The organism is Desulfatitalea alkaliphila, from assembly GCF_022968795.1.
Taxonomy (GTDB): Bacteria; Desulfobacterota; Desulfobacteria; order Desulfobacterales; family Desulfosarcinaceae; genus Desulfatitalea; species Desulfatitalea alkaliphila.
The window spans coordinates 1-52,767 of sequence record NZ_JALJRB010000030.1 but is presented as its reverse complement, the minus strand read 5'-3'; the positions used below and the strand labels follow the sequence as shown (position 1 = coordinate 52,767).

Annotated in this window: 48 protein-coding genes and 1 riboswitch; of the genes, 16 read left to right on the top strand and 32 right to left on the bottom strand. The window is 61.6% G+C overall.

Annotation, left to right across the window (positions count from 1 at the left end):
* Positions 1-515: 515 nt before the first annotated feature.
* The 11 genes from MRX98_RS19025 to MRX98_RS18975 all read left to right on the top strand — a co-directional run bounded on the left by MRX98_RS19025 (position 516) and on the right by MRX98_RS18975 (position 10,835).
* Complete coding sequence (locus MRX98_RS19025; RefSeq protein WP_246913823.1) at positions 516-1,355, top strand: RDD family protein; 840 nt, start codon at positions 516-518, stop codon at positions 1,353-1,355.
* Positions 1,356-1,374: 19 nt separating this feature from the next.
* Positions 1,375-1,938, top strand: coding sequence for an MDR/zinc-dependent alcohol dehydrogenase-like family protein (locus MRX98_RS19020; RefSeq protein ID WP_246913821.1), 564 nt, complete (start codon positions 1,375-1,377; stop codon positions 1,936-1,938).
* A 3-nt stretch (positions 1,939-1,941) separates the two neighbouring features.
* Positions 1,942-2,925 carry a hypothetical protein gene (locus MRX98_RS19015; RefSeq protein WP_246913819.1) on the top strand — a complete coding sequence of 328 codons (984 nt, stop codon included), beginning with the start codon at positions 1,942-1,944 and terminating at the stop codon, positions 2,923-2,925.
* 5 nt (positions 2,926-2,930) lie between these two features.
* Complete coding sequence (locus tag MRX98_RS19010; RefSeq protein ID WP_246913817.1) at positions 2,931-3,269, top strand: B-box zinc finger protein; 339 nt, start codon at positions 2,931-2,933, stop codon at positions 3,267-3,269.
* Positions 3,266-4,921, top strand: a complete 1,656-nt coding sequence (locus MRX98_RS19005) for a DUF4129 domain-containing protein (protein WP_246913815.1) — start codon at positions 3,266-3,268, stop codon at positions 4,919-4,921. The genes MRX98_RS19010 and MRX98_RS19005 overlap by 4 nt, the downstream gene beginning before the upstream one ends.
* Complete coding sequence (locus MRX98_RS19000) at positions 4,902-6,155, top strand: DUF4350 domain-containing protein (RefSeq protein ID WP_246913813.1); 1,254 nt, start codon at positions 4,902-4,904, stop codon at positions 6,153-6,155. The genes MRX98_RS19005 and MRX98_RS19000 overlap by 20 nt, the downstream gene beginning before the upstream one ends.
* The gene (locus MRX98_RS18995) at positions 6,152-7,117 is read left to right on the top strand and encodes an AAA family ATPase (RefSeq protein ID WP_246913812.1); all 966 of its coding nucleotides are present in this window, start codon (positions 6,152-6,154) and stop codon (positions 7,115-7,117) included. Before MRX98_RS19000 ends, MRX98_RS18995 begins: the two co-directional genes overlap by 4 nt.
* Positions 7,114-8,481, top strand: a complete 1,368-nt coding sequence (locus MRX98_RS18990; RefSeq protein ID WP_246913810.1) for a DUF58 domain-containing protein — start codon at positions 7,114-7,116, stop codon at positions 8,479-8,481. Before MRX98_RS18995 ends, MRX98_RS18990 begins: the two co-directional genes overlap by 4 nt.
* 13 nt (positions 8,482-8,494) lie before the next feature.
* Positions 8,495-9,592 (top strand): stage II sporulation protein M, encoded by a 1,098-nt coding sequence (locus tag MRX98_RS18985; protein WP_246913808.1) that lies wholly within the window; start codon positions 8,495-8,497, stop codon positions 9,590-9,592.
* A complete protein-coding gene (locus MRX98_RS18980) occupies positions 9,589-10,362 on the top strand; it encodes an RDD family protein (RefSeq protein ID WP_246913806.1) in 774 nt (257 codons plus the stop codon). Before MRX98_RS18985 ends, MRX98_RS18980 begins: the two co-directional genes overlap by 4 nt.
* Before the next feature lie 221 nt (positions 10,363-10,583).
* Positions 10,584-10,835, top strand: coding sequence for an acyl carrier protein (locus MRX98_RS18975; RefSeq protein ID WP_246913802.1), 252 nt, complete (start codon positions 10,584-10,586; stop codon positions 10,833-10,835).
* Between the two features lie 54 nt (positions 10,836-10,889).
* On the opposite strand, the gene MRX98_RS18970 is transcribed toward MRX98_RS18975, so the two are convergent.
* The 3 genes from MRX98_RS18970 to MRX98_RS18960 form a co-directional block, all read right to left on the bottom strand.
* Complete coding sequence (locus MRX98_RS18970) at positions 10,890-13,583, bottom strand: bifunctional acetate--CoA ligase family protein/GNAT family N-acetyltransferase (RefSeq protein WP_246913800.1); 2,694 nt, start codon at positions 13,581-13,583, stop codon at positions 10,890-10,892.
* Between the two features lie 75 nt (positions 13,584-13,658).
* The gene (locus MRX98_RS18965; RefSeq protein WP_246913798.1) at positions 13,659-14,150 is read right to left on the bottom strand and encodes a universal stress protein; all 492 of its coding nucleotides are present in this window, start codon (positions 14,148-14,150) and stop codon (positions 13,659-13,661) included.
* Positions 14,151-14,165: 15 nt separating this feature from the next.
* The gene (locus MRX98_RS18960) at positions 14,166-14,948 is read right to left on the bottom strand and encodes a serine/threonine-protein kinase (RefSeq protein ID WP_246913796.1); all 783 of its coding nucleotides are present in this window, start codon (positions 14,946-14,948) and stop codon (positions 14,166-14,168) included.
* Positions 14,949-15,468: 520 nt separating this feature from the next.
* On the opposite strand from MRX98_RS18960, the gene MRX98_RS18955 reads away from it, so the two are divergent.
* A complete protein-coding gene (locus MRX98_RS18955) occupies positions 15,469-16,074 on the top strand; it encodes a DNA-3-methyladenine glycosylase I (protein ID WP_246913794.1) in 606 nt (201 codons plus the stop codon).
* On the opposite strand, the gene MRX98_RS18950 is transcribed toward MRX98_RS18955, so the two are convergent.
* Both MRX98_RS18950 and MRX98_RS18945 read right to left on the bottom strand, forming a co-directional pair.
* A complete protein-coding gene (locus tag MRX98_RS18950) occupies positions 16,055-17,698 on the bottom strand; it encodes a DEAD/DEAH box helicase (RefSeq protein WP_246913792.1) in 1,644 nt (547 codons plus the stop codon). The genes MRX98_RS18955 and MRX98_RS18950 overlap by 20 nt on opposite strands.
* 159 nt (positions 17,699-17,857) lie before the next feature.
* On the bottom strand, positions 17,858-19,588 hold the full coding sequence (locus MRX98_RS18945; protein ID WP_246913790.1) for a YcaO-like family protein: 1,731 nt from the start codon (positions 19,586-19,588) through the stop codon (positions 17,858-17,860).
* Between the two features lie 130 nt (positions 19,589-19,718).
* Positions 19,719-19,905: riboswitch (cobalamin riboswitch) on the top strand.
* A gap of 151 nt (positions 19,906-20,056) precedes the next feature.
* Here MRX98_RS18945 and MRX98_RS18940 point away from each other — a divergent pair.
* Positions 20,057-20,233, top strand: coding sequence for a hypothetical protein (locus MRX98_RS18940; RefSeq protein ID WP_246913789.1), 177 nt, complete (start codon positions 20,057-20,059; stop codon positions 20,231-20,233).
* A 65-nt stretch (positions 20,234-20,298) separates the two neighbouring features.
* Here MRX98_RS18940 and mnhG read toward each other — a convergent pair whose 3' ends face one another.
* From mnhG to mbhE, 7 genes are read right to left on the bottom strand one after another with little or no spacing between them, the layout of a single operon-like run.
* Positions 20,299-20,667 carry a monovalent cation/H(+) antiporter subunit G gene (gene mnhG / locus MRX98_RS18935; protein ID WP_246913786.1) on the bottom strand — a complete coding sequence of 123 codons (369 nt, stop codon included), beginning with the start codon at positions 20,665-20,667 and terminating at the stop codon, positions 20,299-20,301.
* Positions 20,660-20,980, bottom strand: a complete 321-nt coding sequence (locus MRX98_RS18930; protein WP_246913784.1) for an MrpF/PhaF family protein — start codon at positions 20,978-20,980, stop codon at positions 20,660-20,662. Before MRX98_RS18930 ends, mnhG begins: the two co-directional genes overlap by 8 nt.
* Positions 20,980-21,453, bottom strand: a complete 474-nt coding sequence (locus MRX98_RS18925) for a Na+/H+ antiporter subunit E (protein ID WP_246913782.1) — start codon at positions 21,451-21,453, stop codon at positions 20,980-20,982. The genes MRX98_RS18930 and MRX98_RS18925 overlap by 1 nt, the downstream gene beginning before the upstream one ends.
* Positions 21,450-22,958: a proton-conducting transporter transmembrane domain-containing protein gene (locus MRX98_RS18920; protein WP_246913780.1), complete on the bottom strand. Its 1,509-nt coding sequence runs from the start codon at positions 22,956-22,958 to the stop codon at positions 21,450-21,452. The genes MRX98_RS18925 and MRX98_RS18920 overlap by 4 nt, the downstream gene beginning before the upstream one ends.
* Positions 22,955-23,362, bottom strand: coding sequence for a Na+/H+ antiporter subunit C (locus MRX98_RS18915; protein WP_246913778.1), 408 nt, complete (start codon positions 23,360-23,362; stop codon positions 22,955-22,957). The genes MRX98_RS18920 and MRX98_RS18915 overlap by 4 nt, the downstream gene beginning before the upstream one ends.
* Position 23,363: 1 nt before the next feature.
* Positions 23,364-23,777: an MnhB domain-containing protein gene (locus tag MRX98_RS18910; RefSeq protein WP_246913776.1), complete on the bottom strand. Its 414-nt coding sequence runs from the start codon at positions 23,775-23,777 to the stop codon at positions 23,364-23,366.
* Complete coding sequence (gene mbhE / locus MRX98_RS18905; protein ID WP_246913768.1) at positions 23,777-26,083, bottom strand: hydrogen gas-evolving membrane-bound hydrogenase subunit E; 2,307 nt, start codon at positions 26,081-26,083, stop codon at positions 23,777-23,779. The genes MRX98_RS18910 and mbhE overlap by 1 nt, the downstream gene beginning before the upstream one ends.
* A 356-nt stretch (positions 26,084-26,439) precedes the next feature.
* Here mbhE and MRX98_RS18900 point away from each other — a divergent pair, with 356 nt between their 5' ends.
* From MRX98_RS18900 to mtgA, 3 genes are read left to right on the top strand one after another with little or no spacing between them, the layout of a single operon-like run.
* Positions 26,440-26,874, top strand: a complete 435-nt coding sequence (locus MRX98_RS18900) for an OadG family protein (protein ID WP_246913766.1) — start codon at positions 26,440-26,442, stop codon at positions 26,872-26,874.
* Positions 26,875-26,889: 15 nt separating this feature from the next.
* The gene (locus tag MRX98_RS18895) at positions 26,890-28,014 is read left to right on the top strand and encodes a sodium ion-translocating decarboxylase subunit beta (RefSeq protein ID WP_246913764.1); all 1,125 of its coding nucleotides are present in this window, start codon (positions 26,890-26,892) and stop codon (positions 28,012-28,014) included.
* 3 nt (positions 28,015-28,017) lie between these two features.
* Positions 28,018-28,764 (top strand): monofunctional biosynthetic peptidoglycan transglycosylase, encoded by a 747-nt coding sequence (gene mtgA / locus MRX98_RS18890; RefSeq protein WP_246913762.1) that lies wholly within the window; start codon positions 28,018-28,020, stop codon positions 28,762-28,764.
* 5 nt (positions 28,765-28,769) lie between these two features.
* Here mtgA and MRX98_RS18885 read toward each other — a convergent pair whose 3' ends face one another.
* From MRX98_RS18885 to MRX98_RS18790, 20 genes are all read right to left on the bottom strand, one after another.
* A complete protein-coding gene (locus MRX98_RS18885) occupies positions 28,770-29,816 on the bottom strand; it encodes a M42 family metallopeptidase (RefSeq protein ID WP_246913760.1) in 1,047 nt (348 codons plus the stop codon).
* Between the two features lie 51 nt (positions 29,817-29,867).
* Complete coding sequence (locus tag MRX98_RS18880) at positions 29,868-30,593, bottom strand: N-formylglutamate amidohydrolase (RefSeq protein WP_246913758.1); 726 nt, start codon at positions 30,591-30,593, stop codon at positions 29,868-29,870.
* A complete protein-coding gene (locus tag MRX98_RS18875) occupies positions 30,586-31,824 on the bottom strand; it encodes a carboxylate-amine ligase (protein ID WP_246913750.1) in 1,239 nt (412 codons plus the stop codon). Before MRX98_RS18875 ends, MRX98_RS18880 begins: the two co-directional genes overlap by 8 nt.
* On the bottom strand, positions 31,821-33,290 hold the full coding sequence (locus MRX98_RS18870) for a RimK family protein (protein WP_246913748.1): 1,470 nt from the start codon (positions 33,288-33,290) through the stop codon (positions 31,821-31,823). Before MRX98_RS18870 ends, MRX98_RS18875 begins: the two co-directional genes overlap by 4 nt.
* A gap of 50 nt (positions 33,291-33,340) precedes the next feature.
* Complete coding sequence (locus tag MRX98_RS18865) at positions 33,341-34,054, bottom strand: C39 family peptidase (RefSeq protein WP_246913746.1); 714 nt, start codon at positions 34,052-34,054, stop codon at positions 33,341-33,343.
* A 227-nt stretch (positions 34,055-34,281) separates the two neighbouring features.
* Complete coding sequence (locus tag MRX98_RS18860; protein ID WP_246913744.1) at positions 34,282-34,839, bottom strand: 2-oxoacid:ferredoxin oxidoreductase subunit gamma family protein; 558 nt, start codon at positions 34,837-34,839, stop codon at positions 34,282-34,284.
* Positions 34,829-35,590 (bottom strand): thiamine pyrophosphate-dependent enzyme, encoded by a 762-nt coding sequence (locus MRX98_RS18855; RefSeq protein ID WP_246913742.1) that lies wholly within the window; start codon positions 35,588-35,590, stop codon positions 34,829-34,831. The genes MRX98_RS18860 and MRX98_RS18855 overlap by 11 nt, the downstream gene beginning before the upstream one ends.
* A 20-nt stretch (positions 35,591-35,610) precedes the next feature.
* Positions 35,611-36,696 carry a 3-methyl-2-oxobutanoate dehydrogenase subunit VorB gene (vorB, locus tag MRX98_RS18850; RefSeq protein WP_246913740.1) on the bottom strand — a complete coding sequence of 362 codons (1,086 nt, stop codon included), beginning with the start codon at positions 36,694-36,696 and terminating at the stop codon, positions 35,611-35,613.
* A gap of 36 nt (positions 36,697-36,732) precedes the next feature.
* Complete coding sequence (locus MRX98_RS18845; RefSeq protein WP_246913738.1) at positions 36,733-36,969, bottom strand: 4Fe-4S dicluster domain-containing protein; 237 nt, start codon at positions 36,967-36,969, stop codon at positions 36,733-36,735.
* A 187-nt stretch (positions 36,970-37,156) separates the two neighbouring features.
* A complete protein-coding gene (gene carB, locus MRX98_RS18840; protein ID WP_246913736.1) occupies positions 37,157-40,393 on the bottom strand; it encodes a carbamoyl-phosphate synthase large subunit in 3,237 nt (1,078 codons plus the stop codon).
* 41 nt (positions 40,394-40,434) lie between these two features.
* On the bottom strand, positions 40,435-41,565 hold the full coding sequence (gene carA, locus MRX98_RS18835; RefSeq protein ID WP_343217777.1) for a glutamine-hydrolyzing carbamoyl-phosphate synthase small subunit: 1,131 nt from the start codon (positions 41,563-41,565) through the stop codon (positions 40,435-40,437).
* 115 nt (positions 41,566-41,680) lie between these two features.
* A complete protein-coding gene (locus MRX98_RS18830; RefSeq protein ID WP_246913724.1) occupies positions 41,681-42,274 on the bottom strand; it encodes an indolepyruvate oxidoreductase subunit beta in 594 nt (197 codons plus the stop codon).
* On the bottom strand, positions 42,271-44,136 hold the full coding sequence (gene iorA / locus MRX98_RS18825; protein WP_246913722.1) for an indolepyruvate ferredoxin oxidoreductase subunit alpha: 1,866 nt from the start codon (positions 44,134-44,136) through the stop codon (positions 42,271-42,273). Before iorA ends, MRX98_RS18830 begins: the two co-directional genes overlap by 4 nt.
* A 10-nt stretch (positions 44,137-44,146) precedes the next feature.
* Positions 44,147-46,156 carry an acetyl-CoA carboxylase biotin carboxylase subunit gene (locus MRX98_RS18820; protein WP_246913720.1) on the bottom strand — a complete coding sequence of 670 codons (2,010 nt, stop codon included), beginning with the start codon at positions 46,154-46,156 and terminating at the stop codon, positions 44,147-44,149.
* Positions 46,157-46,164: 8 nt separating this feature from the next.
* Entirely contained in the window at positions 46,165-47,718 is a 1,554-nt protein-coding gene (locus tag MRX98_RS18815) for an acyl-CoA carboxylase subunit beta (protein ID WP_246913718.1), read from the bottom strand.
* 66 nt (positions 47,719-47,784) lie between these two features.
* Complete coding sequence (locus tag MRX98_RS18810; protein WP_246913716.1) at positions 47,785-48,369, bottom strand: LbetaH domain-containing protein; 585 nt, start codon at positions 48,367-48,369, stop codon at positions 47,785-47,787.
* Positions 48,370-48,454: 85 nt separating this feature from the next.
* Positions 48,455-48,979, bottom strand: a complete 525-nt coding sequence (gene purE, locus MRX98_RS18805) for a 5-(carboxyamino)imidazole ribonucleotide mutase (protein ID WP_281432436.1) — start codon at positions 48,977-48,979, stop codon at positions 48,455-48,457.
* 30 nt (positions 48,980-49,009) lie between these two features.
* Positions 49,010-49,897 carry a phosphoribosylaminoimidazolesuccinocarboxamide synthase gene (locus MRX98_RS18800; RefSeq protein ID WP_246913714.1) on the bottom strand — a complete coding sequence of 296 codons (888 nt, stop codon included), beginning with the start codon at positions 49,895-49,897 and terminating at the stop codon, positions 49,010-49,012.
* Between the two features lie 276 nt (positions 49,898-50,173).
* The gene (locus tag MRX98_RS18795; RefSeq protein ID WP_246913712.1) at positions 50,174-50,551 is read right to left on the bottom strand and encodes a Na-translocating system protein MpsC family protein; all 378 of its coding nucleotides are present in this window, start codon (positions 50,549-50,551) and stop codon (positions 50,174-50,176) included.
* A 465-nt stretch (positions 50,552-51,016) separates the two neighbouring features.
* Complete coding sequence (locus MRX98_RS18790; protein ID WP_246913710.1) at positions 51,017-52,543, bottom strand: integron integrase; 1,527 nt, start codon at positions 52,541-52,543, stop codon at positions 51,017-51,019.
* Positions 52,544-52,767 lie beyond the last annotated feature (224 nt).

Genomic DNA, 52,767 nt, shown 5'->3' with positions numbered 1-52,767 from the left:
GTTTTAAGTTTTAAGTGTTAAGTTTTAAGTTAATGAATTCTATCGATTTTATTGGGTTTGGGGTGATCGGGCAAATGGGTACTGCCACGCATCCAGCCCGTAGGGGCACGGCACGCCGTGCCCCTACCCTACAGGATCGTTAACCACTGATCGCCGTTTCGTCCGGCACCCTATAATCGAATGCATGCATCCGTAAAAGCGACACCGCCTGTTCTCCGTATAGAATATATAACAGACAGAATACCTTAACTTAACACTTAAAACTTAAAACTTAAAACTATCCATTGCCATCTAAAGGAATTGCGGCAGGGCATAATTTTAACTTGCCCATCCACCGATCATTTTGCTATGGTCCTGAAGTTATTCATCTGTTTTCATTTTCGAAGGCTTGTAAATCCTTTAACATGTAACATGCAATCCCGACGGCCGGGACCGTATTAAAGTTCCGGAATCCATTCCGGCGCAGGCAGTGTGCCGGGTTGCGGTGCCGTCTGCAAAAGAGAGGAGCATGATTGATGATGTGGTTTTACAAGGAAGGCACCCAGGAAGTGGGACCCGTCGGCAAAGACCGCCTGCAGGAACTGGTGCATGCCAAAAAGATCAACGGCCGGACCCTGGTGCGCAACACCACCATGGCGCAATGGCGTCCCCTGGCGGAGTTGGTCGGCGCTAAAAGAGCCGCTTCGCAGCCTCCCGCGGACACCCCGCCGGAACCGCCCCCACAACCTTCCGCCGCACCGGCACCACCCCCCGCGGAAGCGGTGTTGCGCAGCGAAACCGTCGTTTGTTCCCAATGCCACCGCTCTTCGCCCGAAACGCAGGTGGTGTGGTTCGACGGCCAGGCGATCTGCGCCGCCTGTAAACCGCTTTTCGTGCAACGCCTCAAAGAGGGTGTCGCTACCGGGGCCGTGATGCAATACGCCGGTTTCTGGGTGCGGTTCGGCGCGAAAATCATCGACTATCTGATCCTGGGCATTTTCCAAGCCATTTTGGTCGGCGCCATGGGATTGCTGGTCACCACCTCCGCACCGAGTTATGACGATCCCGAGGCGTTCTTCACCTCCGGTGCAATGTGGCTGCTCGGCCTGCAGCAGTTGATCGCCATTCTGATTCCGGCGCTCTACACCAGTTTTTTCCTCGGCCGCTTCGGCGCCACACCGGGTAAAATGGCCTGCAAACTCAAGGTGGTCACCGCCGAAGGGACCCGGGTGAGCTACCTGCGCGGCCTGGGGCGCTACTTTGCCGAATTCATCAGCGCCATGATCCTGCTGATCGGATATTTGATGGCGGCTTTCGACAACGAAAAGCGCAGCCTCCACGACCGTATCTGCAGCACCCGTGTGGTGCGCAACTGACGGGAGCCGGTAACTCACAATGATCGCCTGCCCCCATTGTCACACCATCCAAGGCCCCGAGACCGTCAACACCGGCCGTGCGGCGTCTTGCCCCGGGTGCCGCTCCCTGCTCAGAATCGACCTGTTCAACGCCTTTTGGGCCAACGACGGGCAGGGGGCCGGCAATCTCGGTGCGGCCGCTCAAGGTCGGGCGGAATGCTTCCACCACCCCGGACAACTGGCGGTGGCGCCCTGCGCGGACTGCGGGCGCCTGCTGTGCGAGGTGTGTCAAGTGGCCCTCGAGGGGCGCACCATCTGCATGGCCTGCCTGCAGGCCGGCCGGGACAAGCGCAAAATCGGCGCGCTCCAGCAGCGCTATCTGCGCCGGGACGAGATCGCCCTGCATTTGGCCTTCTGGCCGGCCCTGATGGTTTTTCCGACGCTGCTCACCGCGCCGGCGGCCCTCTTTTTCGCGGTGCGCCACTGGCGCACCCCGTCGCCCGTCCTGCCCAAGGGGCATTGGCGGGCCGTGACCGCATCGGTGTTGGCCGGCGCCCAACTGGTCGCCTGGATTGTTTTGCTGATCCTGTATATTGGAGGCTGAACCTTGGCCCGCCGACCCCAACCCTATGAAAAGTTGCCGGGCCGCTGGATGTCCCTTTTCAACCGGCGCACCCTTTGGCAAGGCGCCGACCATCTGCTGTGGGTCGAGCACACCATGATGCAGGAGACCTACAGGCGCTTCTATTTCAAAGACATCCAGGCCCTGGTAATGCGCCGCAACCGCCTGCACCATTTGTGGAGCGCCTTCTGGGGCGGCTTGGCGCTGATCACCGGCGCCATGGCCCTGACACTCGGTAGCAGCGGCTTTGTGCTGGAAGGTTTCACCCTGGTCTGGGGCCTGTGCCTTTTGCTCCATCTGGTCAAGGGCCCCTGTTGCGAAGTGTTCATTCAAACCGCGGTACAGCGCGAACGGCTGACCACACAGATCCGTGAACGGCAGGCAATCAAGGTGCTCGATCGGATCAAAGCCCAGGCCGAAAAGGCCCAGGGGGTTTACCGCCCCCCCGCCCCGTCGGACCGGCCGCCGGCCGCGACGGTGGACATCGGTGCGGACACCACCGGTGCGCGGATGAACGACCCGCTTGCACCGCCCTTCAAGCCGATGCTCCACCAAATACTGTTCACGGTGGCCATCACTCACGGACTGTTCGGCGGCCTACTGTTGTGGCTGCAGCAGCCGTACCTGGCGGCCTTGAGCACGGCGACCCTGGTAACGACACTGGTTTTGGCGATCACCGCTCTGGTGCGCGGCCATGCCGCCGCCCGGGGCACCTTGCTGGTCACGGCCACCTGGTTGACCCTGGTGCTGGCCTGTTTGAACGGCGTCTTCGCCTACGGCATGTATATGTACGCCACCATACGCCATCCGGAACTGGCTTTTGACTACTGGTCCCTCATCCAATCGTTCCTGGCCTTGCACGTCACGGCAGGGCCGGTGCGCTGGGCGCTGCTGACCGGATTTGCCGCCGGCGCCCTGGCCCTGGGAGCGGTGGGGCTGGCGGCGGCAACCCTGCAAGGCAAACGGTGAGCCCCATGGTCGACAGGGATCGGGTCGCCCGGCAGCACTGTTTTCACCATCCGGCCCGTGAGGCCGTGGCACGCTGCCCGGCCTGCCGGCGTTTTTTCTGCCGCGAGTGCGTCACCGAACACGACGATCGCATGTTGTGCAGCAGCTGCCTGGCCCGCGAAACCGCCGCCAAGACCGTCCGCCGCGGCCGCTGGTGGGTCCGCTGGTGGCCCTGGCTGCAAGGAGGCGGCGGGTTGGCGCTGATCTGGGTCCTCTTCTATCTGCTGGGCTGGATGCTGCTGGCCATTCCCCATGAATTTCACGAGGGGGCCGTATGGCAGGCCGATTGGTGGCGCAGCCAATGACGACCGAATCGGACCATGGCGCCCCCGGCGCCCCGGCCCTGGCTGAAAACGCCGTTCATCTGTTGCGCCGCAAAGGCGCCGCGGCGCTGGCCGCCTACTACATCGGCACCCTCCCCTTTCTGCTGGGACTGCTTTTCTTCTGGGCCGACATGAGCCGCAACCCTTACGCCGACCGCTACCTGGCGCCGGCGGCGGGCGGACTGGCTCTGCTGTTCATATGGATGAAAGTGTGGCAGGTACGCTTTTGCCGCCGCTTGTGGAACGCGCTGCACGGTACCGTCGACGCACCTTGGTCGCGGCGGCGCTGGCGGGCCACCGCCCTGCGCCAAACCGCCCTGCATGCCGGCGGCTTGGTGCTGCTGCCCATTGCGGCGCTCATTGTGCTGCCATTGGCCTGGGTCTATGCGTTTTTTCAAAACCTGACCGTGCTCGACGGACGGGACACCCTTTCCTTGAAACAAGCGGTACGCGAAGCCCGGGCACAGGCCCTTGCCTGGCCGGGTCAGAATCACCTGCTGTTGACCCTGTTTTCGGTTTTCGGTCTGATCGTTTGCTTGAATCTGATGACCGGCCTGATGTTGCTGCCCTACTTGGCCAAGTGGCTGCTGGACATCGAAAGCCCCTTCACCTTCGGCGGCCTGCGGGCCATCACCAACACCACCTTTCTGACCACCGTCTGCGCCCTGACCTATGCCTGCATCGATCCGCTGATCAAGGCGGCCTATACGCTGCGTTGTTTCCACAGCACCGCCCGCAGCAGCGGCGCCGACCTGCGGGCCGCCATTAAACCGTATTTAAAGGGCGCCGCTTTGCTGCTGGTGTGGGGTTGTCTTGCGACCATCGCCCTGCCGGCGCCGGCGCAGGCCGACACCGCCAACGCAACCGAAGGGACAGGCTATGCAAGCCGCCTGGACGACACCATCGACCGCCTGTTGCAGGACCGCCGCTTCGCCTGGCGCCTGCCGCGAGAAAAGCCGCCTGCCGAAACGGACAATGAAGCCACGGGCTGGGTGGCGCGCACCTTGGAGTGGTTGACGGAGCGGATCATAGGGGCGGTGGCGGCTGTGGATCGCTGGATCGAAGCCGTTGTCGATTGGCTTGATCGGCGCTTTTCCCAACCCACGGAGCGCTTGGGTGGCGGCAGGGACTGGCGACCAATCATCCGGCTGGTCTTCTATCTGATCGGCGCACTGCTGCTTTTATTGCTGCTGATGGGATTGCACCGCTGGTGGTCGTCCCGCCGCGCCACCCAACGCCGTCCGGTCGCCGCGCAAGTACAACCGCATGTGGATATTCACGACGAAACCCTCAGCGCCGCCGATCTGCCGGGTGACCGCTGGTTGACCCTGGCCCGGGATTTGATGGCGCGCGACGATCCGCGCGCGGCCTTGCGGGCCCTCTTCCTGGCCGTGCTGTCCCAACTGGGCGACGCCGGCCGCGTCGCCCTGGCACGCTTCAAATCGAACCGTGAGTACCGCAACGAACTGGCCCGGCGCGCCCAGGCCGAACCGGAATTACTGGCCTGCTTCTCCCGCTGCATGACCGCCTTTGAAAAAGCCTGGTACGGTAAGCACCCGGTGGCCGAAAACCAATTGTCCGCTTTCATCGCCGACCAGGAAAGGATCGCCGCCCTTGTCCGCTCCGACGCGTAAAACCCTGGTGGCGATTGCCGTTTGCACCGCCGTGTTCATCCTGGGCGTGGGTTGGCTCTTCTGGCTGCGTTTCCAGGCGGGCGACCTTTACCCGCCCTACTCTTCCCTGCGCGGCGATCCTTTGGGCACCCAAGTACTGTTCGAAAGCGTGCAGGCGCTGACCCATGGCAAGGCACAACGCCATTTCCGCCCCCTGGACCAACTGGTCCTCACGGCCGATACCACCTTCCTGGTCAGCGGCGTGACCGGCCGCGCCCCTTTCCTGGAGATGGCGGGTTGGCAACGACTGCTGCAGCAGTTGGAAGAGGGGGGCGGCCGGCTGGTCGTCACCTTGGTCCCGCCCGGATCCGTGCTGCGCGAAGACCCGGGAGCACACACGGCGCCCAGCGACGCGGCGGAAACAACGGCGCAGACGGATGGAACGGACAGCGACGCCGCCGCAGGCGACGATGTGACTCCCTCCGCCCCTGTGCAAAGCGACAATGACACCCACCTGCTGGACCTTCTCGGGCTCTCCTTGCTGCCGGCCCCTTCGGGTGACCTGGATGATTTCGCCGTCCGCGCCGGCGGCGCGCCGGCCACCCTGCCGGACCGCATCCCCTGGCGTGCGCCACAGCACTTCGCCCCGGACCACCCCGATTGGCAAGTGATCTACCGCTGGCACGACCGCCCGGTGATGCTACAGCGCACCTGGGGCCGAGGCACCGTGGTGCTGGCCGGCGACAGTTACCTGCTCAGCAACGAAGCGCTGCGCGAGCACCGCTACAGCGCGCTGCTGACCTGGTGGCTCCAGCTGCCCAACCTGCTGGTCGTGGATGAATTTCACCTGGGCCTGGCCAAACAGCCGGGCATTGCCGGTTTAATGCGCAAATTCCGCCTGCAGGCGCCGGCGGCCGCGCTGCTGCTGTTGGCGCTGCTGATCATATGGCGCCATGCCGCCCCCCTGGTGCCCGAGCCACCCGCACCGCCGGCCGACAGGGTACAAAGCGCCATCGATCAAGGCGCGCAGGATGGATGGATTGCGCTGATGCAGCGCCATGTTGCAGTGGCTGACCTGATCGCGGTGTGTCACGCGGCCTGGCGCGCCGGCCCCGCCATCCACCGCATACCGGAGGAACGGGTGGCCCGGGTGGCAGCCCTGCTGGAACAGACCGACGCCGCGACGCGTCGCAAGGATCCGGTCGGGCTCTATCGCCGAATCTGTCAACTTCTCAAACAAGGAAACCCGCAATGACCGCCAACGACACGCCATTGACCGATGTGCTGACCGCCGCCCGGCAGGAGATCGCCAAGGTGATCATCGGCCAGGACAAGGTGATCGACAGCGCCTTGATCGCCGTCTTCACCAACCATCACGCCTTGATCGAGGGCGTTCCCGGAGTGGCCAAAACCCTGCTGGTGCGCACCCTGGCCCATGTGTTGGGTTGCGCATTCGGGCGCATCCAGTTCACCCCCGACCTGATGCCGGCGGACATCGTCGGCACCCATGTCTTCAACATGCAGAAGGGCAGTTTCGCCCTGGTCAAAGGCCCCATCTTCACCACTTTCCTGTTGGCCGACGAAATCAACCGCGCACCGGCCAAGACCCAGTCGGCCTTGCTCCAGGCCATGCAGGAGCGGATGGTGAGCATCGACCGCCGCACCCGGGCGCTGCCTGACAACTTCACCGTCTTCGCCACCCAGAACCCCATCGAGCAGCAGGGCACGTACCCGCTGCCCGAGGCCCAGATGGACCGTTTCATGCTCAAGATCCCCATGACCCACCCCGAACGGGACGAAGAGTTGCAACTGGCCCGGCGCATGCTGGGCGATGAAGCCCCTGAGGCGGTGCTCAACAGCGGCGCCGTGCGCCCGGTCATCACCCCCGAAGTGCTCGGCGGCCTGCGCCGGCAATTGAACAGCGTGCGGGTCAAGGACGAATTGACGGCCTACCTGGTGGACATCGTGCGCCGCACCCGCACCCATCCCGGCGTGCTGGTGGGCGCCGGCCCCCGTGCGACCCAGGCCCTGCTGCTCGGCAGCCGCGCCGCCGCGGCCCTGGCGGGTCGGGATTATGTCACCCCGGACGATATCAAGGATTTGGCGGTGCCGGTGTTGGGCCACCGCATTATTCTGCGGCCCGAATACGAAATTGAAGGGCTGGCCGTCGAGGAGGTGATCGAACAGCTGCTGCAGGAGGTGACCGTTCCCCGATGATGGTGCCGCGCCTCAAACTGATCGCCCTCACGGCCCTGCTCCTGCTGCCCGCAGCCGTGGCCGTGGCCCGCGATCCGGCCTGGGAGCCGGCCGCTCTCGCCATTGCCTTGCTACTGGGACTGGCGGCGGCGGTGGACGCCGTCGCCGGTCGGCGGCGGTTGGCCGGCATTGCGATCGACGCGCCGCCGCTGGTGCGCATGACCGCCGAACAAGCGGCGCTGATCGGTCTGCAAGTGATCAAGCCGCAGACGGCGGCGTTGACATTACGCATCGGCCCGGCCTTGCCGGCGGCCATCGTCAGCGACCGTGCCGTGGCGTCGATCCATCTGGCGGCCGGTCAACAACGACACCACCTGCGGTGGCCCTGTCGCGCCCTGCGGCGCGGTCGGTTTGCGCTCACGGCGTGCCACATCGAGCTGCCCTCCCCTTTGAGGTTGTGGGGCATGCGCCGCCGCTTGGCCTTGGACGTGGAAATCCGGGTCTATCCCAACCTGACCGGCAACCGACAGCATATCCTGGGTCTGTTCGACCGCCGGGAGTGGGGTTGGCGCACCGTGCGCAAGGTGGGCAAAGGGCGCGAATTCGAGCAGCTGCGCGATTATCTACCAGGCGACAACTATGAGGATGTGGATTGGAAGGCCACGGCCCGGCGCCGGTTTCCGGTCACCCGGGTCTACCAGGTGGAGCAGTCCCAAGAGATCTACGTCATTTTAGACGCCTCGCGGTTGAGCACCCGCAACGCCGCCTTCGGACGCGACCGGCGTCGACAGAGAACGGCGACCGGGGAAGCCATGGCGGAGACCATCTTCGAACGCTACATCACCGCCTGCCTGGTGATGGCCCTGGCCGCCGACCGGGCCGGCGACCGCCTCGGCCTGGTCATCTTCGGCGCCCGCCCCGATTGCCTCATCAAGGCCGGCCGGGGGCGCGCCCACTACAACGCCTGCCGCGAAGCGCTCTACAACCGCATGGCGCAAACCGTTTCACCGGACTTCGATGAACTTTTCGCCTTCCTCGGTACCCGGGTGCGCAAGCGGGCCCTGCTGCTCTTCCTGACCCATCTGGACGACCCGCTGATGGCCGAAAGCTTCATCGGCGCCATGCGCGCCGGCACCCGGCAGCATGTGGTGCGGGTCAACATGCTGCGGCCGCCGGGGGCGCACCCCCTTTTCTCCTCGGACGACGTGCACAGCCCGGCGGGTATCTACGAACATCTGGCGGGTCACATGACTTGGAGCGCCTTGAACGACACCCGCCGGCGGCTGCGGCAATCGGGCGCCGACCTAGCCCTGCTGGACAAGGACCGGCTGTGCAGCCAACTCATCGGCCAGTATATGGAAATCAAACAACGACAACTGCTGTAGAGCGTGAGCGCCCATGATCATCGATCTGCAAAAATTCATCCGCGGCGAGCAGCCCTTCTGGGAAGAATTGGAACAAGTGCTGGCGCGCCAGGAGCGCGACCCCTACCGGCGCATGTCCTTCGATGACATCCAGCGGCTCCACTACCTCTACCAGCGGGCCTCGGCCGATCTGGCCAAGATCGACACCTACGCCACCGAACAGGCTACCCACGACTATCTGGAATCCCTGGTGGGCCGCGCCTACGGACTGGTCTACGGCGCCCGGCAAAAACCGGTGCGCTTCGCACCCTTGCGCTGGTTATGGCGCATCTTTCCCAACGCTTTCCGCCGACGGCGGGCCGCCTTTGCCCTGAGCCTGAGCGTCATGCTGCTGGGCAGCCTCTTCGGGGGCGCGGCCATCCTCTTCGACCCGGAGGCCAAGGCGATCCTGATGCCCTTTCCCCACCTGCTGATGGATCCCTCCGAACGCGTGGCCCAAGAAGAGGACGCCGGAGAACACGACCGGCTTGAAGGAAGCAAAAGCACTTTTTCGGCTTTTCTCATGACCCACAACACCCGGGTCTCCATCCTGGTGCTCGCCCTGGGCATGACCTGGGGAATCGGCACGGTCCTTGTGCTTTTCAGCAACGGCGTCATGCTGGGTGCCGTGGCGGCCGACTACGTGCGCGCCGGCGAGAGCCTGTTCCTGGCCGGCTGGCTGCTGCCCCATGGCGTAGTGGAGATCCCTGCCATCCTGTTGGCCGGCCAGGCCGGGCTGCTGCTGGCAGGGGCCCTCATCGGCGTCGCCTCGAACAAACCCATGGCCGACCGGTTGCGCACCGTGGGTCCCGACGTGGTCACCCTCATCGGCGGCGTGGCCCTGATGCTGGTATGGGCCGGGGTGGTGGAAGCCTTTTTCTCCCAGTACCACGCCCCCATCATCGCCTATGAAATCAAAATCGCCTTCGGCGCGGCGGAACTGCTGCTGCTGGTGCTGTTTCTGCGCTATGCAGGGCGGGGTGGCCGCAAAATCGCCCCAGCGCGACAGGGCAAGGGGATGCAGCGCGCAACCGCGGATGGGACGAACAAAGGCCTCCTGCTGCCCATGGGGGGTGAGAAAGGAAACGGATGATCCAGCCAACCGCCACCACTTCCCATCTGCTGACCATCCGCACCCCCGAGGGGGTCTTCTTCTCCCTGCCCCTGGCCGGGCCCATCGTGCGTTGCATGGCCTGGCTGCTGGATGCCGTCTGCCTGCTGGCCGCGGCCAAAATCATCCAGATGGGCGCCGCCCTGCTGGGGGTGTTTAGTCAGGACCTCTCGCGGGCCTTCTCCATTTTGTTCTATTTCATCTGCTACATCGGCTACGGCATCGTCCTGGAGTGGTTCTGGAACGGTCAAACCCTCGGCAAGCGGCTGTTTCACCTGCGCGTCATGGATATGCGGGCCCTGCCACTGCGCTTCAGCCAGATCGTCATCCGCAATCTGCTGCGGGCCGTGGACAGCCTGCCCTTGTTCTACATCGTGGGCGGCCTGGCCTGCCTGATCAGTCGCCATGCCCAGCGGTTGGGCGATCTGGCGGCCAACACCGTGGTGGTGCGGACCCGTCGCCTGGCCGCGCCGCGCATCGATGCCGTCCTGGACCGCAACCGCCACAACTCCCTGCGGGCCTATCCCCACCTGGCCGCCCGCCTGCGCCAACAGGTGGCACCGGTGGAGGCCGATACGGCCTTGCAGGCCCTGCTGCGCCGTGACCTGCTGACCCCTGAAGCACGCGTGGATCTGTTCGCCCTCATGGCTGACCTGTTCCGGCGCAAAGCAGCCTTCCCCGCCGAGGCGCTGGCCGGGATCTCCGACGAGCAATATGTGCGCAATGTGGTGGACCTCCTTTTCCGGCGGTAAAAACAACCCATACCCTTCCAAATCGATTTCGATCCCGATGCTGCTTTCGCCCGCTTCTCATTTTGCTTGGGCGTTGTGCATAACCGCATTTATTTTCATTGACAGATCGCCCTGCTGCCGTGAAAATTCACACATGGGGCGGGACGGATGCACCGGCGTTGCGGGCCGCAACAAAACGGCATTCATCCCTGAACCGGCAAGCCCGAACCCGGAGAATGCCAATGGCGACCCGAGAACAGATCAGCAAAACCATCCTGGACATCATCCGCACCATCGCGCCGGAAGCCGATCTCGCAAACATCGATCCTGCGGACCGGTTTCGCAATCAGTTCGATTTCGACTCCGTCGATTTCATGAACCTCGCCGCGGCGCTGCAAACCACGCTGCAGGTGAACATACCCGAAGAAGACTACCCCCACCTTGCCACACTGAAAGGTTGCATCGCCTATTTGACGTCGAAGGTGAACACCTGACGCTATTTCAAATGGGGCAAGTCCCGACTTGGGCTTTATGCTTAAGCGCAAGGGTCAAAGGGCCAATGTGACCATCACAATCTCGGGATCCTGCGGGTCGCGTCTTCTTTTAAAACCGAAGGCCTCGCAAAGTTTCAGCATGGCCCGGTTATCGGAAAGCACATCCCCCTGGAGCTCCCGGATCCCCTTTTGCCTGGCGTAATCGATGATGCGGCGCATGAGCATGGGGCCCAAGCCCATGCCGGTCATGTCCCGGCGCAGAAGAATGGCGAATTCCGCACGCTCGTTGTCCGGATCGGCGGCCAGGCGCACCACGCCGAACAGCTCCGCTGCCGTTTCTGCGCCCGGCGGGCACAGCACCAGGGCCATTTCACGATCATAGTCGATCTGGGTCAAGCGGGCCGCCATCTGGTGGGACAATATCTTCATGGCATGTAAAAATCGCAGCCGGATTTCATCCATGGAGAGCTTGGAAAAAAGGTCCTGCAACGCCGGTTCGTCCTCCGGCCGAATGGGCCGGATCAATAGCTTTTGGCCGTCGCCGAGGGTCAGCGTCGATTCCAGCACCTTAGGGTAAGGACCGATGGCCAAACGCTTTTCAGCGGTCAGTCGTGATCGGGCGACCTTGATGCGCACGTCCAGTGCCAACACCCCCCGCTCATCGGCCAACAAGGGATTGATGTCCAGCTCGGCGATCTCGGCGATATCGCTGACCAGTTGCGACACTTTGACGAGGGTCAGCGCGATGCTGTCCAAATCGGCGGCCGGTTTGCCGCGGTAGCCGTGCAGCAATCCGTAGACGCGCGTGCGGCGCATGACCTCATGCGCAAGGTGCATGTTCAGCGGTGGCAGGGCAATGGCCTTGTCACGGATGATCTCAACGGCCGTACCACCCTGACCGAAAAGAATCACCGGCCCGAACTGGACGTCTTCACTGGCGCCCACAATCAATTCCCGGGCGTTGGGGCGATGCACCATGGGCTGCACCGCAAAGCCGGACAAGGTCGCATCGGGACGGATTTCGCGAATGTGTTGCTGCATACGCAACGCCGCGGCTTGCACCGCTGCCGGCGAGATCAGGTTCACTGCCACCCCGCCCGCATCCGACTTGTGGATGATATCGGGTGATCGGATTTTCAGAACCAATGGTGCGCCCAGCCGTGCGGCCAGCGCGGCGGCCGCTTCAGGTGTCGCCACGGCATGGGTATCGACCACTGGAATGCGGTATGCGGCCAGGACCGCCGTTGTTTCCATTTCGGTCAGCCAAGTACGGTCTTCGGTCAGCGCCGCATGAACGATCTCGCGCGCTTCTTCGGTTGCCGGCTCGAAAACCTCCGGGATGCCGGGCGGTGTTTCCATCAGCATCGCCTGACTGCGGCGGTAGCGCACCATCTGCATAAACCCGCGAATGGCTTCCGTCGGTGTCTGATAGCTCGGAATCCGGTTTTCGGCAAAGATCCTGCGGGCCTCCCGCGCCGAATCGATGCCCAGCCAGCTGGTGAAGATGCCCCGCGCGCCGATCTTTGCGCTGTTTTCCTTGAGCGTATCGATCATCGCCCGGGCGGCTTCGGTGCTGGAGGCCACGGCCGTGGGACAATTCAACACCAGGACGGCATCCACCCCCTTGTCCGTGAGCAGGATGCGCAATGCATCGGCATAACGATCCGGTGGGGCATCGCCGATGATGTCCACCGGATTGTTGCGGGACCAGGTGCGCGGGAGCACCCCATCGAGCCGGTCGATGGTCTCAGGGGCCAAATCGGCCAAACGGCCCTGTTTGTCCATCAGGACGTCGGTGGCCAGCACCCCCATCCCGCCGCCATTGGTCAGGATGGCCAGACAATCACCGGCGAACGGGCGCGACTTGGCCAAGGTCTCCACGGCATCGAAGAGGGCTTGCATGTCCATCACCCGCAACAGCCCGGCGCGCTCGAAGGCGGCGTTGTAAACGTCGTCGGCGCCGGCCAGGGCACCGGTGTGGGAAGCGGCGGCGCGGGCGCCCTCGGCGTGCCGTCCGGCCTTGACCACGATCACCGGTTTCATGCGGGCCGCCGCGCGGGCCGCGGACATGAACTTGCGTGCATGGGTAATGTTCTCGATGTAGAGCAGAATCGCTTTGGCGCTTTTGTCGGCGGCCAGGTAATCGAGCATGTCGCCGAAATCCACATCGGACATGTTGCCCACGGAGACGAAATGGGAAAACCCGATGCCCTTGGACGTGGCCCAGTCGAGCACCGAGGTTTGAACCGCCCCCGACTGGGCGACGAACGCGATGCTGCCTTGAAGAGGCGGCACATGGCCGAAACTCGCATTGAGGCCCACGCCGGGCACCATGATGCCCAGGCAGTTGGGCCCCACGATGCGCAGCAGGTGGGGGCGGGCCGCGTTGAGCATCTGCGTGCACAACCACTGCCCTTTCTCGCTGCCGCCTTCGTGGAAACCGGCCGTGATGACCACCGCCGCCCGGGTACCCCGCCGACCCAGTGTTTCGATCAGGCGCGGCACCGTGTCCGGCGGCGTGGCGATAACGGCCAGGTCGGGCGTTTTGGGCAAGCGGTTCACATCGGGATAGGCGGGCAGCCCTTCGATGGTCTTGTACTTCGCATTGACCGGGAAGATATCTCCTTTGAAGCCGGCGCTCACCAGATTCCGGGCCATGACGGCACCGACGGAGCCGGGCTTTCGGCTCGCGCCCACCAAGGCGACGGCGGAGGGGTTGAACATGAACTCGAGATTGCGAATGGTCATTGCATCACCCCTTTGGTTTGGAAGAAAGAAGGCGGGCATGAACGCTATTCAATTCAATGGCACAACCTTTTTTTTCTATTCCACGACCCATATCGTGCATTTGCGTGCGTGGCTGACGATTTTGCTCGAAATGCTGCCGAACAGGAACTCCTCGCTGCGCGAAAGCCCCTGCCTGCCGACGACGATGGTGCTGTACCCGGTCTCATCCCGCTCCGACAGAATACAAGCGGCCATGGAAGGACAGTAGCGCAGCGTGGAACGGACCGATACGGCATCCGGCGCAAATCCCTTTTCAATCAGCAGTTGACGATAGTCCGCCAACATGCCATCCACTTTTTCACTGTAGTGCGCCAACCATTTTTCTTTTTCCTCGGTGGAGGGGAAAAAATCCTCCTCCGGTTCCGGCACCACATGCAAAAGCATCACATTGAAACCCGCCAGCCCGCCCAGGAGCTGTCCCACGTAGGCAACCGCCCTGCGGGCGTTCGCTGATTCATCCACGGCGATCAGAATGTTGCGGTTGAATACTTTTTCGCCATTTCCAGTGTTTGCCGCGTCATCGTTCATAAGTCCCTCCACGGGTCAGGTCTGCCACTCATTCTTGAATACTTCCAAATCGTGGTGCAGTTGGGTGGCGCTTTCATAATACCAGTTGGCACCTTTGGCAAAATGCATGCACACCCGGTTCAGCGATTCCGGAATATAAGAGTATATCTTCTTTAAATTGGCCACCCGATTATGAAATACGATATTTAAATCTTCCTCCTGCAGGACATCGAGAAGCGAGCTTTGCTGATCGCGCAGGTCATGCAGCAATACATCCCCTTTGCCGGCAAGGAACAACAGAATGTTTCCCAAGCCGAACAGGTCGTAGGCATAAATGTTTTCCCGGTGGCGGAAGTTGAAGTCGAAATCGATCCAGCGGTAGCGGTGGTCCTCGCGGTCGATAAAGATATGATCGCGTCTGATATCGCCATGCTTTTCGCCATGTTCGTGCAGAAACGCGATGGCCCTGATGCATGCCATGAATTGCTCCAGGATCCCCGGAAACTGTTCCGTGAAATAGGTGCGGTGCCCCACATTCAGGCCTTCGATATATTTGGACAGCGGTCGACCGTGGATCAAATCCAAAACGCGCACGACGTTGCCTTTTTCATCTTCAACCGCAAACCCCTGCATGAAGTTTCCGTGGCCGGCTACCAAGTCCAGTATCCGCGCCTCTTTACGCGGGCTGCGAAAACATTCGAACGCAATGTCGCCAATACGGGATGTAAATTTTTCATGAAAGGCGAGTTTTATGATTTTGGCATCCCCGCTGTGCAGGTCAATGGCGCGCTTGACCCAATATTTCACGTCCTCGTCCACCCCGAACCGCTCTTCCTTGGCATTCTGCCGCACCAGGTAGGGCGTGTCCCTGAGGACCACCACATCACCATATTCCACACGGAAAAAGTCCGTGGTGTCGGTGTGGATCTCCATATCAAGAGAGGCGCTGGAATCCCCCAGCCAGCGGGACGCCATTTGCCGGATGTTCTCCTTGGTCCAATTCGCTGCCATAGACCGCACGCCATCAGGTTTGGGGCGCCATCCATGGGCCGATTGGAACGAAGTCGATTGAAGGTGGAACGCGACCGCGGATGGATGCACCCGGACGGGTATTGATCGACCATTGACACCGGTTCCCCATTACAATAATTCTAACACAGTGTTCCTTTCCATGGTTAGCAGTATCGAACGACCCGACGGATACAGCCGTGCAGACGCCATTAAGCTTGACCAGCACCTGGGTCGGGGCCCATCCATATGGCTCCGGCATCATGGATCATGCGACCGTCCCTGATCGGCGTGGTCCGGTCTCTGTTTTCACCTGGAGGATCCGCAAGCCATGCACCCGCTTCACAATGCCGACAAACCGCGTTGCACATGGCCGGGCAGCGATGCGTTAATGCTGCGCTATCATGACGACGAATGGGGCGTGCCGCTGCACGATGACCGCAAGTGGTTCGAATTTTTACTGCTGGACGCCTTCCAGGCCGGGCTCTCCTGGAAAACGGTGCTGCACAAACGGGAGGCATTTCGCAAGGTGTTTCACGGTTTCGATCCGCGGCGGGTCGCGCGCATGTCGGACCGGGAGTTGGCCGCGGCCCTCGAAAATCCGGCCATCATTCGCAACCGGCTCAAGGTGCAATCAGCGGTGCGCAATGCGCGCGCCTTTCTAAGCGTGCAAGCGGAGAGGGGATCCTTCGACGACTTTATTTGGGATTTCACCGAGGGCCGGGTTATCCGCAACCACTGGGCGCGCGCCGATCAGGTGCCGGCCGCCACGCCCCTTTCCGACCGTGTGAGCAAGGCATTGAAGGCCAAAGGGTTTTCATTCGTGGGCACTACGATCTGTTATGCCTTCTTGCAGGCGGCCGGGGTGGTCAATGACCACCTGACGCACTGTTTCAGGCACTCCGAGATCAACGCAATCAAGCCAGGGCGACCGTGACCTGCTGGCGCCCGATGCGGTAAGGCGCCTTCATCCCCAACACCCGGGCCACCACTTTTTCGGGAACATCCACGTAGGTGGTTCGATCTTCGATGCGGATCCTGCCGATGCACGCGCCCGGAATATCGGCATGGTGGGCCAGGCTGCCCACGATGTGGCCCACGCTCAGACCATGGGATTTGCCGGTGTTCAGGGCCAGACGCACCATGCCGTTTTCATGGGATCGGCGGTCGGCGGTCGGCGACGGGCCTTTGGTCCATTCGCCGCGGCGGGGGGCCGGCCGGGCGGCCCGGGGGCGTTCCTCGAGCAGTTCGCCGATGGGCGCAATGGGACGGTTGCCCTCCTCGGCGCGCACCAGCTTGAGCGCAGCGGCGGCGATTTCAGCAAGATCGTGACCCTGCTCCATGAGGGTGGTCACCAATTCCCTTTCCCGCCGGCACCTTCCGCGACGCAGCCAGATGCCCATCTGCTCGACCAGCTGTTCGTCGCGCCGGATTTGGATCGCCTCCGGCGTGGGCAGCTCGGCGGGGGTCATTTTTTGTTTGGTGAAAGACTCCACCTTACGCAGGAACCAGCGCTCCTTGGGGGTCAGCAGGCTGATGGCCACACCCGTTTTACCGGCCCGTCCGGTGCGGCCGATGCGGTGCACATACACTTCGGGGTCCTGGGGCAGGTCGTAGTTGAACACATGGCTGACATGATCGATGTCCAACCCCCTTGCGGCCACGTCGGTGGCCACCAGGACCTTGATCCGGTTGTTGCGGAAGCGTTGCAGCACCCGCTCCCGCGCCTCCTGGTTCAGATCGCCGTTGAGCACTTCGGCCGTAAAACCGCGACCGACCAGCGCGTTGACCAACTCACCGGTACCCAGGCGGGTGCGGGCGAACACCAGGGCGCTGACGATGGGTTCCACTTCGAAAAGCCGCGTCAGGGCCGCCAGACGGTCGTTCTCGTTGACCAGGTAGTAACGTTGCTCGACCGTGGCCACGGTCAGTTTCTCCTTGCCCATGGAAAAAACCAGTGGATCGCGCAGGTAACGCTGGGCCAGGGCGCGGATGGGCGCCGGCATGGTGGCCGAAAACAGAGCGGTGCGGCGATCGGCCGGCGTGGCTTGCAGAATGGCTTCGATGTCCCCGATGAAGCCCATGCTGAGCATTTCGTCGGCCTCGTCCACGACGACACCGGCCACTCGCCCAAGGTCCAACGCCTTGCGGGCCATCAGGTCGAGCAGGCGACCGGGGGTGCCCACCACCACATCGACCCCCCTCTTCAAGGGTTTTATCTGCTCGCTGTAGGGTTGGCCGCCATAGACGGCCAGCACGCGCACCCCCACACCGCGGCCGTATTGCGAGATGGCCGCGGCCACCTGAATGGCCAGTTCACGCGTGGGGGCCAATACGAGGTACTGCACATGACGCTGTCCCGGCACCAGGGCGTGCAGCATGGGCAGTGCGAAACCGGCCGTCTTGCCGGATCCGGTCCGGGATTGGCCGATCACATCGCGGCCTTCGAGCATGGCGGGAATAATGTTTGCCTGGATGGGGGTCGGGGCATCATACCCCTTCTCGGCGACGGTCTGCACCAATACGGGATGCAGACCCAAAGCGGCAAATGGCTGGGTCATGGATACGCTCCTGCGTGCCGTGGCACGTTTTGTCGGTTGCAGCCCTTCGCAGGCACTGCATCTGTTGTGGCCAACAGCCGACCCGTCCCGAACGCATAGAGCCTATCTGTTGCCAAAAAGAATGGGTTTCTATCACCTATGCCGCAAAAGGGAAAGCCTTTATTTCGCTTCAGGACCCGGGGCATATTTACGGTAGTGACCGTAAAGGCGGGGGTGGACCCGGGAAAAGCGATCGAAATCGCCCAGCAACTCCATGCCCGGCACGATGGCGCGCACCACGGGCAGTCCCAGGTCCGCACGGGTCAAATCCACATAGATCGGTTCGAACCCGTTGGCCAGCAGCAGGTTTTCCAGCATGTGCAGGTTCCGCTCCGGATCGCCGCGGTCGTAATCGGGCAAGGCGGACAGGGGTACCCTGACCGCCGCCGGCGACGGCGGTCGCGAAGGCGGCCCGTTGGGAAACGGATAAGTGGTTTCGGTGAGGGCCGAAAGCAGGGCCCGTCGGGCATCCAGATGGGCGCCCGTGCCGATGGCCAACGTGCCGTCCGCCGCCACGACGTAGCTTTTACAGCACGGCACTCCCAAGGGGCCGGTCAGGTCGACAAACCCCACCCGGATGCCCCGTGCCGCATAGTGCTGCATCAGGCGTGCGACGGCGGGATCGTCCGGTTCGATATCGAAACAGAGAGCCGGGACACAGGGCATCGTGGCGGCGCAATCCCGCTCGATCACCTCCAGCAGCGCCTGGCAGCGGGCCTGGGCCGGGGTGGCGCCGGCGCCCAAGCCGGTAGACCCCAGCCCGGAAAAGAGGGCCGTCTCGTCCAGATTGCTGAACAAGAACACGGCTTGGGCCGGCACCCGCACAGGCTGGGCGCCGGCTGCGGCGGCGCTGCGACCTTCCACCCAGTACAGCGGTTCGTCCCGGTAGGGCGCCTCCAATCCCAACCGGTCGGGATCCAGGGCAGCAAAACCTTCCTGCTGCAATTCAGAAAACCGGGCCCGCACCAGGGGCAGGTCCTGTGCGTACCCCCGGGCCGCGTTGTCGGCGATGTCGGCGTAGGCCGACACCCGCTCCACGATCTCCATGACGCAGGCCACCCGTGCGTTCTCCAAGGACAATCCCCGGCCGAAGGCGATCTGGCGACCTGTGAGGCGATAGTGGTGTCGGCCGCAGGCCACGCCGAAATTCAATTGCCATTCGCGCAAAAGGGCGATGGGACTCAGGGATGCTTCGTGACGCATCTCAGGCCCCACATCGATCCCGGCGCGGGTCAACCGCGCCAGCGCCTCGGCGGCCATGGCGGCGGCATCGGGCCCCGCCGGTGCCACCGGCCCGTCCGGCGGCGCGAGCCGCTCGGCCAGCCGGTCCAAAGGTTCGGGGGCGGCCATGGCCCGATCCACGGCCTGCGCTGCAACCGGCGCCGCCAAATCAATGGGTTCAGGGGCCGGCAATGGGTCATGCCGCAGGAAATTGGGGCGCAACAGCTTGATCCAGCGGCGGTGCAGGCGGTGGTCCCGCAGCCGGTGGGCCTTGATGTAAATCGAGGGCGCAAAGGCGGCCAACCGTGACTGTTGTTTGTCTGAAAAACGCCGTTGCAAAGGAAAAAAGGGCTGCAAGACAATACACGCCTCCAGCAGCAGGGCCTGCAGGAACAGATCCTCCCGGTCGGCGCGCCGAATGTGATCCTGCATCTCGTCGGGCGACCATTCGGCCACCATGCGCAGCAAATGCTTGCGCATGAACTGGTCGTTGGGATGAGATCGGCACCAGGACAGGGCTTGCGCAAAGGAGAGCGGCGCCTCCGGCCGGGCGTCGAAATACCCGGTGGCCGCCTCCGTGCGGATGCGCGCCAGTTCGTAATGCATTGGATCTGCCGGATGCTGTGCCATGATGCCTCCCTCGTCGCCAGGTGGACACTTTTTACCGCGCGAGCACACATTTGCAAACAGAAAAGACAAACACATCCGTTTGATTTTCGGAGCGACGATGGCCCCTTGACTTTCTTCGGCATTGGACTAAAGTGACGGTCAGCGCCCAGGTGCTCCGCAAGGAGCCGAACAGGGAACCCCGTGGGAATCGGGGACGGGCCCGCCGCTGTAATCGGGGACGGCGGCCGACATATGCCACTGGTGAACGACCTGCCGGGAAGGCGCGGCCGCGCGGATGATCCGAAAGTCAGAAGACCTGCCTGGCGCAAGGGCAATGGCAGCGAGGAGACCGCCCCGCCCCATCCAACATCCGTGGCAAACAGGGCCGACCCGGATCGAAGCACTTCGATCCGGGTTTTCTTGTTTTGAATACGGGCGGCACCCTCGCCGGTGAAAAATAGAGAACGGTCGTGAAAAGGAGCGTGCCCCGTGCAACTGTATTGGCGCATTCAACAGGAACTGAGCTGGATGGGCGAGACCATCGGTTTTACGAATCCCGCATTTCAACGCTGTTACCTGCGGTGGCTCCGCAAAAACGCGCTGAGCGTGGCCCTGGCCGAAGGACTGCGGCTGGACGCGACAATCCTGGTACCATCTATGAACTGACCGCCGGCCTGCCGTTACTTGGGGCGGCGGCGGCAGGGCAACGCACCAAAGGGCCAGAACGTCGCCTACCACTCCCCCGGCTGACAATACTGCTCGCTGGCACGCTTTTCGTTTTCGTAGGCCTCCAGTTCGTCGATCCAGGTGCGATCGGACAGGGGCACCCCGCTCTCATAAGAAGCCCGGCCGATGAGATGGGCCGCCACCGGAGCGGTGAGCACCACCAGGGCGATGATGGTCAGGGCCCTCAAGGTGACCAGCAGCTCCTGGAAAAAAACGGCCCCGCCGATGATCAGCAGGCCGGCGCCCAGGGTGCCCGCCTTGGTGGCGGCATGCATGCGGGTGAGGGTGTCGGGCAGGCGTACGATGCCCAGGGCGGCCACGAAACAGAAACCGCTGCCCACCCATATCAGAATACCGGCGATGTATTCACTCATCCAGCTTGCCCTCCTGTTCGTAACACCACATCCGGTGATAGGCCCGCAGCAGAAAGCGCGCCAGGGCGATGGTGCCCAAGAAGGCGATGCAGGCGTAGGCGATGGCCACATCCAGATAGGTGGTTTCGCGGGTGTAGATAGCAAAGGCCACCACGAAGGCCAGCACCAGCACGGTAAGCAGGTCCATGGCGACCACGCGGTCGGCGGCGCTGGGGCCGCGGAACAGCCGCCACAGCACCAGGGCCATGCTGATCAGCAGCACCAGCAGGGCGCCATGAATGGCGATGGTCAAGAATTGATCCGCTGCAATCATTATCGTGTCACCTCCAGTACGCGCCGTTCGAGCCCCGACTTGATCTGCCGCCGGGTCTCCTCCACATCTTCCAGGAACATGACATGCACATACAGGGTGCGCCGGTCCTCGGACAGGTCGACGCTGAGGGTGCCCGGCGTGAGGGAAAGCAGATTGGCCACCAGAAAGATCTCCAGGTCGCTGCGCGCCGCCAAGGGCACGCCGATGATGCCGGGCCGGTTGATGTGTTTGGGTGTAATCACGTCCCACAACACTTTCAGGTTCGAAACGGCCAACTCTTTGAGAAAGAAAAGCGTGAGATTGATGGTCTTGGGAAACTTCTGAAAGTAGCGGGTCTTGGGATAGAGCGGCTTGGTGAGCCAGAGCACGGCGTAACCCAAGGCAAACCCGAACAGAAAAGTGGGCAATCCGCCACCTTCCAGCAAGGTGACGAAGAGGGCCGCAAAGGCGATGTTGAGGACGAACAGGTTCATGGCATGCCTTCCAGCACCGCCGTCACATAAGCCCGCGGATCGAGCAGTTGACCGGCGGCGATTTCGGCGAAACGGATCACCGGTTCCATGGCCAGGCCCATTACCAGGGTGATGCCCGCCAGGGCCAGCATGGGGGCCAGCATCCAGGCGGAAAGTTTGCGTCGGCCTTCCGGCGCCTGGTGCGCATCGGCCGGGGGGGGCGCCGGCTTCCAGAACACCTCGGCCCATATCTTGATCATGGAAAAGAGGGTCAGCAGCCCCACTGCGGCCGCCACCAAAGCCATGGCGTAGTGGCGGCTCTCCAGGGTGGCCTGGATCACCAGCAGCTTGGCCCAGAAACCCGACAAGGGCGGCATGCCGGCCAGGGCCAGGGCCGAAACGAGAAAGCCGATGCTCAACAGGCCGTAGTTGTTGTAGATGCCGCCCACCCGGTCCAGGTGAAACGAGCCGGCGGCCTGCCGCACCAGGCCGCCGGCCAGGAAGAGGTTGGACTTGGCCAGGATGTTGTGCAGCAAATAGATGATGGCCCCGGTCAGGGCCAGGGGGGTCATCAAGGAGAGCCCCAGCACCATGTAGCCGATCTGACTGACGATGTGGAACGAGAGGATCCGGCGCATCTCCATCTGGGCCGCGGCACTGATCACGCCGAAGACCATGGTGAACCCCGCCACGGTGAACAGGATGGTGTGGTGGGTCACGCCGGCATCCGCGGTGAACACCAGGGTGAACATGCGGATCATGGCGTACACCCCCACCTTGCTCAATAACCCGGAGAAGAAGGCAGCCACGGCGGCGGGCAGGGTGGGATAGGCCGCCGGCAACCAGAAGAAGAGCGGAAACAAGGCCGCCTTGATGCCGAAGGCCACCATCAGCAGCATGGCCGCCGCCGTGACCAGGGGCGGGTGCGGCACCAGGGCGATCTTGCCGTGCAGATCGGCCATGTTCAGCGTGCCGGTCATGCCGTAAATCAATCCGATGACCGCCAGGAAGAGCAAAGTGGAGACCAGATTGAGGGTCACATACTTGATCCCGCCGGTGAGCTGGGCACGACGACGCCCCATGACCAGTAGGCCGAAGGAGGCCATCAGCATCACTTCGAACCAGACATACAGGTTGAACAGATCGCCGGTAAGAAAGGCGCCGCAAACCGCCGCCGCCAGAATCTGCATGAACACGTAGTAGCCGGCCCGCACCTGGTCCGGATCGATGTCCCGCCGCGAGTAAACCATCACCGCGCTGTGGATCACGGCGGTGATCAGCACCATCACCGCGCTGAAGGCGTCGGCCACCAAGGTGATGCCGAAGGGTGCCGGCCAACCGCCCATCTGAACCGCCAGAATCCGCCCCTCATGCACCGCCGCCAGCAACGCCACGGCGGCGGCCAGGTGAAGGGCGGCGCCGACCAGGGTCATCCAGTGGGCCGTGTCCACTTTGGCCCGGCACAGTACCGTGGCAATGGCGGTGAGCATGGGCAGCAAGATGGGCCACACCAGGAGCATGCTCATGACCGCCCCCCCTCTTGGGGCACAGAACCGTCCCCATGGTCATCATCATCGGCGGGCGTTTCGTCCATCAGTCGGGGATCGTCGGCATCCAGGGTATCGGTTTCGGCATAGGTACGGTAAAGCAAAACCATCAAAAAGGTGAGCATGGCGAAACCGATCACGATGGCGGTCAGGATCAAGGCCTGGGGCAGCGCGTTGGCCGTCGGCCCGACCGGCGTCTCGGCCCCGACGGGAATCAAGGGGGGGCGGTCGTGTTCCAGGCGTCCGGCGGTAAAGATCAGCAGATTGACGGCATTGCTGGCCAAGGCGAAGCCGAAGACGAACTTGACCAGGACACCCGAGAGCATCAAGTAGATGCTTGCGGCGAAAACCAGGCCGACCAGGAGGGCCAATACCCCTTCCATATCAGTGCTCCTCCAGCCCCAGGATGATGGACAGAATGGCTCCCAGCACGGCCAGAAACACACCGATGTCGAAAAACAGGGGGGTGCCGATGGTCAGCGCACCGCCCCCGGCGTCGCCCAAGCGCCACCAGATGCCGGTCAAATAGGGCTTGCCCGCCAACACGGCCGGCATGCCGGACAGTGCGGCGATGGCCAGACCGGGCATGCCGATGAGGGTGGGCCGCAGCCGAACGGCGGCCCGCACCTTGGCCGGCCCCTCGGCAATGGCGAACAGGGCGAAACCGGTGCCGGCCACCAGGGCGGCGGCGAATCCCCCCCCCGGCTCGTGGTGCCCGCGCAGCAGCAGGTAGAAAGCGAAGATCATGATCAGGCCCACCATCAGGCGGGTGGCGGTTTGGAGAATGACGGACCGCATCAGGAGGGCTCCTTGGTTTTGCGAATCAGGGAAACACCGGCCCAGGCGGCCAGCACCACCACGGTGATCTCACCGAAGGTGTCCAGGGCACGGAAATCCACCAGGATGACGTTGACGATGTTGCGGCCGTGGGCCGCCAGGTAACTCTGTCCGGCGAAAAAGGCGGTCAGGGAACGATCCAGGGGATGCTGCAGCACGCCCAGCAGCAAGGAGGTCATCACCCAACCGGCCCCCAGGGCGAGAGCGCCGTCCATCACGCGCCGATAGGTGCGCCGCTTCTTGGCCGCTTCCAGCGGCGGCAGCCGCAACAGCACCAAAGAGACGATGATCAAGGTCAAGGTTTCGATCAACAATTGGGTCAGAGCGATGTCCGGTGCCCCGAACATCAGGAACACCAGGGCCACCCCGGCGCCCACGGCGCCCAATCCGCCGATGGCCATCAGCCGGTTCTTGGCGACCAGCACCACGGCGGTGCCCAGGGCGATCACGACCACCACCCCCAAGGCGGAGAAGTGGTCCGCCGGATCGGGCCATGCAATGGTCAACACCCCCCGCTGCATCCAGGGCCAGGCGACCGCCGCCACCAATACCAGCAAAACGATGGTCAGGTAAAAATGCAGGGAACCGTTCTGCAATTTGTTGGTGGTCGCCTTGGCACTTTTGAGAAAGAGTTGCAGCCCGGTGTCATAAGTGCCGCCGGCGCTCAGCGGCAACCGCGCCTCGATACCGGTCATCAGACGCCCCAAGGGATGCCGCAACCCGAAGATGACGGCCCCAAGGGAAAGGGTTACCGCGCTGAGCAGCAAAGGTATGTTGAAACCGTGCCACAGTTTGAGCACCACCTCTTCACGGGCCGGGTGGAAGGCCCATACGGCCTGCTCGATGAGTTGGCCGGAGACCCACTCGGGGAAGATGCCGAAGACGATGGTCGGCAGCCCTAGGGCCACCGGTCCCAGCCACATGGTCCAGGGGGGATCGTGGACCGCCGGCAACGCCGCGGGCCGCCGACCGGCAAAGGGTTTGAGCAGCACCACGGCGGCCACGGCGACCATCAGCGCATTGGCCAGCACCGCCGCCACGGTGGCGAATAGGGGAAACATATCCTCGGCCAGAGCGGCCTTGTACATGATCTCCTTGCCGATGAAGCCGAAAAAAAGCGGAAAACCGGCCATGGAAAAGGCCGCCGCCGCCACGGCCAGGGCGGTCAGCGGCATGGCGCGCCCCAGACCGCCCAGGCGGTCCAGCCGCCGCGTGCCGGCCTCATGATCGATGATGCCCACCGCCAGAAAGAGGGCGGCCTTGTAGAGGGCGTGCACCAACAAAAAAGTGGCCGCCGCCGTGAGCACCGGCGCCGTCCGGCCGCCGAGAAACATGGTCATCATCCCCAGGGCCATGGTGGTGGTGAAGGCCAGCACCCGTTTCATATCCAGGGGGCCGAAAGCTTGCAAAGCGCTCCAGACCGCCGTGATGCCCCCCACGATCACCAGGGTGCACATCCAGGCGGTGGTTCCGCCGAGCAATGGGTGGAAGCGCATCAACAGGTAGATGCCCGCTTTGACCATGGTGGCCGCATGCAGAAAGGCGCTGATGGGAGTGGGCGCACTCATGGCGTTGGGCAGCCAGAAATGGAACGGAAACTGGGCGGACTTGGTGAATGCGCCCAGCAATACCATGACCAGGATGAAGGGATACAGCCCGTGGGCCCGAATGCCGTTATCGTCGGCCATCCACTGGCTGATGGTGTAGCTGCCCCCGGCCGTTTTCAGCAACAGGATACCGATGAGCAGTGCCAGCCCCCCGGCCCCGGTGACCAGCAGGGCTTGCCGGGCGTTGTCCCGCGCCGTGCTCGATTCGTTGTCGAAACCGATCAACAGGTAGGAAAAGACGGTGGTGCCTTCCCAAAAAACGAAGAGCAGCAGCAGATTGTCCGCCGTTACGATACCCATCATGGAGAGCATGAAGCCGTGCAGAAAGAAAAAATAGCGGCCCGTTCGGGGATGTCCGGCCATGTAGCCGGCCGAGTAAAGGGTGACCATCACACCGGCACCGCTGACAATCAATCCGAACAACAATGCCAGTCCATCGATTCGAAATTGCAGATGCAGATCTATGGCGGGTATCCAGGGCCACGATAGGCGCAGCACTTCTCCCACGGCCACGGCGGGCCAACAGTATACCAACCCGATCAACAGCCCCAGCGGCAAAACGGCCGTGTAGAGGCCGGCCCGTGCGGTATCGGCGCCATGCTTTGCGGATGAAGAGGCGGCCATATCGGAATCGTCCCGTTGCGCTTGTTCGCCATCCATGATTTGATTGCCGGTATCGACAAACTGAAGTGTTCGACATTGTCGTACCCATGCGACGAAAAAGGATTAACACAGAATTTTCGCGTGCGCAACTATTCGGATGGTGCATCACGGACCGATGCTTTTGTGCAGGGTGCGCACCCCAAAAATGCGTACAACGGTGTCCGGAGCACGCCCAGTGGTGATGTCCAAGCCTGCACATCTCCCCCGGCTTGCGCCTGGTGCCGGGCCGGTGGCCTTTTCTATTGACTTCCCTTAACGCTTTGAACCATATTTAGCCCTCATGCGATGGTACCGTAGCTCATCGGACCGCCATCGCCCCGTCAGATCGTCGATGCGAATCAAGGAGGCGTTTCATGTATGGCCTGGAAGCTATCAACGATGCCCATGGCTGGCAAATGGCAGCTTTGGGTGTCAGCATCGTTTTTTCTTCCCTGATCGTTCTGTCCATCGTCATCTCTCAACTGCACAACCTGCTTGAACTGTGGGAAAAGCGCAAAACATTGCTGCCCGCCGGCACGGCGCCGGATGCGGACGCGGCGCCTCCCACCGTTGCACCGGATGACGATCTGCTACCCCACCCCCCTGTCTGCCCGACGGAGATCGCCGCCGTTGCCACCCTTTGGGATCCGCTGATCCAACAGTTGGATGCGCCGTTCACCTTGCAGGCACTTTACAAGGCGGCCGACGCCAACCGCTTTCCCCATCCCCATCTGACCGTCAACCGTCTTCGCGACGCCGGCTTCCTCGCACCGGCCGGTGATGGCCGCTTCACCTGGAAACACGCATAAAGGGAACGGATTCCAATGGAAAAATTCACATACTTCCTGACCGCCACCGGCTTTGCCAATTTAAACGGTCCCAACATGATCATGATGGTGATCGCCCTGTTCCTGCTCTATCTGGGCATTGCCAAAAAATACGAACCGCTGCTGCTGGTGCCCATCAGCTTCGGCATGCTGCTGGTCAACTTTCCCCTCTCCTTGCTGATGGCGGGGCCGGAAAACGGCCAACCGGGCGGGCTTTTGCACTATCTTTACATGGGCATCGAACTGGGCATCTACCCGCCGTTGATCTTTTTGGGCATCGGCGCCTTGACCGACTTTTCGCCCTTGATCTCCAACCCCAAAACCCTGCTGCTGGGTGCAGCGGCCCAGGTCGGCATCTTCGGCACCTATTTGGGTGCCCTGGCACTGGGATTCACCAATGCGGAATCCGCCTCCATCGGCATCATCGGCGGCGCCGACGGACCCACGGCGATATACCTCGCCTCCCAGAAAGCGCCCCACCTGCTGGGCGCCATTTCGGTGGCCGCCTACTCCTACATGGCCCTGGTGCCCATCATCCAGCCGCCCATCATGCGGCTGCTGACTTCCAAGGAGGAACGCGCCATCCCCATGGAGCAACTGCGGGAAACCTCCAAGCGGGAACGGATCCTGTTTCCCATCGTCGTCATCCTGGTGACCGGGCTGTTCCTGCCCACCGCCCTGCCCTTGCTGGGCATGCTGATGCTGGGCAACCTGTTCCGCGAGTGCGGCGTGACCGACCGTCTGAGCAAGGCCGCCCAGAACGAATTGAACAACATCATCGTCATATTCCTCGGCCTGACGGTGGGCGCCAAATGCAGCGCGGGCTACTTTCTCACCTTTGAAACCATCCAGATCATCGTTCTCGGTTTGATCGCCTTCGGTATCGGCACCGCCTCGGGCGTCCTCATGGGCAAAATCATGAACAAGGCCACCGGCGGCAAAGTCAATCCCCTCATCGGGGCCGCCGGCGTTTCGGCGGTGCCCATGTCGGCCCGCGTGGTCCAGACCGTCGGACGGGAGGCCAACCCCAACAATTTCCTCCTGATGGTGGCCATGGGGCCCAATGTGGGCGGCGTGATCGGCTCGGCCATCGCCGCGGGGATTTTCCTGGCGATGCTGTAACCGATGGCCGCCAACGTCCTTTCCCAGTCCGGTCGTTCGCCGCGGCGGCGCGACAAACCCCGCAGGGGGATCGCCCGACGACTGTTCAAGGTGACGGGCTATGGTCTACTGGGATTCTTGGCGGCCCTTTTCTTGCTGGTCCTGGTTTTCCGCTGGGTGCCGCTGCCCACCAGCGCCTTCATCCTGGGGCACAAATGGAAGGGCGGCAAGCCCGAATACACCTGGGTGGCATGGCAGTACATATCGGAGGCCATGCCCATTGCCGTCGTGGCGGCCGAAGACCAGCGCTTTCTCGATCACCGGGGCTTCGACTTCGAAGCCATCAAGGAGGCGATCAAGGAGAACCGTTGGCGCGACAAACCCCGGGGCGCCAGCACCCTCAGCCAACAGGTGGCCAAGAACCTCTTCCTGTGGCACACCTCCACCTGGCTGCGCAAAGGGCTGGAAACCGGATTGACGGTGGTGATCGAAATTTGCTGGCCCAAAAAACGCATTCTGGAAGTGTACCTCAACGTCGCCCAATTCGGTCCACGCACCTTCGGCGTTCACGCCGCCAGCCGCCGCTATTTCGGCATCCCTGCCTCCCGCCTGGACGATCGCCAGGCGGCTTTGCTGGCGGCGGTGCTGCCCAGCCCGGGCAATTACAGCCTGGCGCCGCCGTCGGAGTTCGTGCGCCGGCGCGCCGACCAAATCCAACAGCAGGTCCGCCTGATGGGCGGCCCGGCATTTCTCGCACCCCTGAACGAATAAACCGATCAGACCGCTGCCGCCATCTCGCCGGCCCGTTGGATGAAAGCGGACGTCAGGGCCACGGTGTGGGCCACGTCCGTTTTGCGCACCATGGCCACCGGGGCGTGCAAATAGCGGGTCGGTACAGACAAGGCGCAAGCCTGTACGCCGACGCCGGCCACCTGGCTGATGGCCGCGTCGGTGGCGCCGGTGTTTTTCACGATCAATTGATGGGGAATCTGCGCCTCGCGGGCCAGTTGCACCAGAAAATCCACCAGGGGCCGATGGGAGAGCATGGCCCGGTCCGACAAGCGAATCTCCGGCCCCTTGCCCTGCGCCGTGACCATGGTGTTGGCCGGCAACTTGATGCCCGGCGTGTCCGAGGCCACCGTGCCTTCCAAGGCCAGCACGATGTGGGGCTGCACCCCGAAGACAGCCGGGCCCGCGCCGCGCAGGCCATACTCCTCCTGGGTGGAGGCGATCAAATAGAGGTCGCAGCCGCGCCGGTCGGCCAGGCGGGCGGCGCGCAGCATGGCATAAAGCCCCACGCGATCGTCCAGGGCCTTGGCGAAAAAGGCGTGTTCGTTCTCCCACCCTTCGGTGCCGAAGGTCACCGGGTCCCCCACCTGCACCAAGGTTTGGATCTCTGCGGCGGGCAACCCCAGGTCGATGAAGCTCTCCTCGATGGGCAGTGCCTCCTTGCTCGCGGCGCCATCGCCCTTTTTGAGCAGGTGCGGCGGCGTGCTGCCCACGATCCCCGGCACATCCCGGCGGCCGTGCACCACCACCTTCTGGGCGCCGCACACCCGCGGGTCGATCCCGCCCACCGGCATGACCCGCACCCAACCCGCCGGCTCGACCTTACTCACCAGGAAGCCGACTTCGTCCATGTGGGCCACCAGGGCCACCCGCGGCCCGGGACCGGGTAAGTGGCCGATCAGGCTCCCCATGGGGTCCGTGCGCACCGCGGCGCCGAGTTGTTCCATTCGATCGACCACCAGGGCGCGCACCTTCTCTTCGCGTCCGGAAATGCCGGGGGTTTGCACCAGTTGTTGCAGCAGACGGTAGGTCATGGTTCGCCTCCTCGATGATCGCCGGCCATGGCAGAGCCGGCGTGTTGCGTTTCAAATACTTTCCAAAAACCCGGCCCGAGCCTTGAGGGTGGCGGCCAAGCTGACGTTCACGGCATCGCACAGACGCCGCCAAAACGCCTTGTCCTCGAAATAGGAACGGTGGTTCAATTCCAGCTCGATACCGATATACCGGCAATGGAACCGCCTGCGCAAGGCCGTTGGCAGTCCGTCGGAGATCCCCTTGTATGGCGCGTTGCGCCGCACCCGGCACGCGGGACAAGCCGCCTGCAAGGCTTTTTTCCATACAGCGCAAAAAAGACGTTCGCCTTCCCGCCGCGGATCGTAGAGCAGCCCGGCATCCATGATGCGCGCGCGGCCGTCGAGCACCGGCGTAAAGCTGTGGCAGGCGATGTGGACCACCGTGGCCCCGGTGTCGTGGGCGGTCTGCACGGCCTGTTGCACCCGGTTGCGATGGGGGCTGTGGTAGCGGTCAACGATCCGTCGCCGCTCGGCCGCGGGCAAATCGCGGGTGATGTTCGAAAAGAGCCGGGGGTGCCCCGGACTTCGGTTCAAGTCCACCAGCAGTCGCGAGGTGGTGGCCGCAAACAGCGGCGCGTCGAACCGGGCGGCCAGACGGCGCGCGCAGGCCAGGGCCCCCGGATCGAATGCCCGGTGGGTCGTGAGCAAGCCCGCTTGGGACGCGAACAGGGCGCGATAAGGCTTGGGAATGGTATTGCCCCCGTGCTCGCAGGATATCACCACCCGGTGCTCAACCATCAAACATGGTCCCCTGGTGCAAACAATCACAGAGGGCGCGGTAGATCTCCGCCAGCCGCCGCTGATGGGGATTTTGGCCCAGGGCGTGCAAGATGCGGCGCGCCAGGCAACCGCGCTGCAACATTGTGCGCAAAGGCCCTGCCAAAGCCGGGTCCAGAGCGGACTCGGGCACGCAGGCGGCGGCCAAATGGCGCCACACCTCCCCGGCCGTCGCCGCGCGGTCATTGACGCCCAGCAGGCGCAAATAGGCCCGGTCCTCGATCACCGCGTCATCCGCCCGGCGAATCACCGCCGTCAGCAGGTCGGCCAAATGTTCGGTGGACAAGGCCTGCATGTCGTCCACGGCGCCCCATCGCTCCCGGCACAAGGCCCGCAATGCGCCCTGGACCAATGCCGCCACCGCCAAGTCGGCCGCCGGACACTCCTGCACATCCAGCACCCGGATTTCGATGGCGCCCCGCTCGAAGCGGGCGATGGCCCCGCGGGAATTGAGAAAGGGCTGGCGCAACACGCCGTCCGGGTCCAGGGGGCCGATGGCGGCGAACATGGGGTTGTAAATCTGGCGGTCATAGTCCGCCGCGGAGCACACCGGCTCCGGCACGATGTGGCCCGCCACCGCCGGCACACGGTCGGCGTTGTGGCGGTAGACCGCCATGCGGTTGTCCAGATAGCCTGTGGGTCGGCCGTCCAGAATGGGGGAGCTGGCGGTCAGGGCCGGCATGATCGGCAGCAGCAGGCGAATGGCGCCGTGCAGCCGCGCGAACTCCTCGTCTCCCTGAAAAGGCAGATTGATGTGCATGCTCTGCAGATTGGACCAGCCGTGGCCCCGGCAGCCGAAAATGCGGTTGTAGGCTTGGTAGACCGGGCTGTATTCGTGGGGCCAGAGCACCGTTTCGGTCTGCGGGTCCATCCAGGGATGGCACCCCGTGGGCATGAGCCGCCCGTTGAGGGGCGCCGCCAGATCATCGATGCGCCGCACATCCGCCTGGAAGGCGTCCGCCATTCCCGTCAAAGTCGGCGCCGGACCTTCGGTCTTGAGTTCGATCACATGCAGCACCAGCTCATTGGACCAGGCCAGGGGCCCCATGGACAGCTCGGAAACGACTTTGCCGGCCGCCGCCGCCAGGATGCGGTCGGCCACGGGCAGCACCGCCAGCGTGTCGCGGTCCACGATCATGTACTCCAGCTCGATGCCGATGGCATCGAACAGGTGCAGCACTGCAGCGCTCAAGGGATGCGGCTCCCGGCCGTGCGGTTTTCGATGCGTTTGAGAAACACCTCCATGATGCGCAGATAGAGCTCGTCCTGCAGCACGTCGTCCTCGTAGCCCGCTTCGATGTTGGGATTGTCGTTGACCTCGATCACGCAGGCCCCCTTGCCCACCTGCTTGAGGTCCACGCCGTAAAGGCCATCGCCGATGGCATTGGCCGCCTTGAGGGCGGTCTTGACCACCGCCGCCGGCGCCTTGCCCACCGGCAACGTCTCCACCTTGCCGTACACCTCCCGCCCCCCCTTGTCTTTGCGCACGATCTGCCAGTGGCTGCCGGCCATGTAGTATTTGCACGCGAACAGCGGCTTGCGGTCGAGGATGCCGATGCGCCAGTCGAAGTGGGACGGCAAATACTCCTGGGCGATCACCAGTTCCGATTTTTTGAACAGCAGGCGCAACTGCTCCACCAAGTCGTCCCTGTTTTCGACCCGCACCACGCCCTGGGAAAAAGCGCTGTCGGGCTGCTTGAGGATGCACGGATAGCCGATCTCGTCCACCAGCTGCTCCATGTTGCGGGTGTGCACGATGATGGTCTTGGGGATCGGAATCCGGGCGCGGCCCAGCAGTTCGGCCAGGTACACCTTGTTGGAGCAGCGCAGAATGGACTCCGGGTCGTCGATCACCACCAGCCCCTCGGCCACCGCCTTGCGGGCCATGCGATAGGTATGATGGTCCACGTTGGTGGTCTCGCGTATGAACAGGGCGTCGAACTCCGAAAGCCGGTTGGAATCCTCCCGGGTGATCAACTCGGTCCCGATACCCAATGTGTCGGCGGCCTTGGCGAACCGTTTGAGTGCCTTGGCGTCCGATGGCGGGCGCTGCTCCGCAGGATCGTGCAAAATCGCCAGATCGTACCGCGATACGGAGCGCTTGGGGATGTAGAGTTTCTTGCCGGCAAAATATTCGGAAGCCACCGCCTGGGCAAATTCCCGGTCGGCGACGGGGATCTCCTTGACCGCCAGAGGGGATACGTTGGTCAACTGCCAGTTGCTGTAGCATCCGAAATCGGCCCGCAGAAAGGGGGTGGGAAAATACTTGAACAGCCGCGAACCAAGGGCCTCGAAACGCTTGTCGGGACATTTGCCGAAGTAAATGAAAATGGACAGCTTCTGTGGGTCGTCCGGCAAGAAAAGCTTTTGCAGTGTTTCGTCAAGCTCGCCGGACACCAGGCGGATGATACCCACCGACTTCATGTCCTGAATGGTGGTGATGCTGGGCACCGGCTTGTGATTGCGCGCCTCGGCCAGCAAACTGACATAGTAGCCGATGCTCTGGTAACGGTAAGAGCGGCAGATGTTGAACACCTTGGCGCCCTTGAGTCCGGAAAAGGAGTGGTCCGACAGGTAAGCGCGGGCCGCCACCGGCTCGACCCCGGTAAAGGTCAGCGGGCACTCTTCGGGATTTTCGATCACCACCAAAACACTCACGCTTGCTCCCTTCACTGTCGGGCATCGGGAAAACCCCCGCCCAAGGCCAATCAGCCTTTGCCGGGGGTGATGACCAACAAATTGGCGTCATAGGTCCAGATGCCCAGCATGATGGCACACACCAGGCGGCTGAGGCGCACGGGATAGATCTGGCTTTCGCTGATGGGGTTGGGCAGCAAAGGGTCGGCCACCAGCGCGGTCCGATCGGCCCGGTTGTAGCCGCACAACACCACGAAATGGCCGGTGGGCTCACCCTTGATGTCATCGTAGACCATCTCCCGCCCCACCTCGAGCTCCCGCGCGGTGCGATACAAAAAAGTGGCCGAAAGGCCGGTCAAAACGGGCACACCCCGCTTGAGCAACCCGCGAATCAAGGCGCCGGTCAAGTCCTCGAAGCGCAGGGTGCCGCCCAACTGCAAAAAGGTCAGGTAGGCCTGGCCGGCCGTGCGCATTTTGCGATTGTTCTTCACCCGCAACTGCCGCTCCAGCCGTTCCTGCATCCCGGCGCGGTCCAACTTGAACCACGTGGGATCGAACACCTGCAGGTTGAAGGTGTAAATCTTGGCCCGATACCCGCGCTGCAGGGCATGGCATCCCAGCAACACCGCCAGGGTGCCGCCGCCCTCGAGCTGTTCGACCTGCCGAATCAACCGGCCCAGGGGAATGGGGTCATTGTAATAGTTGTAAACCGCCTGCAGGCAAGTCGGACCGCAAGTGGTGTCGTCCGGTTGGGCCTGAATATCGAAACGCAGTTGGGTTTCCATTTCCACATCGCCAATATTGTCAATGTTTTCAGTTAAAAATGGCATAGCAACATTGGCTGCCGCGGTCAAGCGATAGGATTATGTGCCATGCAGGGTTACTGTTTCCGTTTCTGCACGGCGGGCATTCGAAATTGGCGAAAGCGCGTTTAGCCTTATTTTATCAGGCCAAGACGGGCACAAGCGGAGATGTAACAAAATGGAAATTCTTTTCAGGTGCGATCCAAGCATTAGATCGATTGCCCGCGGCAAGGGTCGAGAGCCGATGCGCGCCCTGCCTCCAAGGCGTTGAGATTCAGATCCACAAGCTTTTCCTTCTGCGCAAACTCCGCTTTCACAGTAGCAATGAGCGTTTCAAAAGCAAGTATGCCGGTTCGAGCAATAAAGGCACCAAGAGCGACCACGTTTGCCGCTTTGCTGTTGCCCAAGGCAGAAGATAGCGCGGTGGCCGGTACCATGACCTGGTCGAGGTCATCCCTTCCGGCATCCACCGGAATCAGTGTCGTGTTGATCAGAATCGTTCCTTTGGGCTTGAGCATCGGGGCGAATTTTTCCATTGAAGGTCGGTTCATGGCCACTAAATGCTGCGGTCTTTTGACAATGGGCGAGCCTATGGGCGCATCGCTGATCACCACCAGGCAATAAGCGGTCCCACCCCGCATTTCCGGGCCGTAGGAGGGCACCCAGGCCACCTCGAAGCCTTGAGTCATGGCTGCCTGTGCGAGGATCTTGCCACTGGCCAGTATCCCCTGGCCGCCGAACCCGGCGAACATCACTTCAGTTTGCACTGGTCACCTCCATAACTTCCGGCATTTTAACGTCACCGAGCGGATAGTAGGCGAGCAGGGTATTTTCCGTCCAGGCAATTGCCTCCACGGGTGTCATACCCCAGTTGGTCGGACAGGTACTTACAATTTCCACGAAACTGTAGCAGGCGTTGCGCATCTGCAATTGGAAAGCCTTGTGAATGGCCTTCTTGGCCCGGTTGATGTACTTGGGTGTGATGACCGACTGACGGGTGACATAGGCCGGTGTGGGCAGCGCGGCCAGCAACTCGGCCACCTTGATCGGCATGCCCACCCGGTCGACATCTCTGCCAAAGGGAGAGGTCGTGGTCCGCTGACCCGGCATGGTGGTGGGGGCCATCTGGCCGCCGGTCATCCCGTAAACAGCGTTGTTGACGAAAATGGTGGTGAATTTTTCCCCGCGGGAGGCCGCATGGACGATCTCACCCATGCCGATACTGGCAAGATCCCCGTCACCCTGATAGGTAAACACCATCAAGTCGGGCCTTACCCTCTTTATTCCCGTGGCAACCGCCGGCGCGCGTCCGTGAGCGGCCTCCTGGAAATCGAAATTGAAGTAATTGTATGCCAGCACGGCGCACCCCACCGGGGCGACCCCGACCGTATCCCCTTGGAGGTTCAATTCGTCGATCACCTCGCCAATCAGGCGATGGATCACGCCATGGGTGCACCCCGGGCAATAATGCGTGGGACGATCGGCCAATGATTGAGGCCGCGTGAAAAATCGCGCCATCGTTTTTCTCCTGTTTGCACTTAAGTGAAATCCATATCCGCGATGGTCTTTTCGACCACGCCGGCGACCTCTTCCGGTGTCGGCACCTCGCCGCCGCACTTTCCGTACCAACTGACCGGTTTTTGTCTTCCCACCGATCGTTTCACATCATCGACCATCTGCCCCATGTTCATCTCGACACTGAGGACGGCCTTGCAGCAGGAGCGCTCGGCGGCCATTGCGATCTGTTCTTCCGGAAAAGGAAACAGGGTAATCGGCCGCAACAGCGCCACGTCAACTCCTTTGGCCTTGAGCATATCGACAGCCGTACGGCAGACACGGCTCATGGTGCCGAAGCTTACAAGCAGGACTTGGTAATCGCCTTCGGCGTTGTACATTTCCCACCGCATTTCTTCACGGGCCATGCGCTCGTACTTGGCCTTTAGGTCCAGATTGTGCTGGTTCAGAAGGGCGGGGTCCAGGTGCAGGGACTTTACCAGGTTGGGGGTGTTGCCGTCGCGGGCCGACATCCCGGTCGTTGCCCATGCACTCTTGTTCTCCATGGCAACGGCTTTTTGCGCCTTGAACGATACCGGTTCCATCATCTGTCCGATGAGGCCGTCCCCAAGCACCATGACCGGATTCCGGTATTTCTCCGCCAGTGCGAAGGCGTCGGCCATCATATCCGCCGCTTCCTGTACGCTTGCCGGCGCCAGGACGAACATGCGGCAATCCCCGTGCCCGGCACCCTTGACGGCCTGAAGATAATCCGCCTGGGAAGGCAGGATGCCGCCCAGACCCGGCCCGCCGCGCATGATGTTGACGAAAACAGCCGGCAACTGGGCGCCCACCAGGTAACTGATACCCTCGCTCATCAGGCTGATCCCGGGGCTCGAAGAGGATGTGAAGGCCCTGGCGCCGCAACCGGCGGCGCCGTAAAGCATGTAGACCACGGCAATCTCGCTTTCCGCCTGGAGAAACATGCCGCCCACTTCGGGCAAGCGGCGGGCAAGATATTCGCCGATTTCGGACTGGGGCGTTATCGGATAAGCAAAATAGTTGAGGCATCCAGCCCTGACGGCGGCTTCGGCGATGGCCTCATTGCCCTTCATCAGTACTTTGGCCATAAACGGACTTTCCTTTCTATGGCGGCTGTTGGCGACTCAAGCCGCATGGTTTGAAGCACGGCAGCCATTCTCCCTGATGGTCAAAGCCACGTCTGGGCACATTGTGCAGCACAGCGCGCAGTACACACACTTTTCCGGGTGTGCGCGGACAACCGGGGAATAGCCATTTAGGTTCAAATGAACGGACATCTCAAGAACGCCTTTGGGACAAACGGCGACACACAAAGCACAGCCTTTGCAGCGTTGCGCATCGATTCGATAATCGGTCGTCATTGGTTCGGATTTCCTTTCTGCCGGGTTTATGGATGTATTCATTGCAAGGCGTCTTTCCGGCAACCCGTCAACCGTCATCCGTTTGCAGCCGGGTCGGCTCCGACGGGCCGCTGTGCGTGCCTGTTTCTATCCCTACAAGGTGCGTGTTCAACACGAAGAGGCCGTGCGCGCGGCCTTTGCCGGGACATCATCCCCGAACCCCGTCAACCCCCTCGCGGCCGTTCTTCCTGCTGTAGTGGTCCTGAATGGAAAGCACACCGATCGCCTCCCGCTTCATGCTTGAAATCGCCATCAGCGAGGCCTCGGCACCATGGATGGTGGTGGTGTAGGGAACATTGAAGGCCAGCGCCGCCCGGCGAATGGCATAGCCATCCTTGAGCGGTCCGCTTGCACCGGCGGTGTTCACCACCAGTTGGATTATCTTGTTTTTGATGGCATCCACCACATGGGGCCGGCCCATGGACACCTTTTTGATGGTTCGGCATTGAACGCCGTGCTGCGCCAGAAAGCGGGCGGTGCCCTCGGTGGACAAAATGTCGAAGCCCAATGACCGAAACCCGACGGCAATGGCCACCGCCGAAGGTTTGTCCTTGTCTTCCACGCTGATGAAGACGGCTCCGGAGGTAGGCAATCGCTGGCCCGCGCCCAGTTGGGCCTTGGCATAGGCGGCGCCGAAATCCGACGCAATGCCCATCACCTCCCCGGTGGACTTCATCTCCGGCCCCAAAAGCAGATCCACCCCCGACAACTTAACGAAGGGGAAGACCGACTCTTTAACACTGACATGCCGTGGCAAAGGCAAATCGCCATCAATGCCCATTTCCGTTAAAGAACGGCCCAGCATCGCTTTGGCGGCCACCTTGGCCAAGGCCACTCCCGTGGCTTTGCTCACGAAAGGAACGGTGCGCGAGGCACGTGGATTGACTTCCAGCACGAAGAGCTTGTCATTGTGAACGGCGTATTGCACGTTCATCAGTCCCACCACACGCAACTCGGCGGCCATGGCACGCGTTGCGGCACGGATTTCCTCGATGACCTTGCCGCCCAGCGTTCGGGGCGGCAGAACGCAGGCCGAGTCGCCGGAGTGGATGCCGGCTGCCTCGATATGCTCCATGAGGCCCGCGATACAGGTGTTCGCGCCGTCCGACACCGCGTCCACATCCACCTCCACGGCATTTTCCAGAAATTTGTCGATAAGCACGGGGTGTCCGGGAGACGCCTCAAGTGCCAACCGGACAATGGTTTCCAATTCAGACGGATCGAACACGATCTTCATGGCCCTGCCGCCGAGCACATAGGAGGGTCTTACCAAGACTGGAAAACCGATGGCCGCTGCCGCCGCTGCCGCCTCGCGCACCGTTAGCACCGCCTCGCTGGCCGGTTGGTGCAAACCCAGTTGCTGCAGCATGGCCCTGAAAAACGACCGGTCTTCGGCCCTGGCGATATCCTGTGGATGAGTGCCAAGGATGGTCACGCCGGCCCGGTGCAGCGGCAGGGCGAGATTCAGCGGCGTCTGGCCACCGAACTGGACGATGAGGCCCATTGGCTTTTCGGTCTCCACGATGTGCAGCACATCTTCCGAGGTCAACGGTTCGAAATAGAGGCGGTCGGATGTGTCGTAATCGGTGCTCACGGTTTCGGGGTTGCTGTTGACCATGATGCTCTGCACCCCTTCCTCGGCCAATGCAAAGGCGGCATGAACGCAGCAGTAATCGAATTCGATGCCCTGCCCGATACGGTTGGGACCTCCGCCGATGATCATCACCTTGGCGCCGTTGACGGCGCGCGCCTCGCATTCGGTTTCATAGGTCGAATAGTAATACGGTGTGGCCGCTTCGAATTCCGCAGCACATGTATCCACCTGCTTGTATGCCGTAAATATCTCCAAGCCGCGACGATGTTTGCCAACGACCGCTTCCGTGACACCGGTGAGGCGGGCGATCTGTTCGTCTGAAAACCCCCAGGCTTTGGCCTTGCGCAGCAGGGCTGCGGGCAAGGGCCCACGCGCCGACGCCAATTCCCTTTCCAGGTGGGCCAGATGGCCCATCTGATTCAAAAACCAGGGGTCGATGCCGGTCAGTTCGAAAAGCCGCTGTTCGGACCAGCCGACCGACAGGGCGTGGCGCAAGTAGAAAATGCGCTGGGAGTTGGGCTGTGCCAGTTTCCGTGCGATGAGCGTCTCCGAAGGCGGGTTGTCCATTATCGGAGGACGGCCCGTTTCCAGGGAGCGGATCGCCTTCTGGAGGGCCTCCTTGAAGGTGCGACCAATGGCCATGGCCTCGCCCACCGATTGCATGGAAGTGGTCAAATTGTCCTCGCACTCGGGAAATTTTTCGAAAGCGAACCGCGGCATTTTCACAACACAATAATCCAGGGCCGGCTCGAAGGAGGCCACGGTGCGGCCGGTGATGTCATTGGGCAGCTCGTCCAGCGTGTATCCCACCGCCAGCAAGGCGGCGATCTTGGCAATGGGAAAACCGGTGGCTTTGGAGGCCAGGGCCGAGCTGCGGGAGACCCGCGGATTCATCTCCACCACCAGCATCCGCCCATCCCGCGGGTTGACGGCGAACTGCACGTTGGAGCCTCCGGTGTCCACGCCGATCTCGCGCATGATGGCGATGGCGGCGTTACGCATCTGCTGGTATTCGCGATCCGACAAGGTTTGGGCCGGCGCCACAGTGATGCTGTCGCCGGTGTGAACGCCCATGGGATCGACATTTTCGATGGAACAGACGATGACCACATTGTCTTTGCCGTCCCGCATCACTTCCAGCTCGAACTCCTTCCAACCCAGCACCGACGCTTCGACCTGGATTTGACCGATGAGGCTGGCCTGAAGTCCGGCGGCGGCGATGGTTTCCAGGTCCTCGGGATTATAGGCCACGCCGCCGCCGGTACCGCCGAGGGTAAAGGCCGGACGGATGATGACCGGGTAGCCGATGCGATCGGCGGCGGCCCTGGCGTTTTCCATATCCGTGGCGATGTCGCTGGGCGCCATCGTTAAACCGATATCGGTCATGGCGCGCCGGAAAAGATCGCGGTCCTCGGCCTTTCGGATCGCCTCCAGGTTGGCGCCGATCAGCTCCACCCCATGGGCCTCCAACACCCCCATCCGATGCAGCTCGACGGCGGTGTTCAACCCGGTCTGGCCGCCCAGGGTCGGCAGCAGGACGTCGGGCCGCTCTTTGGCGATGATGGCCGCTACGGTATCGGCGGTCACCGGCTCGATGTAGGTGCGGTGCGCCATTTCGGGATCGGTCATGATGGTGGCAGGGTTGCTGTTGACCAACACCACCTCGTACCCTTCGGATTTGAGTGCCTTGCATGCCTGGGTGCCGGAGTAGTCGAACTCGCATGCCTGGCCGATCACGATGGGGCCGGCGCCGATGATCAGGATTTTTTGGATGTCGGTTCGTTTGGGCATCGGTTTTATCGTTGTCCCCGGGGCTACTACTTCGCCCCTCTTCAAGGATTTGCGGCGATCATTCGCCGAAATGTTTCGAACAAATAGCCGGCATCGTGGGGCCCGGGAGCGGCTTCCGGATGGTATTGCACCGCCATGAGCGGCAACCTGCGGTGGCGGAAGCCTTCCAGCGTCCCGTCGTTCAAGTTGATGTGGGTCGGTTCGACCTCCCCTTGGTCCAAGCTATCCGGGGCCACGGCAAAACCATGGTTTTGCGAGGTGATCTCCACCCTGCCGGTGGCCAAGTGCTTCACCGGCTGATTGCCCCCCCGGTGGCCGAACTTGAGTTTGAACGTCTTGCCCCCCAGGGCCAGGGCCATGAGTTGGTGACCGAGACAAATGCCGAACATGGGCCGGTATCCGAGCAGCTCCCGAACGGTGCGAACCGCCTGGACGGCCGGCTCCGGATCGCCCGGGCCGTTGGAAAGAAATACCGCATCCGGCGCCATGGCCATGACATCCGCGGCATTGGTCGCAGCCGGCACGACGATGACCTCAAAACCGGATGCTTCGAGGCAGCGCAGAATATTATGCTTGGCGCCATAGTCGATGGCCGCCACCGATGGTTTGCGGCCTTGCGCCGTCCAAACCCCCTTTCGGAAACAGGCCTGCGGTGAAGCAAAGAATACTTTTTCTCCATTGACCCAGCGGTAAGGTTCGCACGTTGATGCGGCGCGGGTCAGATCGCGACCCACCATTGGGGGAATAGCGCGGGCTTTTTGGATACAGGAGCGCGGATCGAGATTGGCGGTGGAGACAAAGGCGCGCATGGCGCCGGCCGTGCGGATGTGCCGGGTCAAAGCGCGCGTGTCCAGTCCCTCAATGCCCATTTTGCCGTGGCGCCGCAAAAAATCGGCCAGGGCCTCGCCGGCCCGGTGGTTGCTTGGATCGGCCTGATACTCTTTGACGATCAGGGCCTCGGCACGAATGCCTTCGGACTCCATGTCCTCGGAATTGACGCCGTAGGTGCCGATCAGCGGGTAGGTCATGACCACCATCTGCCCGTTGTACGACGGATCGGTGAGGATCTCCTGGTAACCGGTCATGCCGGTGTTGAAGACGATCTCCCCCGATGCTTCGCCGGGTCCGGTGAACGACGCGCAATCAAAAACACGGCCATCTTCTAGCGCCAACAAAGCTGCCGGCTTATCATTCGTTTTCAAAACCATGGTATATATATGTCTGTATGTTGCATTCGCACCTCGCAGAGGTAGAAAAGAAGGGACCCGATAGGGATCGCGCCGCTATTTACATTTGTGCGCCCGTATTTGCCCCCAGTTCAAAAGCCGCCAAATTGGCGCCGGTATGGGCCGCCTTTGTTTTGGCTTGAATGGCATCACGCAACTTCTCGGGCGGCAGATGCGTCGCACCACTGCCGGCCAAGGCCCCCAGCATCACCATATTCAATGACAAGGGCGATCCGGCCCGCGCCGCCAAAGAGGTGGCGTCCAAGGCGATAAGACGTTTGACCCGACCCGCCAGCTTCGCCAAGGCAGCGTCGATGTCCGGATAGCGGGACTGGCCGGTGGCCACGGTAAATGGCGGTTGTGGGGCCGTGTTGGTGATGATCACGCTGTGGGCACCGCATTTTTTGGCGGCCCGGATGGTTTCGGAAGGCTCGAATCCCAGCAGGATGTCCGCTTCGCCATCGGGGATGCAATAGGCGCGTCCCTCGCCAAGCAAAACCATGGACTCCACCACCCCGCCACGTTGCGCCATGCCATGGAATTCCGACATTCGCGGCGTGATTCCGACCGCGGCCGCCGCTTCGCCCAAGATGCGGGCCGCCAGGATATTGCCTTGCCCGCCCACCGCCACGATCATGATCCGTAATGTTTTCATCGCGCCGCCTCCTTGTCGCGCGCCGGCATTATGGCATTTTCGGGACACAGCTGTGCACACAAGGCGCATCCGGTGCAGCGATCCGGGTCGATGCCGACCTGGCCTTCGGCTGCGAAAAAGGCCGGGCAGGCCAGTTTGCTCAGGCAAACCTTGTGGCCCCGGCACTTTGCGGCGTTCACCCGGAACGGACGCCGTTTGCGATAATGGGGCAAAGTGCGTTCGTACAGCGGACACGGTGCACGGGCGATGAGCACCGAAACCCCCGGGTGCCGTGCCAGCTCGCGCACCGCCGCAACGGTTTTCCGATATTTGAAAGGGTTGACGGTGAGCAGATTTTCGACGCCCAGACCTTTCACCGCGGCTTCGATGGACACCGGCGCGCGTTCCAGGTTCAGGTGGCGCAGATCCACGCCCGGGTGGGGCTGATGCCCGGTCATGCCGGTGGTGCCGTTGTCCAGTATGACCACCATGAAATCGTGGTTGTTGTAAACCGCGCTGGCCAAAGGGGAAAGGCCGCTGTGGAAGAAGGTGGAGTCGCCGATGAAGGCCACCACCTTGCGCCCCGTGGCGCGCGCAAAACCGCCGGCCGTACCGATGCCGGCGCCCATGGCGATCAAAAAATCGCCCATGCGCAAAGGCGGCAACAGCCCCAGCGTGTAGCAACCGATGTCGGTAGGGTAGATGGCCTCGTCGCCGAAGACCTCTCGCACGGCCGCGTAGGCGGCCCGGTGGGGGCAACCGGGACACAGATTGGGCGGCCGGGCCGGAACTTCGGGCAGGTCGTCGGTTCGAATGGAGGCCGAAGCAGTAAAGGGCAGATGGAAATAGGATGATATCACCCTTTTTACCGTTGTAGGGTCGAATTCGTACAGTCTTGAAAAAAGTCCCTCCCCCTTGCCGTGAATCGGCAACATCATGCCATTGCGATGGGCGCAATTGCGCACGGCCTCCTGCAGATACGGTTCACCCTCTTCGGCCACCAGCACCTTTTCGCACCCTTCCAAAAACCAATGGGTCAAGATTTCCGGAAAAGGATGGGAAAAACCCACACGCAGGACCTTGAAGCGGTCGGCCGCACCGAGTTCGTGTATGGCATCGCTGACATAACCGTAGCTCACGCCGTTGCAGACGATGCCCCAGCGGCCGTCGCCTTCGATGCGGTTCCAGGGACTTTCATCGGCCATGGCGGCCGCCCTGCCCATCTTATCCAGCAGCTTTGGGTGCAGCTCGCGCGACACTGCGGGAATACACACATAAGACATGGGGTCCTTTTCAAACGCGCCCTTGACGATCCTTTCGCGCAATGGCCCCATGGTGACCATGCCGCTGGCGTGGTTGATGCGCGTAGTGGTGCGCAGGAGCACCGGCAGCTTGAGCGACTCGGAAAGGTCGAAGGCCGACAGGGTCATTTCCTTGGCCTCGGCCACCGTGGACGGTTCCAGGATAGGCAGTCCGCTGAGCTTGCCGTACCAGCGTGTATCCTGCTCGTTCTGGCTGGAAAACATAAACGGATCGTCGGCGACGACGAGCACCAGGGCGCCGTTGACCCCCGTGTAGGCGAGCGTCATGAGGGCGTCCGCCGCCACATTGAGGCCCACGTGCTTCATGCTGGTCATGGCGCGAAGCCCGCACATGGCCGCTCCGGCCGCCATTTCCAGGGCCACCTTCTCATTGGCGCTGTATTCGAAGTAAAGATCGCTCTCACGGGAAATCTGAAAAAATTGAAGGGCGATTTCAGAGGACGGTGTGCCGGGATAAGCGGTTGCGAAGGCGACACCCGCCTCCAGCGCCCCGCGGGCGATGGCTTCATTTCCCAGCAACAAAATGGATTGTGACGATTCGATTGCAAGCAACGGGTGCATCCGCTTCTCCTCAACGTTCAAACAGCAACAACGTTTGCTCCGCTTCCACCGGCTGTCCGGCCTGGACCCGGACATCGGCCACGACACCGTCAACCGGCGAAGCCACCCCGGTTTCCATTTTCATGGATTCAAGCATCACCAGGTTTTGTCCCTTGAAAACCCGGTCTCCCTTGCCGACCAGCACCGCCACCACCAACCCCGGCATGGGGCATGCCAGCACATTTTGGGCGCGCCGCTCGGTCCGCTCGGGCATGAACCGCATGGCCTCCCACTCCTTGGGGCTGTAGATTTCGAACAGCCGCGTGACGCCGCTGAAGGAGACGACAACGAAGGATTCCTCGATGCGTAGCCGGAAACGGTGAATCTGGTTGTCGATCTTGAGTTTGAGCCTGCGGCGGTAGAACTCCAGTTCGGGCGTCTCCACCATGTAAACAGTACCGTTGACGTGGAAAATCCAATGCCGGCTGAGTGAATCGCCCTCCAGTCGCACGTCAAAAAGCGCCTTTTCGGCTTTGACCGTGTAGCTGCGGGTCCCCGGATCGATCCGTCGGCCGCCGATGGGGGAGACGGCGGGGCGCAGCGAGTCGCGCACCGCTTCGCTGCGCACATGATAAATGAGCGCCGCGGCCAAGGCCATGTGCCGCAAATGGCCCGCATTGGGCGGCGTCAACGACTGGCTGCCCTCGAAATGGCGCTGGATGAAATCGGTGGAGAGGTTGCCTTGCAGGAATTCCGGATGGCACAGCACGCTGCCGACAAAGTCGATATTGGTGAGCACCCCTTCGATGTGATAACCGTTGAGCGCCTCCACCAAAGCGGTGCGCGCGGCCTCCCGGTCCCCGCCGCGGCAGATCACCTTGGCCAGCAGGGAGTCGTAATAGGGGCTGATGGCACCGCCCGTGCCGAAACCGCTGTCCACCCGCACATCGGCCCCCCGCGGCTCGGAGTAGCGCGTGATCATCCCGGTGGAGGGCATGAAGGCCTTGGCGGGGTCTTCTGCGCAGATGCGCGCTTCCATGGCCCATCCGTCCAGCACAACTTCGTCTTGCCCGAAAGGCAGCGGCTCGCCGCCGGCGATGCGCAATTGCAACTCCACCAGATCGAGGCCCGTCACCATCTCGGTGACGGGATGCTCCACCTGTAAACGGGTATTCATCTCCAAAAAATAGAAATGGCCCTGACCGTCCAACACGAACTCCACCGTGCCCGCATTCACGTAACCGGCCTTGCGGGCCAGATCGCAAGCCGCAGCGCCCATGCGCCGCCGCAATTGCTCCGAAACCGCCGGCGAGGGGGACTCTTCGATGATCTTCTGGTATCGCCGCTGAATGGAGCATTCCCGTTCGCCCAGATGGACCACGTTGCCGTGGGCATCGGCCAGGACCTGCACTTCGATATGCCTGGGGTTTTCGATATATCTTTCCATGAAAATCCGGCTGTCGCCAAAGGCTTTGCGGGCCTCCTGGCGGCTGGACGCCAGTGCGGTCTCCATCTCTTCGGGGGTTTGCACGATTCGCATACCCTTGCCGCCGCCCCCCGCGGCCGGCTTCAACAGCACGGGGTAGCCGATGGCGTCGGCCACGGCCAGCGCCTCGGCTTCATCCTTCAAGGCATCGCCGTGGCCCGGTATGACCGGTACGCCGGCCTTGACCGCCAACTCTTTTGCCGCGAGCTTTTCCCCCAGGGCGGCAATGGCGGCCGGCGGCGGGCCGATGAAAACCAGCCCGGCCGCCTCTACCGAACGGGCGAAGTGGGGGTTCTCGGAGAGAAAGCCATAACCGGGATGCACGGCCCGGCATTGTCCGGCCATGGCCGCGGCAACGATCTTTTCCGTGTCAAGGTAGGAATCGCGCGCCTGCGCGCCGCCGATGGGCACCGCCTCGTCGGCCATCTGGCAAAAGAGGCCCCGGCTGTCGGCCTCGGAGTAAACGGCCACCGTCCGGATGCCCAGACGCTTGCAGGTGCGTATGATCCGCACGGCGATTTCGCCGCGGTTGGCGATCAGGATCTTATCGAACATGACAAACCTCACAGTGGGATGTTTCCATGCTTGCGTTCGGGCCGCTTGGCTTCTTTGCCCTCCAGCACCTGCAGGGTGCGTATCAGGCGGTGGCGGGTGTCCCTGGGAAAGATCACATCGTCGATATAACCGCGTTTGGCCGCCAAAAAGGGATTGGCGAAAGTGCGGCGATAATGGGCCATTTTTTCGTTCAGCACCGTTTCGGGGTCCTCGGCCGACTGAATCTCCCTGCGAAAAATCACTTCCGCGGCACCTTTGGGCCCCATGACCGCGATCTCGGCGGTGGGCCAGGCGTAATTGACATCACAGTGGATATGCTTGGAGTTCATCACCAGATAAGCGCCACCGTACGCTTTGCGCACAATCACAGTGATGCGCGGCACCGTGGCCTCGGTAAAGGCGTAGAGCAACTTGGCGCCGTGCCGGATGATGCCGCCGTGCTCCTGGTCGGGTCCGGGCATGAAGCCGGGCACATCCACCAGGGCGATCAGGGGTATATTGAAGGCATCGCAAAAGCGCACGAAACGGCCGGCCTTGAAAGATGCATCCGAGTCCAAAACCCCTGCCAGCACCGCCGGCTGATTGGCCACCAGACCGATGGTCTGCCCCCCCAGTCGCCCGAAGCCGCAGATGATATTGCGTGCAAAGCCGGGGTGGACCTCCATGAATTCGGCGCCATCCAGAATGCTGTGGATCAGTACGTTCATGTCATAGCTCTGGTTGGGGTTTTCGGGCACAAGATAATCCAGAGCGGGATCGATGCGGTCGGCCGGATCGCGCAGATCCATCATGGGCGCCCGCTGGCGGAAGTTGGAAGGCAGATAGTTGACCAGCCGCCGCACCTCGCGCAGGCAAAGCACGTCGTTTGAGGCGATGAAGTGCGCCACGCCGCTTTTTTGAGCATGGATTTGGGCGCCGCCTAAATCCTCGGAAGTGATTTCCTGGTGGGTGACGGTCTTGACCACACTCGGACCGGTCACGAACATATAGGAAGATTCCCGCACCATGAAAACGAAATCGGTGATTGAAGGGCTGTAGACCGCTCCTCCGGCGCAAGGCCCCATGATGCACGATATTTGGGGCACCACGCCGCTGGCGCGGACGTTGCGGTGAAAAATCTCCCCATAAGCCGCAAGGGCGTCCACACCCTCCTGGATGCGCGCACCACCCGAATCACTGAGACCGATGATCGGCGCGCCCACCTTGACCGCCAAATCCATGACCTTGCAAATCTTCTGGGCATGTGCTTCGCCCAGGGAGCCGCCCATGACGGTGAAGTCCTGGCTGAAGACAAAGACCTCCCGACCGTCGATGGCGCCGTGACCGGCGATGACACCGTCGCCCGCGTAAGTGGGCTCACTGCCCAAGGCGCCGCCGCGGCCGGTTTTGAGCACATCGAACTCTTCGAAGGAGTCGTCATCCACCAACAGATCGATGCGCTCCCGGGCCGTGAGCTTGCCCTTGCGGTGCTGGGCATTGATCTTTTCCGCACCGCCGGCGGCAATGGATTCGGCACGAAGGTTTTCGAGGGTTTCGAGGGTGGCTTCATACTGCATTCGCATCGGATTCACCTTCTATTGCTCGATTTACAACGCAGAATAGTTGAAATTATGAAGCTCGGCCGCCCTTCAGCCGGCTTTCATCGCCGCAAGCGTATTGAAATAATCCTCCCTGAGCTGGTTGGCGGCCTTGAGGACATTTTGCATGTAACGTTCTTCCTTTTGCGAAACGATCCGCAGCCCCAATGCATCCGAGCTCGACCGAATGATGCTTCCCGCCGGTACGTAATAGTGGGCCTGAATTCGCGTGCGCATGACCAGGGCGTTCATGCTCACCCAAACCCTTGATTCCAGGGTGGCAGCGTAGATGGTGCACCGCATGGCCAGGAAACACGCTTCGCCGATCTCGCACGGACCGTGGATGGTCACGCCGTGGGCCACCGAAGTTCTGGCGCCGATCGTCACAACGGCACCGCCGTGGCTGTGAATGATCACCCCGTCCTGGATATTGACCTCTTCACCGATGACAATCGGAGCAACCTTGCCGTCCGGTCCGCGCTCATCGGACCGAATGACCGCCAAGGGACCGACGAAAACATCCTTGCCGATGATGACGTTGCCGATGATTTGCGCGGATGGATCGATAAGGGCGCTGGGATCCACCCGGGGCTGATCACCGACCAGGTTGGGGCGGATATTTTTAGCGTCGTTCATTTTGCCACTCCTTTGACGGCAGACGTGCTTCAGGACGATTCGAAGGTGTCCGCCACTGGATTCTTCACTCGCATTGCGCCTTGGCTCAGACGAGGCCCCTGCGGGCCACCTCGGCATCATCCGCCGCCACCTCCTGCTGCATGCGATGCCGGTAGGCCTTGAGTGCATCCCGCAAACGCGTGTCGGAGAGCGCCAAGACGGCCACCGCCAGCAAGGCGGCGTTTTTGGCCCCCGCCTTGCCGATGGCCGTGGTGCCCACCGGAATACCGCCGGGCATCTGCACCATTGAAAGCAAAGAGTCCAAACCGCCCAGATCCGATGTGGTCATGGGCACACCGAGCACCGGCAAAGTCGTCAAAGCCGCCAATACGCCGGCCAGATGAGCCGCCTTGCCGGCGGCGGCGATGATCAGCTGCAGACCCCGTTCTTCTGCGCCGGTGGCGAATTCGTGGGCCCGATCCGGCGTCCTGTGGGCCGAGATCACCCGAATCTCATAGGGTACCTCGAAGTCCGCCAACACCTTGGCGCACGCCTTCATCACCTCGTAATCGGACTTGCTTCCCATGACCACAGCGACCTTTGGATCCTGATGGATAGCTGTACCGCTCATATCAAGTCACCTCCTTGTCTCGGGTTGGTTTCAATCCGCTTCCGTCAGCCGCCTGAGGGCCTCTTCGTACTTTCGGGATGTTTTGGCGATGACCTCTTGCGGCAGTTGGGGAACCGGCGGTTGTTTGGCCCATCGAACGCTCTCGAGGTGGTCTCTCACGAACTGCTTGTCGAAGCTCGGCGGAGAGCCTCCGGGCGAATAGCTGTCCATGGGCCAAAAGCGGGACGAATCCGGCGTAAACAACTCATCGATCAAAACCAGCTCGCCGTCGATCATGCCGAATTCAAATTTCGTATCGGCGATGATGATGCCTTTTGCTGAGGCGAAATCCCGTGCATGGCAGTATAGCTGCAAACTGATATCCCGCACCTTCTCGGCCACTTCCTTGCCAACCAGGTCCACGGCCTTGTCGAAGGTGATGTTCTCGTCGTGCGCTCCCGCCTCTGCCTTGGTGGAAGGGGTGAAAATCGGCTCCGGCAGGCGGTCCGCCTCCAACAGGCCCTCCGGCAGCGCAATGCCGCAGACGCTTGCCGTTTTCCGGTATTCTTTCCAGCCGGAACCTGCCAGGTAGCCCCTGACGATCGCCTCGATGGCCAGCGGGCGGGCCTTTTGGACCAGCACCGAACGGCCGCTCAACTGGTCGCGACGCCACCGGCCATCGTCTTGCCAGCCGGCCGGATCGGGTTGCGTGTCGACAATATGGTTCGCAATCAGCTCCTTCGTTCTGTCGAACCAGAAATTGGACAGCCGGGTCAAAATGGTGCCTTTGCCCGGGATGGGATCGGGCAGCACATGATCGAAGGCCGAGATGCGATCGCTGGCGACAATCAGAAGATGACGTTCATCTCCGGCGGCGTAGACATCCCGGACCTTGCCCTGCCGCAAAAACGTGTAGGCGCTTGAGTTGCCATTGACCATGGCGGATTCTCCTTTCGCATAAAAAAAGGCCGCCGCCCGTTTAATAAAACGAGCGACGGCCTTGTATTTATCACGCACCCTTCAGCTGCGTTGAAGGGGTCGTTCCAACTCTAAGGCGTTATTTTCAAGTTTCCGGATCCCCCGAGGCAACTGCGAGCGATCACGCCCTTTTGCCACAACAGATCCGATGGCAGCTAAACCATAACCGCCAATATTTGTCAATTGAATTTTACAACAAGCGCGATAACGTTCAATGAATGCAATTTCAATTGGTTATCATTTTTGTGGAATATCCGGAGTGGTGGCCAGTGAAAAGAGGATCACTCTTTCACCCGTGACCGTGCTGATATCCGTATGCAGGCTTTTGACCTTCACGCCCAGGATGTTCTCGATCACCTCTTCGAGCAACGGGCGCCCCTGCTCCAACAGCGCGATGCGAACGCGCTTGACCAACTCCCGCCCATCCTTGCTTCCGTGAACGTCGGCCAGCTTCAACTCGGCTTGCGTGAGAACATTGCGGAGTCTTACCAGCACCATATCGTCAATGATGTAGGTTTTGGTCTCCAGAGGCCCCCGGCCCATGAATTCCTTTTCAAAGCGTATAACGGCTTCGCTGATTTCAGCTTCCAATTGGCCCTTGGTCCTGTTCTTCATTCCGGCTCCCAGCGCCCAACTTTTCTATTGTACCATTTCACAAGCGTTTGATTACAGCTCGTGCCTGTTTGTGTCAAGGTCGCCCCATACCCTGTTTTGCCTTTCCTTGACAATCGCCTCCTGTCACGTCAGGACTTATGTGCATGTGCATCAACCACCATCATTCGCCTTCGCCCTTTTCGACGGTGACGATTTCAGGACGTTGGGGACGTTGTTGACGATATGGACATACCTTTCCATTTTCTTTTTAAAAAACCTTCGATAGGCTGATCTCAAAACACCGAGCGCTGCACGTCACAATAGTCAACAACGTCCCCCAACGTCCCCGAATCCGGACGGCAAAAAGTCACGACCTCCATTGGATGGTTCCCCCATCGGCGCCTTCGTGGCTTCCCATTCGAAATGATTTGGCCAAATTCAACGACCAGCAGAAACCACGCGTCTCGAACACCCCAACGCCGCGGCTCATTCCGAAAGCTGAAAATCCAGAGGGCTCTTTGTCTCCTTGAAGGTCCGGCTTTTGATCGTGTGGGTGTAGATCATCGTCGTTCTGATATCGCTGTGCCCCAGGAGGTCCTGGATCGTTCGAATATCATAGTTGGCTTGCAGCAAATGGGTGGCATAGCTGTGGCGAAACGAATGGGACGTGACACGCTTGAACAACCCGGCGTCTCTCACCGCCGCCTTGATGGCTTTTTGGACATGCCGTTCGTGAATATGATAGCGTCTCTTTTCCCCGGTTTGGGGAACATGTGTCATCGAGAAGCCGGGGAAAAACCATTGCCAGGCAAGCTCCTTCGCGGCGTTCTTAAATTTTTTCTCTATCGAACCGAACATGAAAGCGCCATCGTATCCGGCCTTCAGATCCTGTCCGTGAAGCGCCCGAACATATTCCATCTGGCCTCGAATCCGGGATAACGCCGTCTCGGGCATGGGCACCGTGCGATCCTTTTTCCCCTTGCCGTCGTGAACCGTCAAAATGAGGGCATCGAGATTGAAATTGTTCAAGCGAAGATTCAGGCATTCAAACAGGCGCAGGCCACAACCATAAAGAAGCATGACGACCAAATCCAATGGCGGCGCAAGCTGGCTAATAATCTGATCGATCTCGTGCCGCGCCAACACAACTGGAATATAAGGCTTGCGTTTGGCCCGGGCGATATTTTTAAGATCGCCCGGTTCTTTCTTCAGAACATGGCGGTAGAAAAAAAGAAGGGCATTGAATGCCAGGTTCTGAGTCGCCGCCGCCACATTTCGTTGCACGGCCAGATAGGTCAAAAACCCCTTTATGTCGGTATCCGACAGGGAATCCAGCGGCTTCGATCGGGTGAACGCCTGAAACTGTCCAAGCCAGCCCGAATAGCTCTTCAACGTTTTACGGGAATAATGCCTCAGCTTGATTTCGGCGTCCAGGGCATCGAAAGCAGATTGCCAATTTGCGCCTGTCTTCCGTCGCTCGCCTTTTTCAGCGCCGGCTCTTTCCGTGAATTGATGATCGCCACCAGGCTGCCTGACGCCATCCGTCCCTGTGCCGTAAGCGCGGACCGCCGGTGCATGCACCGCAAGCCGGCCGGATGCAGGCGGATCATATGTCGCCCCAGGGCGCGGCGTCACCCCGGCACCATCGACGGTTTTTCCAACACTCGGGCAGGATTTCGAAATCGCCTTTTGAGGCGCGCCCGCCAGGGATTCGCCCTCGGCCGTTCCCCTCCCGGCACCCGGTGCCCCCTTTGCACCACCCGCCAATTCATAATAAGTGCCAATGGCGTCCGCAGCCTGCTCGATCTGAAACGCTGCCTGCTGTTTTTCACGCAGTTTGCCGATAAACGGAACCAAACTATGATTGCTTGATACCGGATAATCGTACTTGTGACAGAAATCCCAATAGTACCGAAGCCATCTGCTGTAATGAGAACGATATTTTTCCGGTATGTTTTTGCGAGCAAGAAGCGCTTGAAAACCAACCTGAAGGTCCGGTGGAACTGTGATCATAACCCTGCCCCCTTTACCCGGTCGGCTAATATTCTAAATTGAATATTATGCGGCTTTCGTAATTAGCACCAATCCAAATGTCAATCTCTATTTTGAAAAAAGTCCGTAAATTCTAAAAAATGTTCTTGATTTAGTGGCGATAGGATATTTTAACATTAAATATTCGCGGTAACGGCTAATATGCCGAATTGAGCGGAATCCGGAAAAAAACCGCTTAATCACTG

Excerpts from the sequence above, each read along its gene's own strand:
- MRX98_RS19025 (WP_246913823.1), top strand. The coding sequence starts at position 516 with ATGATGTGGTTTTACAAGGAAGGCACCCAGGAAGTGGGACCCGTCGGC.
- MRX98_RS19020 (WP_246913821.1), top strand. The coding sequence starts at position 1,375 with ATGATCGCCTGCCCCCATTGTCACACCATCCAAGGCCCCGAGACCGTC.
- MRX98_RS19010 (WP_246913817.1), top strand. The coding sequence starts at position 2,931 with ATGGTCGACAGGGATCGGGTCGCCCGGCAGCACTGTTTTCACCATCCG.
- MRX98_RS19005 (WP_246913815.1), top strand. The coding sequence starts at position 3,266 with ATGACGACCGAATCGGACCATGGCGCCCCCGGCGCCCCGGCCCTGGCT.
- MRX98_RS18995 (WP_246913812.1), top strand. The coding sequence starts at position 6,152 with ATGACCGCCAACGACACGCCATTGACCGATGTGCTGACCGCCGCCCGG.
- MRX98_RS18990 (WP_246913810.1), top strand. The coding sequence starts at position 7,114 with ATGATGGTGCCGCGCCTCAAACTGATCGCCCTCACGGCCCTGCTCCTG.
- MRX98_RS18985 (WP_246913808.1), top strand. The coding sequence starts at position 8,495 with ATGATCATCGATCTGCAAAAATTCATCCGCGGCGAGCAGCCCTTCTGG.
- MRX98_RS18980 (WP_246913806.1), top strand. The coding sequence starts at position 9,589 with ATGATCCAGCCAACCGCCACCACTTCCCATCTGCTGACCATCCGCACC.
- MRX98_RS18975 (WP_246913802.1), top strand. The coding sequence starts at position 10,584 with ATGGCGACCCGAGAACAGATCAGCAAAACCATCCTGGACATCATCCGC.
- MRX98_RS18970 (WP_246913800.1), bottom strand. The coding sequence starts at position 13,583 with ATGACCATTCGCAATCTCGAGTTCATGTTCAACCCCTCCGCCGTCGCC.
- MRX98_RS18965 (WP_246913798.1), bottom strand. The coding sequence starts at position 14,150 with ATGAACGATGACGCGGCAAACACTGGAAATGGCGAAAAAGTATTCAAC.
- MRX98_RS18955 (WP_246913794.1), top strand. The coding sequence starts at position 15,469 with ATGCACCCGCTTCACAATGCCGACAAACCGCGTTGCACATGGCCGGGC.
- MRX98_RS18950 (WP_246913792.1), bottom strand. The coding sequence starts at position 17,698 with ATGACCCAGCCATTTGCCGCTTTGGGTCTGCATCCCGTATTGGTGCAG.
- MRX98_RS18945 (WP_246913790.1), bottom strand. The coding sequence starts at position 19,588 with ATGGCACAGCATCCGGCAGATCCAATGCATTACGAACTGGCGCGCATC.
- mnhG (WP_246913786.1), bottom strand. The coding sequence starts at position 20,667 with ATGAGTGAATACATCGCCGGTATTCTGATATGGGTGGGCAGCGGTTTC.
- MRX98_RS18930 (WP_246913784.1), bottom strand. The coding sequence starts at position 20,980 with ATGATTGCAGCGGATCAATTCTTGACCATCGCCATTCATGGCGCCCTG.
- MRX98_RS18925 (WP_246913782.1), bottom strand. The coding sequence starts at position 21,453 with ATGAACCTGTTCGTCCTCAACATCGCCTTTGCGGCCCTCTTCGTCACC.
- MRX98_RS18920 (WP_246913780.1), bottom strand. The coding sequence starts at position 22,958 with ATGAGCATGCTCCTGGTGTGGCCCATCTTGCTGCCCATGCTCACCGCC.
- MRX98_RS18915 (WP_246913778.1), bottom strand. The coding sequence starts at position 23,362 with ATGGAAGGGGTATTGGCCCTCCTGGTCGGCCTGGTTTTCGCCGCAAGC.
- MRX98_RS18910 (WP_246913776.1), bottom strand. The coding sequence starts at position 23,777 with ATGCGGTCCGTCATTCTCCAAACCGCCACCCGCCTGATGGTGGGCCTG.
- mbhE (WP_246913768.1), bottom strand. The coding sequence starts at position 26,083 with ATGGATGGCGAACAAGCGCAACGGGACGATTCCGATATGGCCGCCTCT.
- MRX98_RS18900 (WP_246913766.1), top strand. The coding sequence starts at position 26,440 with ATGTATGGCCTGGAAGCTATCAACGATGCCCATGGCTGGCAAATGGCA.
- MRX98_RS18895 (WP_246913764.1), top strand. The coding sequence starts at position 26,890 with ATGGAAAAATTCACATACTTCCTGACCGCCACCGGCTTTGCCAATTTA.
- mtgA (WP_246913762.1), top strand. The coding sequence starts at position 28,018 with ATGGCCGCCAACGTCCTTTCCCAGTCCGGTCGTTCGCCGCGGCGGCGC.
- MRX98_RS18885 (WP_246913760.1), bottom strand. The coding sequence starts at position 29,816 with ATGACCTACCGTCTGCTGCAACAACTGGTGCAAACCCCCGGCATTTCC.
- MRX98_RS18880 (WP_246913758.1), bottom strand. The coding sequence starts at position 30,593 with ATGGTTGAGCACCGGGTGGTGATATCCTGCGAGCACGGGGGCAATACC.
- MRX98_RS18865 (WP_246913746.1), bottom strand. The coding sequence starts at position 34,054 with ATGGAAACCCAACTGCGTTTCGATATTCAGGCCCAACCGGACGACACC.
- MRX98_RS18855 (WP_246913742.1), bottom strand. The coding sequence starts at position 35,590 with ATGGCGCGATTTTTCACGCGGCCTCAATCATTGGCCGATCGTCCCACG.
- vorB (WP_246913740.1), bottom strand. The coding sequence starts at position 36,696 with ATGGCCAAAGTACTGATGAAGGGCAATGAGGCCATCGCCGAAGCCGCC.
- MRX98_RS18845 (WP_246913738.1), bottom strand. The coding sequence starts at position 36,969 with ATGACGACCGATTATCGAATCGATGCGCAACGCTGCAAAGGCTGTGCT.
- carB (WP_246913736.1), bottom strand. The coding sequence starts at position 40,393 with ATGCCCAAACGAACCGACATCCAAAAAATCCTGATCATCGGCGCCGGC.
- MRX98_RS18830 (WP_246913724.1), bottom strand. The coding sequence starts at position 42,274 with ATGAAAACATTACGGATCATGATCGTGGCGGTGGGCGGGCAAGGCAAT.
- iorA (WP_246913722.1), bottom strand. The coding sequence starts at position 44,136 with ATGCACCCGTTGCTTGCAATCGAATCGTCACAATCCATTTTGTTGCTG.
- MRX98_RS18820 (WP_246913720.1), bottom strand. The coding sequence starts at position 46,156 with ATGTTCGATAAGATCCTGATCGCCAACCGCGGCGAAATCGCCGTGCGG.
- MRX98_RS18815 (WP_246913718.1), bottom strand. The coding sequence starts at position 47,718 with ATGCGAATGCAGTATGAAGCCACCCTCGAAACCCTCGAAAACCTTCGT.
- MRX98_RS18810 (WP_246913716.1), bottom strand. The coding sequence starts at position 48,369 with ATGAACGACGCTAAAAATATCCGCCCCAACCTGGTCGGTGATCAGCCC.
- purE (WP_281432436.1), bottom strand. The coding sequence starts at position 48,979 with ATGAGCGGTACAGCTATCCATCAGGATCCAAAGGTCGCTGTGGTCATG.
- MRX98_RS18800 (WP_246913714.1), bottom strand. The coding sequence starts at position 49,897 with ATGGTCAATGGCAACTCAAGCGCCTACACGTTTTTGCGGCAGGGCAAG.
- MRX98_RS18795 (WP_246913712.1), bottom strand. The coding sequence starts at position 50,551 with ATGAAGAACAGGACCAAGGGCCAATTGGAAGCTGAAATCAGCGAAGCC.
- MRX98_RS18790 (WP_246913710.1), bottom strand. The coding sequence starts at position 52,543 with ATGATCACAGTTCCACCGGACCTTCAGGTTGGTTTTCAAGCGCTTCTT.